Here is a 56,064-nt window from a genome sequence, read left to right as displayed (position 1 = left end):
CCCCGCCACGACGTCGTCGCCGAGTTCGCTTCGCTCGAAGTCACCGTCGGCCAGCCGGATCCACAGGTCCACGCCGACCGCGCGCACCAGCGGCTCGGCGAACGGGTCGTCGATCAGGGCCCTGGGCCCCTTGCTCGCGCTGGCGCGGGAGGCCGCGACCATGGTCGCCGTCGATCCCACACTGGACGCCAGATCCCAGGTGTCGTTGTCGGTGCGTGCCATCGGAGGCCCCTGTCGATCGTTACTTAGCCGATATACCTATATCCGTTATACGGTAAGTTCCCCAAGGGGGCCCGTTACAGCGGGCTTTGGATGCGGGGCACGCGGATGCCAACTGTTAGTCTCGTAGACTGTTTGACGCGTGACTTCCCAGGCTGCGCGCCTGACGGTGGTCCACACACGACTTAACCAGACGCTGGTCAAACCAGCCCCATCCGCACGCCGCATTCGACAGGTCGGCTGCGCAGGAGGAAGAGTGCTCTCGGCTTTCATCTCATCGCTGCGGACAGTCGACCTCAGGCGAAAGATCTTGTTCACCCTCGGGATCGTCCTGCTGTACCGGGTGGGTGCCTCGATCCCGTCGCCAGGGGTCAACTTCCCGAACATCCAGCAGTGCATCGCGGAGGTCAGCGGCGGCGAGAGCGGGCAGGTGTACTCGCTGATCAACCTGTTCTCCGGCGGCGCGTTGCTTCAGCTGTCGGTGTTCGCGGTCGGCATCATGCCCTACATCACCGCGAGCATCATCGTGCAGCTGCTCACGGTGGTGATCCCGCGGTTCGAGCAGCTGCGCAAGGAGGGCCAGTCCGGCCAGGCGAAGATGACGCAGTACACGCGTTATCTGACGATCGGTCTGGCGATCCTGCAGTCCACCAGCGTGGTCGCGCTGGCCGCCAACGGCGGGCTGCTGCAGGGCTGCTCTCTGGACATCATCCAGGGCCAGAGCGACGGTCTGAACATCTTCAACCTGGTCGTCATCGTGATCGTGATGACCGCCGGTGCGGCGCTGATCATGTGGATGGGCGAGCTGGTCACCGAGCGCGGTATCGGCAACGGGATGTCGCTGATCATCTTCGCCAGCATCGTCTCGGCGATGCCCGGCGAGGGCAAGATGATCCTGGACAGCCGCGGTGGGCTGGTGTTCACGCTGGTGTGTGCCGGTGCCCTGGCCATCCTCGTCGGCGTGGTGTTCGTCGAGCAGGGCCAGCGGCGAATCCCGGTCCAATACGCCAAGCGCATGGTGGGCCGCCGGATGTACGGCGGAACCTCGACGTATCTACCGCTGAAGGTCAACCAGGCCGGCGTCATCCCGGTGATCTTCGCGTCGTCGCTGATATACATCCCGCAGCTGATCACCCAGTTGATCCAGAGCGGCAGCGCCACCGCGGGCACCGGATGGTGGGCCCGCTTCGTCGCCGAGAACCTGTCCGACCCGTCAGACCCCATCTACATCGGCGTCTACTTCGGCCTGATCGTGTTCTTCACGTACTTCTACGTGTCGATCACGTTCAACCCCGATGAGCGGGCCGACGAGATGAAGAAGTTCGGCGGCTTCATCCCCGGCATCCGGCCCGGTAAGCCGACCGCCGACTATCTGCGCTACGTGCTCAACCGGATCACCTTGCCGGGATCGATCTATCTGGGTGGGATCGCCGTGTTGCCCAACCTGTTCCTGCAGGTCGGTAGCAGCGGTCCGGTCCAGAACCTGCCGTTCGGCGGCGTCGCGGTGCTGATCATGATCGGTGTCGGGTTGGATACCGTCAAACAGATCGAGAGCCAGCTGATGCAGCGCAACTACGAAGGGTTCCTGAAGTGAGAGTCGTACTACTCGGACCGCCCGGGGCGGGCAAAGGCACACAGGCCCTCAAGCTGTCCGAGAAGCTCGGCATCCCGCAGATCTCCACCGGTGACCTCTTCCGCAAGAACATCAGCGAGGGCACGCCCCTGGGGGTGGAGGCCAAGCGCTATCTCGACGCCGGCGACCTGGTGCCCTCCGAACTCACCAACAAGCTGGTGGAGGACCGCATCGAGCAGCCCGACGCCGCAGGCGGGTTCATCCTCGACGGCTACCCGCGCTCGGTCGAGCAGGCCAAGGCGCTCGACGAGATGCTCAAGAACCACAACACCAAGCTCGACGCGGTGCTGGAGTTCTCGGTCTCCGAAGAGGAACTGTTCAAGCGGCTCAAGTCCCGCGGGCGCGCCGATGACACCGAGGACGTCATCCACAACCGGATGCAGGTGTACCGCGACGAGACCGAGCCGCTGCTGGAGTACTACCGCGACAACAACCTGCAGACCGTCGACGCGGTCGGTTCGCTCGACGAGGTGTTCGCCAGGGCGCTGCAGGCACTGGGTCGGTGATCGGGCTGCCCGGCTTGCGCTCGCGACGGGTGGTGGCGCAGCGCACGCCCGGTGAGCTGGACGCGATGGCCGCCGCGGGGGCTTTGGTGGCAGCGGCGCTGAAGGCCGTGCACGAGGCCGCCGTACCCGGGGTGTCCACGCTGGCGTTGGACGAGATCGCCGAATCGGTCATCCGCGACGGCGGCGGGGTTCCGTCGTTCCTCGGCTACCACGGATTTCCGGCCAGCATCTGCTCCTCGGTCAACGACCGCGTCGTGCACGGCATCCCCGCGGTCGACGAGATCCTGGCCGCCGGCGATCTGGTGTCGATCGACTGCGGCGCGATTCTGGACGGTTGGCACGGCGACTCGGCGGTCACCTTCGGTGTCGGCACGCTGATCCCCGTCGACGAAGCGCTGTCGGCCGCGACCCGGGAATCGATGGAGGCCGGCATCGCCGCGATGCTGCCCGGCAACCGGCTCACCGACGTCTCGCACGCCATCGAATCCGCGGCGCGCGCCGCCGAGGCCCGCTACGACCGCAAGTTCGGCATCGTCGCCGGTTACGGCGGTCACGGCATCGGCAGGCAGATGCACATGGACCCGTTCCTGCCCAACGAGGGCGCACCGGGCCGCGGCCCCCACCTCGCGTCGGGGTCGGTGTTGGCGATCGAACCGATGCTCACGCTGGGCACCACCAAAACCGTTGTGCTCGAAGATGAGTGGACCGTCGTCACCGCCGACGGTTCGCGCGCTGCACACTGGGAGCACACCGTCGCCGTCACCGACGACGGACCTCGCATCCTCACCCGCTGAGTTTGCCCGGCGGTCGGGTGCCGCAGGCGGCGGGTGAACTTGACGACCGACAACCTCGTATCAATAGCGGAGGTTGATATTGGACGACCCGGAATCCGCGGTCATGCGGGTGCTCTACGACGAGCACGCCGCGGCGCTCTGGCGCTATGCCGTGCGATTGACCGGCGATACGGCTCGGGCGGAGGATGTCGTGCAAGAGACGCTGTTGCGTGCTTGGCGCCATCCCGAGGTGACCGAGGACAGTGAGAGGTCCGCACGGGCGTGGCTGTTCACCGTCGCGCGTAACCTCGTCATCGACGAGAGGCGCAGCGCGAGATTCCGCAACGAGTCCGGCACCCCGGACATCGAGCAGGCGGCGGATCGTGCCGGACCCGACGAGGTGAACACGGCACTGGACCGAATGTTGCTCGGCGAAGCCATCGCCCGGCTGTCTGAGGACCACCGGGCGGTGATCCAGCGGGCGTACTACCGCGGGTGGACGACGGCGCAGATCGCGACCGATCTGCAGATCGCCGAGGGCACGGTGAAGTCCCGGTTGCACTACGGGATCCGCGCCCTTCGGCTCGAGTTGCAGGAGATGGGGGTGACACGTTGACCCGCCCCGGCCTGCCCGACGGCCCCGAACCCTCGGCCGACGACCGCTACCGCACCTGGGACGCCGCCTACGTGCTGGGCGCCCTGTCCAGCGACGAGCGCCGCGAGTACGAATCGCACCTGACGACGTGCCCGCAATGCCGCGCGGCCGTCGCGGAACTGAGCGGTATGCCGGCCCTGCTGGCCCAGGTCGACCCCGACGAATTCGAAGCCGCGGAAACCGCCGACGACCAACCGCCCCCACAGCTGCTGGCCTCGGTGCTGCGCAAGGCCGCAGCACAACGACGCCGTACCCGCTGGATCAACTCGGCGGCCGTCGCTCTGGCTGCTGCGCTGCTCGCGATCGGTCTGGTCGTCGTGGTCCGGCCGCAGACCTTCGGGCTGCACACCGCCGTGCCGCAGGCCTCGGGTCAGCAACTGGAGATGGCCAAGGTCGCGCAGACACCGATCAACGCCACGATCACGATGTCCGGGTTCGGCTGGGGCACCCGCATCGACATGGCGTGCACCTACGGCGACTGGGGCCGGCGCGACGCCCCGCCGCAGAACCTCGCCATGGTGGTGGTGGGCCGCGACGGCAGCCGCAACCAGATCGCGACGTGGCTGGGGCTGTCCGGCGCCACCGCACTGCCCAGCGCGAACACCCCGATGCAGATGGACGAAATCGCTGCTGTGCAACTGGTTTCGCCCGACTCCGGGCAGGTGCTGTTGGAGCGGACCCTGTGATCCGGTGAACCGGATGGCGCTGCCCGACGTGTCACTGTTATGGCCGGCAGTCACCGGGTGGTGGACTACATCGTCGAGTACCTCGCGACGATCGGGGTACGCCACGTGTTCGGCGTCGACGGCGCCAACATCGAGGACCTCTACGACGCGGCGTTTTTGCGCGAGGACCTCACCGCGGTACTGGCCAAGCACGAGTTCTCCGCGGCGACAATGGCCGACGGATACAGCCGCAGCGGCGCCGGGCTGGGCGTGGTGGTCGCGACGTCGGGTGGCGGCTGCCTGAACACGGTGCCCGGCCTGGCCGAGGCGTTGGCCAGTCGGGTGCCGGTGCTGGCCCTGATCGGCCAGCCTCCCACCGGCCTCGACGGCCGCGGGGCCTTCCAGGACACCAGTGGCCGCAACGGCGCACTCGACGGGCACGCGCTGTTCTCGGCGGTGTCGGTGTACTGCAGGCGAGTGGTGCGTCCCGACGACATCGTCGCGGCGCTGCCGGAAGCCGTCGCCGCCGCGCACACCGGTGGTCCGGCAGTATTGTTGCTACCCAAGGATATTCAGCAGGCCACCGTCGCCGTCGGGGTCAACGGCAGCCGCGGGCCGTCCGGGACGCAGATCGGCGACCCCCATCCGCTCGCGCACGCCCTGCGGCGCGTCTGCGGGCCCGTGACCCTGATCGCCGGCGAGCAGGTCGCGAGGAGCGACGCCCGCGCCGAGCTCGAGCGGTTGCGGGCGCTGTTGCGAGCCCGGGTGGCGTGCGTGCCCGACGCGAAAGACGTCGCGGGCACCCCGGGGATGGGGTCGTCGTCCGCGCTCGGGGTGACCGGGGTGATGGGGCATCCCGGCGTCGCGCCTGCCATCGCCGACAGCGCCGTGTGCCTGCTGGTCGGCACGCGGCTGACCGTCACGGCCCGCGCCGGCCTGGACGCCGCGCTGGCCTCGGTTCGGCTCATGTCGATCGGGTCCGCGCCGCCGTATCTGCCCTGCACACACGTGCACACCGACGATCTGCGCGGCTCCCTGTCGCTGCTGTGCGCGCAGCTGTCCGGCCCGGGTCGCCCGACCGGTGTGCGGGTGCCCGACGGCGTGTCGCACACCGAATTGCGGCCGCCCGCCGACGACGGGCCGGGTGTGCGGTACCGCGACGCGATGACGGTGCTCGACCGCGTGCTGCCCGACGAGATCGACATCGTGGTCGACGCGGGCAACATCGGGGCATCGGCAATTCACCACCTGCCGGTGCGCCGCGGTGGCCGGTTCCTGGTGGCGCTGGGCATGGGCGGGATGGGCTACAGCTTCGGTGCCGCGATCGGCATGGCGTTCGGGCGGGCGCGACGCAGTGTGGTCATCGCCGGGGACGGCTCGTTTCTGATGCACGGCATGGAGATCCACACCGCGCTGCAGTACCGGCTGCCGATCACGTTTTTGCTGTTCGACAACCACGCGCACGCGATGTGCGTGACCCGCGAGCAGTTGTTCTACGGCGGCCGCTACAGCTACAACCGGTTCGGGCCCAGTCGGTTGGGTGCGGGGCTGGCCGCGATGTTCCCCGGCCTGGCCGCCGTCGACGTCGACGATGTCGACGAACTGTCGCGAGCGCTGGCCGCCGCGCTGCACACCGACGGGCCTGCGGTGATCAGCGTCGAATGCTCGGCCGACGAAATCCCCCCGTTCGCAGCGTTTCTCACCCCAGAGAAGATTCCGACGAAGGAGAGCAGAGCCCATGTCGCTGCCCGCACTTGACGACATCACCGCCCACCGTGGCAGCCCCGATCCGATCGACGGGCTCATCCGCGTGGAAACCTCGCCGCGGGAGAAGGCCACCCCGATCGTCATGGAGATGATGCGGTCGGTGTATCCGCACGACGAGGTGTTCGGCACCTACTGCACCGTCAACGACTACATCGACTGCCCACCCGGTGAGCTCTTCGACTATCTGGCCGACACCCGATGCCTCGAGGAGTGGACCTACAGCCTGCGCGGCTTCACCACGACGGAGGAACCGGGGCTGTGGGTGGCCTACGACAAACTCGGCGGCCCGTCGGGCAGCCCGATCTATACCCGCACCGTCGCCAATGCGCAGGCTCGCACGGTCGATTACCACTGTGCGTGGGATCAGGGCGGGCACCTGTGGATGATCTATTTGATGCGCGTCGTCGACGCCCAGGTGGTGTTCGACAAGCCGGGCTCGGTGGTGCTGTGGACCAACTGCCACCACCCGTTCTACGACCGCAACCCCTATCCGGAGACGGCGCCGCCGAGCCGACCGGTGTGGGTCGGAGACTTCTGGGACATGTTCGGCGCGGGTCATCTGCTGGAACTGAAGAACCTCAAGGCGATCGCCGAATACCGCTGTCGCAACGGGCTTCCGGTCAAACCGGACTGGATGAAGTGAGGGTGACATGAGCAAGCAGACACCGGTCAGCCTGATCGACGTGTCGACGTATCTGCCCGGTGAACCGATCGGCGCCGAGTACTACGCGCAGTTCGCCGAGTCCGACGACCTACGCGACAACGTGATGTTCCGGGCGCCGACGTTTCGCCACCACGTCGCCGAGGACGAGACCGCGATCGACATGATCGAGCGGGCCGCGGCGGGGCTGGTCGAACGCCACGGTCACGATGCCATCGCCGACGTCGACGTCCTCATCACCCACACCCAGATGCCCGATATGCCGTTCTACGGCGGGGGCGGGGGCATGGCGCATCGCCTCGGTTTGAAACCGAACTGGGTGCTCGACCTGCACAACGGCGGCTGCGCGGCGTTCGTGCTCGGGATGAAGGTGGCCCGCAGCCTGCTCGCGGCCGGGGAGGGCGAAACGGCGCTGATCGCCGTCGCGCAGAACGCCGCGGGGCAGGTGTTCGACCAGCCGGGGGTGCGCCGCAAGGCCCAGGCCGCGGTGCCAGGAGATGGTGCGGCCGTCGGACTGGTCGCGGTCTCGGACACGTCACCGATCCTCGACATCGAATGCCGCACGTACGGCGAGTTCGCAGGCGACATGACCATCGCCGTCGACCCGCCGCGCAAGTGGTGGCAGCCAGGCCCCGGCGAGGGCTGCATCGGGTTCACCGAGAGCAAGATCACCAAGGTGCTCGCCCGCGGCAACCGTCAGGTCCCCGAAGTGTCGTATGCGGTATGCGACCGAATCAATTTGCGGCCCAGAGATCTTGATGTGTTCGTCACCAATCAGCCGAACCGGGTCTTTTTGCGGAACTGGCGCGAGGCGCTCGAACTTCCCAAAGAGCGCCACGTCGACACGTTCGACGAGTGCGGAAACCTGTTCGCCGCGGGGATACCCGTCAACCTCGACCGGGCCATCGGTCAGGGCACGCTGCAAAAGGGTGATGTGGTGCTGATGGCGGCATTCGCCCACGCCGGGGACTTCGCGGGTGCCGCGGCGGTGCGATGGGGCGGTCGCGACTGATGGCCACGCCGACACACACCGCGCTCGACGACGACACTGCGACCGATTCGATGGATCCACTCGCGCTGTCGCTCAACGAGAACCCGTTTGCGCCGCTGCCCGCGGTCCAGTCCGCATTGACCGCAGCCGTGGCGGCGGCCAACCGCTATCCGCAGTTGCTGCCCGAACGGTTGCGCGCGGTGATCGCCGGGCACCTCGGCGGGCCCGAAGGGCAGGTCGTCGTCGGTGCGGGTGCGACGGGCGTGATCATGCAGGTGCTCAGTGCGACGACGAGCCCGGGCGAGGCGATGGTGACGACGTCGCCGACGTTCGACGGGTATCCGATCTTCGCGCAACTGGCGCGGTTGCGTTCGGTCACCGTCCCACTGGACACCCACGGCCACCACGACCTTCACGCGATGGCCGACGCGGCCGCCCAGGCGCGGGTGGTGGTGTTGTGCCGCCCGCACAACCCGACGGGCACCGTCGAACCGGTCGCCGAGGTCGCGCGGTTTCTGCAGCGGGTACCGGCGGAGACCCTCGTGGTGCTCGACGAGGCGTATGTCGAATTCCTGGCGCCCGAGCAGCGCCTCGATGCCCTACGGCTGATCGCTGACCATCCGAATGTCGTGGTGGTGCGGACCTTCTCGAAGGCCTACGGGCTGGCCGGGCTGCGTATCGGCTACGGACTGTGCGCACCGGATCTGGCCCGCAAGCTGTGGACCATGCAGCTGCCGTTCGGCGCGCCCAGCACCAGCTTGGCGGCGGTGGTGGCCTCCTACGCCGCCGAAGCCGAATTGCGACAACGGATCCGGATGATTTGTACCGAGCGGCGATACCTGCGGATGCGGCTGCGCTCGATGGGGATCTACAGCACCGAGGGCCAGGCGAATTTCGTGTACCTGCCTGCGCAGGGCAAGCCGTGGCGAGAGGTGTTCGACGGCACCGGATTGCAGGTGCGCCACTATGCCGACGGCGGCGTGCGTATCACCGTGGGCAGCCGCCGGTCCACCCGCGTGATACTGGCGGCGTTGGACTGAAATCGGCGGGCCACGCCGCGGTATGCGGTATGAAAGGGCATGCCCGAACAACCGTCGTCGCCGGACAAGCGCGACCCGATCGAGGTGGCGCGCGCGAACTGGGAACGTTCCGGATGGGGCGACGTCGCCGACGGCATGGTCGCGGTGACCTCGGTCATGCGGGCGCACCAGATTCTGCTGGCCCGTGTCGAGAACGCGCTGCGCCCGTACGACCTGAGCTTTTCCCGTTACGAGCTGCTGCGGTTGCTGGCGTTCAGCCGCACCGGGGCGCTGCCGATCACCAAGGCCTCCGACCGGCTGCAGGTGCACGTCACCAGCGTCACCCATGCGATTCGGCGGCTCGAGGCCGACGGTCTGGTCAAGCGGATGCCGCATCCCACCGACGGGCGCACGACGCTGGTGCAGATCACCACGCTCGGCCGCTCGACGGTCGAGGACGCCACCGTCACCCTCAACAACGAGGTGTTCGCCGACATCGGCATGTCGGCGGCGGAGTCCAAGGCGCTGGCCGACTCCATCGAGACGCTGCGACGCAATTCCGGAGACTTCTGAACTGGTGATCCGGCGTCAGGGCGTGACCGCCGACGGCAGCGGGATCGTCGCGGTGACCGCGGTGCCCGCGCCGGGGCGGGAGCGGATGAAAAGCCGGCCCCCGACGATCTCGGCGCGTTCGGCCATCGACAACAGCCCGTAGCCGCCCATCTCGTCGCTGCCGAGCGGATGCTCGAACGTGTCGAAACCCACGCCGTCGTCGACGATTTCGAGGCGGGCGACATCACCGGAGTCCTTGGCGTCGACGGCGAAGACCAGTCGTGCGGAGTTGGCGTCGGCGTGCTTGACGACGTTCTGCAGGCATTCCTGCGCGATGCGGTACAACGCCAGCTCGATGTGGTCGGGCAGGCGCGTCTCCTCCAGGTCGATCTCGATGCCGATCTGTGGAATCGAGCGCGCCAGGCTGGCCAGCCCGCCCGCGAGTCCGAGGTCGTCGAGCACCGGGGGCCGCAGGCCGCTGATCGCCGCGCGCGCCTCCTGCAACGTCAGGTCGACCAGTTCGCGGGCCATGCCGAGTTGTTCGGCGGCCGCGGCGGGATCCGTCGACCGTGTCGCGGCGTCCAGCCGGTAGGACAGCGTGACGAGCCGTTGGGAGATGCCGTCGTGGATGTCGGCCGCCAGGCGGCGGCGTTCGAGTTCCTGGGCCTCGATCACCTGCTCGACGAACACCTCGTGGGCGCGTTCGCGGGCGACCAGTTGGCGGTGCAGCCGGGCCTGGTGCATCGCACCGGCGATCAGCCTGCCGATCACCAGCAGCAACTCCACGTCGCGCTCGGTGAACTCGCGTCGCTCGACGGTGTGCACGTTGAGCACGCCGACCAGCCCGCCCGGGTCGGTCTCCATCGGCACCGACACCATCGAGGTGAAGTCCGAACCGCGCAGCGACTGGAACGGCATGTAGCGCGGGTCGTCCTCCTTGTCCTGGGTGATCACGACGGGTTCGCGGTGGCTGGCCACCCAGCCGGAGACGCCCTGTCCCAACGGAAGTCGGATCTTGCCGACCTCGGCGTCGAAGGGCGGGGTGGCGCCGGCCAGCGTCAGCGACCGGTCGGAGTCGTCGAGCACGTGCACGAAGCACACGTCGCTGGCGGTGGCGGCGGTGATCATCCGCGCGGCGGCGGCGGCCAGCGGTTCGACGCCCGGGCCCTTCGAGGCGGCCTGGATCAGCTCGCGCAGCAGGGCCAACTCGCGGTCGGCGGCCAGCGCGTACTGGCTGAGGTCGTGTACGGCGCTGGGCGGGCGGGGGGCCGTCATTGGTAAATGCCTTCGCGAAGGGCGGTCGCGACGGCGCCGGTGCGGTCGCTGACGCCCAGCTTGCGGTAGATCGAGCTCAGGTGGCTCTTGACGGTCTCCTCACCGATCACCAGCTTGGTGGCGATGGCCCGGTTGGACAGCCCGTTGACGACGAACGACAGGATCTCGCTCTCCCGCTGTGTCAGGCCCTGTCGGGCCCCCGGCCAGAACTCGTCGCGCTGGATTCGGGCCGCGGTGTCGACGGCCCGCGCCGCCATCTCGGGGTCGATGGCCGTCTGCCCCTGGTTGACGAACTCCAACTGACGTACCAACTCGTCGCTGCTGATGCTCTTGAGCAGGTACCCGCACGCGCCGATGCGCAGCGCCTGGAACAGGTACTGCTCGTCGTCGTAGACCGACAGCATCACGACCTTGCGATCGGGGTGGCGCTCGCGAAGCTCACGGCACAGATCCAGCCCGCTGAAGCCCTGCATCCGGACGTCGCAGAGCACGATGTCGGGGTTCAGTTCGTCGACCACGCTGAGCGCGCGCTCAGCACCGACGGCCTGGCCGACCACGGCGACCCGGTCCTCGAACGCGGCCAGCATGGCCTTGAGGCCCTCGATGACCATTTCGTGGTCATCTACCAGCACGATTCGTACGGGCTGGGCGGTTGCCGTCATGCCACCACCTTATTGCCGAGACAGGCGGGGGCCGCGCAACTTGGCCATGGTTATCCCCCCTGCGGGGGAGGCGCGGGGCTGTGACTTGCGACACCCTTGTTCCATGCCTTCAACGCAGGACAAGACGTGGCGCGCCGGACGCTTCTGGTGGGACAACGCGGTACCGGCCGGGGGTGACAGTCCGCTGCGGGCGGTCATCTTCGATCTCGATGCGCTGACCGACATCGAGTGCGACGGCCACCGGGTGGCCTACAACGCCGCCTTCGCCGCCCACGGCCTGGACTTCGAGTGGTCGGTGACGCGCTACCGCCAGCTGCTGGCGCTGACCGATGAGCGGCAGCGGGTCGCGGCCGAACTGCGCAAGCGGTGCGTGGGCACCGAGTCCGACGTGCTGACCGCCCTGCTGGCCGACGATGTCTACAACACCAAGACGATGATGTTCGACGAGCTTGTCCTGGAGCGCGATCTCGCCCCGCGGCCCGGGCTGGTCGACCTGCTCACGGACGCGTATGCCGCGGGCGTGCAGGTCGCGGTGGTGACGAACGGCCGACGCAGTTGGGCCGAGCCCTTGGTGCGCCAGCTGGCCGGCGAGGGAGTTGTCGAGACCGTGGTGACCGCCGAGGACGTCGAGAAGACGATGCCCGACGCCGACGCGCACCGGCACGCCCTGTGGGAGTTGGGCCGCAATGCCGCGGACGCGCTCGCGATCAGCGGTTCGGCGTCGGGGCTGCGCGCGGCGACCACCGCGGGCCTGGCCACCGTCGTCATCACCGGCGAAGGCACTCCCGACATCCCGACGGCGGTGGCGGTGCGGCCGGACTTCGGCGGCGCAGATCCGCTGCGCGTGGCGGAATGTCGACGGCTGCATGCGAACTGGTGGAAGAGCCACAAGCCGACGGCGGCGTAGCCCGGTTCGTGAACCGTACGTTATCGAGGGAAAGTGCGAGTAGCGGGCACGCTAACGTACGTTTCGCGACAACAGGGCCTGCGGATCAGCCGCGCAGTAATTCGATGACCGCGCTGAAGTCCTTGTCGGCGTGGGCTTCGGCGAACTTCGCGTAGATCTCGGCGGCGTGGGTGCCCAGCGGGGCCTGCGAACTCGTCGACGCGACCGCGGCCATCGCCAGACCCAGGTCCTTGTTCATCAGCGCGGTCGCGAAGCCGGGCTTGAAATCGTTGTTGGCCGGAGACGTGGGAACCGGGCCGGGCACCGGGCAATTGGTGTGCACGGCCCAGCAGTTGCCCGTCGCACCGGTGATCACGTCGAACAGCGACTGGGCCGACAGGCCGAGCTTCTCGGCCAGCACGAACGCCTCGCCGACCGCGATCTGCTGCACCGCGAGCACCATGTTGTTGCACAGTTTCGCCGCCTGGCCCGTGCCGGAGGCGCCACAGTGGATGATCTTGCCCGCCAACGGTTCCAGCACCGGACGGGCCCGCTCGACCGCGGCATCCTCGCCGCCGACCATGAACGCCAACGTGCCTGCTGTCGCACCCTTCACCCCGCCCGAAACCGGTGCGTCGAGTTGGGCGAACCCACGATCGCCGGCCTGCTTGTGGACGGTGCGGGCGTCGTCGACGGAGATCGTGGAGGTGTCGATGAACAACGCGCTGTCAGCGGCGGCGGGCAGCACTTCGGCGTAACAGGATTTCACCACGTCGCCGTTGGGAAGTGAGGTGATGACGACTTCGGCTCCGGAGACGGCTTCCGCGCCGCTGCCGAAGACCTGTGCGCCCTTTTCGGCAGCCGCGTCCTTGAGGTCGGCGACGGGATCGAACCCGCGCACGGTGTGTCCCGCGGCGACGAGATTCGCCGCCATCGGCCCGCCCATGTGGCCCAACCCCAGAAACGCGACCGTAGCCATGTGATCTCCCTGCTCTATGCGGACGCGCGGGCCCGGGCCGCTTCGGCCCGACCGATGACCACGCGCATGATTTCGTTGGTTCCCTCGAGGATGCGGTGCACCCGCAGGTCACGGACGATCTTTTCCAACCCGTACTCGCGCAGGTACCCGTAACCGCCATGGAGCTGCAACGCCTGGTCGGCGACCTCGAAGCAACTGTCGGTGACGTAGCGTTTCGCCATCGCGCACAATTCCACCTTTTCGGGGTGGTTGTCGTCCAATGCCGTTGCGGCGCGCCACAACAGGGTGCGGGAGGTCTGCAGCGCGGTGGCCATGTCGGCGAGCGTGAACCGGATGGTGGGCTCGTCGAGTAATGACCCGCCGAAGGCCTCGCGGTCGGCGAGATAGTGCGCCGCCTTGTCATGGGCGGCCTGCGCACCGCCGAGGGAGCACGCGGCGATGTTGATCCGACCGCCGTTGAGCCCGTTCATCGCGATGGCGAAACCTGTGCCCTCACCGTCGGCGCCGCCGAGCATCGCGTCGGCCGGCACCCGAACACCTTCCAGGATCACCTGGGCGGTCGGCTGTGCGTTCCAGCCCATCTTCGCCTCGTCGGCACCGAAACTCAGCCCGGGCATGTCCTTTTCGACCAGGAACGTCGAAATCCCGCGCGGTCCGTCGTCACCGGTGCGGGCCATCACCACATACACATCCGACGACCCGGCCCCGGAGATGAACTGCTTGACGCCGTCGAGCACGTAGTCCTGACCGTCGCGCACCGCCCTGGTGCGCAGCGCCCCGGCGTCGGAGCCGGCGCCGGGTTCGGTCAGGCAGTAACTGGCGATCGCCTCCATCGACGCCAGCCGCGGCACCCAGGACTTGCGTTGCTCACCGGTGCCGAACGTGTCGACCATCCACGCGCACATGTTGTGGATCGACAGGAACGCCGCGACGCTGGGGTCGGCGGTGGCCAGATGTTCGAAGATCCGCACGGCGTCGAGCCGGCGCAACTCGCTACCGCCGACGTCGTCGCGGCAGTAGATCGCCGCCATGCCGAGTTCGGCGGCCTCACGCAACACGTCGGTGGGGAAGTGCTTGGTCTCATCCCACTCCAAAGCGTGTGGCGCGAGCCGCTTCTCGGCGAACGCGGCCGCCGTCTCGGCGATCACGCGCTCGTCGTCGTCGAACCCGAAGTAGTCCATCTACTTCATGGTGGGCAGGACGAACTCCGCGCCGTCCTTGATGCCCGACGGCCACCGCGAGGTGACGGTCTTGGTCTTGGTGTAGAACAGGATCGAGTGCGGCCCGTGCTGGTTGAGGTCGCCGAAGCCGGAGCGCTTCCAACCGCCGAAGGTGTGGTAGGCCACCGGCACCGGGATCGGCACGTTGACGCCGACCATGCCGACCTGCACACGCGACACGAAGTCGCGCGCGGCGTCACCGTCGCGGGTGAAGATCGCCACGCCGTTGCCGTATTCGTGTTCTGTCGGCAGCCGCAGTGCCTCTTCGTAATCGTGGGCGCGCACGATGCACAGCACCGGGCCGAAGATCTCGTCGCGGTAGATCGACATCTCCGGGGTCACGCGGTCGAACAGCGTGGGCCCGATGAAGTAGCCGCTTTCCAGGCTGTCGTCACCGAACTGCAGTTCGTCGCTGGTGCGTTCGCGTCCGTCGACCACGATCTCGGCCCCGGCGTCCACGCCCTGGGCGATGTAGTCGTGGACCCGCTGCAGCGCCGCCTCGGTGACCAACGGCCCGTAGTCGGCCTTCGGGTCCAGGCTGTGGCCGACCCGCAGGTTGTTGACCCGCTCGACGAGCCTGGCGCGCAACCGATCCGCGGTCTCCTCGCCGACCGGCACGGCGACGCTGATCGCCATGCAACGTTCGCCGGCGCTGCCGTAGCCCGCGCCGATCAAGGCGTCGACGGCCTGGTCCAGATCGGCGTCGGGCATCACGATCATGTGGTTCTTCGCACCGCCGAAGCATTGCGAACGCTTCCCGTTGGCGGCCGCGCCCGCGTAGATGTACTGCGCGATGTCGGAGCTGCCGACGAAGCCGACGGCCTCGATGGCGGGGTGCTCGAGGATGGCGTCGACGGCTTCCTTGTCGCCGTGCACCACCTGGAAGACTCCTGGCGGCAGGCCGGCCTCGAGGAACAGCTCGCCGAGCCGCAACGGCACTGACGGGTCACGCTCGGAAGGCTTGAGGATGAACGCGTTTCCGCACGCGAGCGCCGGGCCGGCCTTCCACAGCGGAATCATCGCGGGGAAGTTGAACGGGGTGATCCCGGCGACCACGCCCAGCGGCTGGCGCAGCGAGTACACGTCGATGCCGGGACCCGCGCCCTCGGTGTACTCACCCTTCATCAGATGCGGGATCCCGATGGAGAACTCGATGACCTCGATGCCGCGCTGCACGTCACCGCGGGAGTCGGCCAGCGTCTTGCCGTGTTCCAGTGACAGAAGCTCGGCCAACTCGTCGATGTGCTGGTTCACCAGGTCGATGAACTTCATCATCACCCGCGCGCGTCGTTGCGGGTTCCACGCCGCCCAATCCTTCTGGGCCGCCACGGCCCCGGCGACCGCGGCGTCGACGTCGGCGGCCGACGCCAGTGACACCTTGGCCTGCACTTGGCCGGTGCTCGGGTTCATCACGTCGGCGGTGCGCGTGGAGCCTCCGGTGGTGCGCTGCCCGTTGATGAGGTGGGGAATCTGCGTGGTCATGAGCGTGCCCTTCACTATTAGATACTTGGATATCCTAGTAATGGAGCGAGCGGCTTGGCAAGATCGGGGGCCTCGCCAATTTCAGTACCTGACCGCCGAACGTTGATTACCGCTCGACTTTTCGCGGATTCTTCGCGCGGTAATGAACGTTCGCGACGCCAAGTTCAGCGGGGTGACAATCGCGTCCCGGGGGTGAACCGGATGGGCAGGCTGCGCACGGCGTAGACGTCGCCGGCGTCGGCGAATCGCGCGACTTCACCGCATATCGAGTAGTCCGGCAGCCGGGTGAGAATCTCGGAGATCATCACCTGGAACATCACCCGGGCGAAGTTGGAGCCCAGGCAGCGGTGCGGCCCGACGCCGAAGGCCAGGTGGCGGTTCGGGCTGCGGTCGAAGTCCAACCGGGTCGGATCGTCGAACGCCTCGGGATCGCGGTTGGCGGCGGCCAGCATCAGCATCACCCGGTCGCCGGCACGCAGTTGCTGCCCCCTGAACTCGCAGTCCGTGGTGACCACCCGCGCTTCGCCCTGCACAGGGGTGTCGTGGCGCAAGAACTCCTCGGTGGCTCTCGGCAGAATCTCGGGCTCACGGATCAGTCGCGCACGCAGTTCGGGGTGTCGGTCCAGTTGGACCAGCGCGTTCCCGGTGAGCCCGCTGGTGGTGTCCATCCCGCCGAGCAACATCATGAACGCATAGCCGATGACCTGTTCGTCGCGTAGCGGTTCCCCGTTGACCAGGCCCTGCATGATCACGCTGAGCAGGTCATCGCCGAAGCCGTCGGTGCGACGCCGCTGCACTTCGGCGATGATGCTCGAATAGATGTTGGCGACGCCGGCCGCTGCTTTCTCGGTGTCCGACGAGCGGTCGTGCACCACGGCGTGGATCCAGTCCACCCAGTCGGCCCAGTGGGTGTCGTCGAAGCCGAGCAGGCGCAGGATCCAGATGGCCGGCAGTGGCGTGGTGAACTGACCGACGATGTCGGCCTGCCCGCCTTCGATGAACTCGTCGATCAGTTCGGTGGCCAACCGGCGGATGTCGGCTTCGGCGCGCTTGGCCGCTGTCGGCGAAAACCAGGGCAACGTGATCTTGCGGTATTCCTGCAACAGAGGCGGGTCGGTGTCGATGGGGACGAACGGGTCCGGTGTGCCCGCAGACGGAATCTGTTTCGCCGGTGCGGAACTAAACGTCTCGGTGTCCTGTTCGGCTGCGTAGATGTCGTCGTAGTTCACCAGCAGCCAGAAGCCACCCCATGCGTTGGAGTGGGCAACCGGGCAGCGCTGCCGTAACTGTTCGTAGATCTCGTAGTTGTGTTCGCGGAAGTGGGACGAGTGATGGTCCACGTCGATCGTCAGGTCGTCATGAGGGGCGGTGGTCGACACGTTCGAGGTTCCTCTCCGCGGTGGCAGCTCAGCGCGAATTTACACAAACAGACGCGTTTTGTGGTTGAAACCACAAAAGATCATTATTTGTGGTTGTCGGGCCGAACCTGCCGCTAAAGTGCGGATCATGAGCGTGGACGCGACCGGTCGGCGGGCACCGCCGTGGGGTGCGGACCTGCCCGGCAGCGAACAGCAGGCGCGCGACCGACTGCTCGACGCCGCCGAGGCCTGCTACGCCGACCTTGGGGTGCGGCGCACCCGGATGAGCGACGTCGCCAACCGCGCGGGCGTTCACCGCAGGACCGTGTACTCCTATTTCCCCACCAAGGACGCGGTGCTGGAGGCCTGCTTCATGCGCGCGGAGGCCGAAGCGATCGCGGCGAGTAGCCGCTGCTTCGACACCGACGAGCCCTTCATCGCACAGTTGACCAACGCGATGCTCACCGCGATCGAGTTCTGCCGGGCGTCACCGTCGATGCGGTTGCTCGCCGATGGTGACGATCACCGCGCGCTACGCATCGCAGAGCGGTCGGAGGCCTGGCGGGCACGGATGACCCAGGGGTTGGGTCGACGTCTGGGCGCGGCGGTCGCCGCCGGTGAAGTGCGCGACGACGTCCCCGTCGACACCTTGGCGCACTTGGTCACCAGATTCAGCTTCAGCCTGCTCGCCGAGCCCGGCCGGGAAGAGGACGGCGGCGACGAGGGGCTGCTGCGGGCGTTCCTGCCGCGGTGTCTGGCGCCCACCATCTGACGCCGAACGTGCATTACCGCTCGAAATTTCGCGGATTTTTCGAGCGGTAATGCACGTTCGCGCCCGGGGGGGCGGGGCGCAGCTCGCTGATGAACGCCCGGGTCTGCTCCCACGTCGGCAGCAGACCCGCGGCCTGGACCTCGGCCAGCGACGGGGCCGCGCGGTCGCGGTCGGACAGCACCAGACCCCCGTCGACGGCCGGCCACGAGATCCCCAGCGCGGGATCGAGCGGGTTGATGGCGTGCTCGCGCTCCGGGGCATACGGCGCAGAGCACAGATACATCACCGTCGAATCATCCTGCAGCGCAAGAAAAGCATGACCCAGCCCTTCGCTGAGGTAGACCGAGCGTCGGTCACGGTCGTCGAGGCGCACCGAATCCCACTGTCCGAAAGTCGGTGAGCCGACCCTGATGTCGACGACCACGTCGAGCACCTCACCATGCACGCAGGTCACGTACTTGGCCTGGCTGGGTGGCAGTTGCGCGAAATGCAGGCCGCGAAGCACACCGGCCTTCGAGACCGAGCAGTTGGCCTGGCGCAGGTCGAACCGGTGACCGGCCAGCGCGCTGAACTCGGCGTCGGTGAACCATTCGAAGAAGGCGCCCCGCGCGTCGCAGTGTACCTGCGGGGTGATCTCCCATGCGCCGGGGACGGTCAGTTCGCGAAAGCTCACTGACCGCGCTCCTGGTAGCCGGACTCGACACGCTCTTTCAAAGGGGCCCACCATGATTCATTGGTGCGATACCACTCGATGGTGGCCCGCAGGCCGTCCTCGAAGTCGGTGTGATCGGGGCGCCAGCCCAGCTCGTCATTCAGCGGTGACGGGTCGATGGCGTAGCGCAGATCGTGGCCGGCACGGTCCACCACATGGTCGAAGTCGTCGGGGTCGCGGTCCATCAGTCGCAGGATCGTACGCATCACCGAGAGGTTGTCGCGTTCGCCGTCCGCCCCGATCAGATACGTGCGGCCGATCTGACCGTCGATCAGGATGCGCCAGACCGCGCTGTTGTGGTCGTGGACGTGGATCCAGTCGCGCACGTTGGCACCGCTGCCGTACAGCTTGGGGCGTCGGCCGGTGAGCACATTGGTGATCTGACGCGGGATGAACTTCTCGACGTGTTGATACGGGCCGTAATTATTCGAGCAGTTCGAAATCGTCGCGCGCACACCGTAAGAGCGCACCCACGCGCGCACCATCATGTCGGCGGCGGCCTTTGTCGACGAGTACGGGCTCGACGGGTTGTAGGGGGTCGATTCGGTGAACCGCTGCGCGGTGCCCAGGTCCAGATCGCCGTACACCTCGTCGGTCGAGATGTGGTGCAGGCGCACGTCGTGGGTGCGCACCGCCTCGAGCACCGTGAAGGTGCCGATGACGTTGGAGCGCAGGAACGGTTCGGGTTCGGCCAACGCGTTGTCGACGTGAGTCTCGGCGGCGAAGTGCACGACGGCGTCGGCCTCCGCGACCAGCTTGCCGACGAGTTCGGCGTCGGTGACGTCGCCCTGCACCAGACGAATGTCGTCGGCGACGGGTGCCAGTGACTCCGTGCTGCCCGCGTAGGTCAGCGCGTCGAGAACGGTCACCTGGTGCTCGCGCACGGCAGTGTGCACGAAGTTGGCGCCGATGAACCCGGCGCCGCCGGTGACCAGCAAGCGCATGAGCATCGACCCTAGCGGACGATTTGCTTCAATCGCAGGTCGCGGCCGGTGGCGCTTCACCCGGCCACGACGGTGCGCGCCCGAGGTGCGCGAGCATCCGATCCAGCGCGGTGCCGCCGTCGGCGGGGGACACGGCGGCGGCGAACGGGGAGTTCTCGGCGGCACGGATGTCGCCGTCGGGAACCGCGAGGGCCAGAGGCAGCGCGGCGGACACCACGTCGTCGGGCAACTCGAATGCCGCGCCGAGACTGCGCGCGACGTCCCAGCCGTGCACGACGTAGTCGACGAAGTGAAATCCGATGGCCCATCGAGCCGGGAAAGCTTGCGTCAGGGCCGAATTCAGGCAGGGCGAAGGGGGAGTCGAGTACTCCGTCGCGGTCGAACGCCTCGAGGACGTCGGCGGCGGCAGCGGCATAGCTCCCCGCGGGATCGGCCAGCACCGCGTCCGCGACGGCGGCAACGTCCCATGCGGCGAGATCGGCGCCTTGGCTGCGGGCAGCGGCGGCGAACCCTCGGTGCTGGGCGGTCATGTGCGTGAGCAGGTCGGCCAGCGCCCAACCCGCGCAGGGTGTCGGCCGATCGAGATCGGCAGGTCCGACCGAATTGACCACGTCGACGGAGGCGAGCACTGCGGTGCGGTGAAGCGGGAGGATCGATAAATTAATATGCATCTGCTTATGGTAAGCTGATGCATATTATTAGTCAACGCCTAGTATCGCGTCATGGTGCGACGGTCGAGGCGGCACGATCTGGCGGCGATGATGGCGCCGCTGATGCGCGAATTGATGGCTGCAGAAGCGCCTGTACTCGAGCGACACGGGCTGTCGATGTGGGCGTACAGCGTGCTGGTTGCTCTGGACAGTTCGCCGATCCGCACACAGGCCGCACTCGCGGAGGCGATCGGCGCCGACAAGACCAGGATCATCCCGATCCTCGACGAACTGCAGGCCCGCGGATACATCGAGCGACGACCGGACCCGGAGGACCGCAGGGCACGGCTGCTCGAGATCACCGAACAGGGGCGCGCCATCAAAGAGGCGATACAGGAAGACATCCAGCGCGGCGAAGAGCGCTGGCTGCAGAAGCTTTCGCCTGACGAGCGTCGGGTGTTCCTCAGCGTGCTGCAGCGACTCGCCGGTTACGGCTGACCGATTCAGCCCCTCAGGCCGAGCGGGCCCGCAAGCTCCTCGAGCGTCGGCAGCAGGTTGTCCCACCCGCCGAGCACCTGGATCGTCACGTGGTCGGCGCCCGCGGCGATGTGCTCGTTGAGTTGGTGGGCGATGTCGTCGGGGGTGCCGTGGGCGACCACCGCGTCGATGAACCGGTCGCTGCCCGGCTTGGCGAGGTCCTCGTCGGTGAAACCCAGCCGCTTCCAGTTGTTGAGGTAGTTGGACAGGTTCAGGTAGAAATCGACGGCCTTGCGGCCGACTTCACGTGCGGAGTCGGCGTCCCTGGCCAACACCACCTTGTGTTCGGGAGCCAGAAATACCGTGGGCCCCAGGAGGTTTCGTGCCTCACCGGTGTGCTGGGGGGTGGTCAGGTACGGATGTGCCCCGGCGCTGCGCTGCGCCGACAGCTTGAGCACCTTGGGGCCCAGCGCGGCCAGCACCCGCCTGCTGGTCGGCACCTTCGCCGCGTCGAGCGCGTCGAGGTATTCGACGAGCACGTCGTATGGCTTGCGGTACTCCTCGGTGTGCTCGGGATGACCGATGCCGACGCCGAGCACGAACCGGCCCGGATAGGCGTTCTCGACGCGGTGGTAGGCCTCGGCGACCTGGTCGGCGGGCGCTGTCCACACGTTGACGATCCCGGTGGCGACCTGCAGCGTCTCGGTGGCCTCCAGAATCGGCTCGACGTAGTCGAGGTCTCCGGCCGGCGAACCGCCGATCCATACCGCGCCGTACCCGAGTTTCTCGATCTCGACGGCCTGCTCGGGCTTGACCACCCCGAACGTCCACACGCCGAAGCGGCCGAAGTCGGGCTTGAGCTCAGTCATGGGATCCCCTGTCGACAGGTCAGTGCAGGCCGAGCGGTCCGGCCAGTTCGGTCAGTGCTGATACCAGCTTGTCAGGTGAGGTGAGCACCTGCACAGGCACGTGGTCCGCGCCCGCGTCGAGGTGTTCTGCCAACCGGGCGGCGACGGCATCGGCGGTGCCGTAGGCGACCATCGCATCGACGAGGCGATCGCTGCCGGGCTTCGCGACGTCCTCGTCGGTGAAGCCGAGGCGTTTCCAGTTGCTCACGTAGTTCGTCAGGTTCAGGTAGATGTCGAGCGCCTTACGCCCGACGGTGCGGGCCCTGCCGGCGTCGGTGGTGAGCAAGGCCTTGTGTTCGGGCGCGAGAAACGCCTCGGCGCCGATCAGCTCGCGCGCCCCGGCGGTGTGCTCCGGCGTGGTCAGGTACGGATGTGCACCCGCCGAGCGGTTCGCGGCGAGCTTCAGCACACGCGGGCCCAGCGCGGCGACCACGCGCCGAGACGTCGGCACGCCGTACTCGTCGAGTTTGTCGAGATAGTCGCGCAGCGCGTCGTACGGCTTGGTGTACTGATTGTGCGCCTCGGGGTGGCCGACACCGATCCCGAGCACGAAGCGCCCCGGATAGGCCCGCTCGATGCGGTGGTAGGACTCGCTGACACGGCCGGGGGCCGCCGTCCAGATGTTGACGATGCCGGTGGCCAGCTTCAGATTTGTCGTCGGCTCCAAAAGCGGTTCCACCCAAGACAATTCGGCCGCAGGCGAGCCGCCCGCCCAGATCGCCCCGTAGCCGAGGTCTTCGATCGCCCTGAGTTCTTCGGGAGTCAACCGCTGCCACTGCGAGTGATGTCCGAACACGCCGTAGGAACCGAAGTCGGGTTTTGCCATGGTGATGCCAACCTCCCTGTAGCCGCTATTCCTGCGGGGTCGGGGCGACCACCGGCAGCAGGACGGTGAACCGGGTGTCGCCGGGCTGCGACTGAACCTGGATGTCGCCGTGGTGCTTTTCGACCACCACGCGACGCACCAGGTCCAACCCCAGCCCGGTGCCCTTGTCGATCGGTTTGGTGGTGAAGAACGGGGTGAAGATGCGGTCGATGTTCTCCTCGGAGATGCCCGGTCCGTCGTCGCAGATCTCGATGCGGATCATGTCCTCGTTCTTTCGCGACGTCCGGATCGTCAGCGTGCCCTGGTAGTTCATCGCCTGGATCGCATTGTCGATGATGATGTCCCACACGTCGTTCAAACCCCGCGGGTAGCAGGCGATCGGCGGGAGCGACTTGTCCCATTCCTTCACCAGCTTGACGGGCTTGTCGTTGCCGATCTTGTCGCCGTACAACGTTTTCAGCGTGCTGTACAACAATTCGTGGACGTCGGAGACCTGATACTCGGCGCGATCCATCTGCGAGTACTGCTTGGCGCCGGCGAGCAGACCCGAGATCCGCTTGCTGGCGTCGGCGATCTCGTTCATGCGAAGTTCGGTGTCGATGGCGTACTTCAGCCAGCCGATCGCGCTCTGCAGCGTGGCCGAGCTTTCCACGGCGTCGACCGAGGCTTCCAGTCGCTGCAGCCAGTCGACGTCCAGGCCGGCCTCGACGAACGTCGGCGCGTAATCCCAGGCGCTGGCGATGCCGTGGGCCTCGAGCCAATCGCCGATGTGTTCCTCGCGGTCGGAGGTCTCCAACGCGGTCAGTTCCATCGCCTTGGACTTGGCGACCTGCTCGGCGACCTCGTCCTGCATGCTCACCAGCACCCGCATCGCCTCGGGGGCGAATCGTCCGTCGGCCAGCATCGCCAACTTGTGTCGCATCTTGCCGACGCCCTCGCGCAGGTCGGCCACCGCCCGTGCGGCGGCCGCCGCCGGGTTGTTGAGCTGATGGGTGAGGCCGGCGGTGATGGTGCCGAGCGCCAGCAACTTCTCCCGCTGTCCGAGGATCTCGCGCTGCCGGCGCCCGCCGACCCGGTGACCTTCGAGCAGGTGCACGGCCATCGGGAACTCGGTCTGCATGAACGTGGCGAACGCGTCGGCGTCGAGCACGAAGAACCGCGACGGCCGCGTCACCCGCACCGATGCCTCGTAGACGTGCTCCTCGGCGGGCACGTATGCCGACCACGCGCCGCAGTACACCCCCCGCTGGGAGGTGCGCGACGTCTGGATGTCCACCCCGCCCGAGCGTTTGGACATCACCAGTTCGCCGTCGAGAAGCACGTAGAAACAGGTGGCCGGGTCGCCCTCGGTGCAGATCGGACCGGGTTCGAAGACGGCGACGCGGCCGTTGTCGCACAACACCTGCAACTGACGGTCGTCGAGCGCCTCGAACAGGAACAGTGTCCGCAGTTCGTCGGGAAGGCATCTGGTCTCTGAGTCGCCCATGGTGTCTCCTACCCTTCGGCCAGATACCGGTGCACCAGCATCACGGCCATCGACCCTTCGCCGACGGCGGCCGCCACCCGTTTGGCCGACTCGGAGCGCACGTCTCCTGCAACAAACACGCCGGGCACACTTGTTTCCAGATGGTGCGGCGGACGGTCCAGCGTCCAGCCGGCGACCTTGGTCACGTCGGGACCGGACAGGATGAACCCGTGGTCGTCCTTGGCGACGACGTCCAACCAGTCGGTGCGTGGTTCGGCGCCGATGAAGCAGCACATCCGGTCGCAGTCGACGCGATCGTTCTCGCCGGTCGTGCGGTCGATCAGGATGAGTTGGGACAGGTGGCCGTCCTCGCCGACGGTGTCGTGAACCTCGGTGCAGGTGCGGACGAAGATCTTCGGATTGTTCTCGATCCGTTCGACGAGGTAGTGCGACATCGAGGCCGCCAGCGACGGCCCGCGGACCAGCAGCGTCACCGATTTCGCCGTCTCGGACATGAAAATCGCCGCCTGCCCGGCCGAGTTGGCGCCCCCGACGATGTAGACGTGCTCGTTCTCGCACTCGGCGGCCTCCGACACCGATGCGCCGTAATAGACGCCGCGGCCCACATAGCTGCAGGCGCCGTCGGTGGGGTCGTCCCAGCAACCGGGTACGCCGCGCAACTGGCGATAGTCGACGCCGGTGGCCAGGATGACCGCTTGGGCGGCAATGGATTCCCCGCCGTCGAACTCGATGGTGCGAGCCGATCCGCTGTCGTCGGCATGCAATCGCACCGCCCTGCGCGTAGTGATGACCTCGGCGCCGAAGCGCTCGGCCTGCAGTCGCGCCGACGTGGTGAGTTCGGCACCCGATATTCCGGTCGGGAAGCCGAGGTAATTCTCGATCTTCGAACTGCGGCCCGCCTGGCCGCCGGTGGTGGCCTCTTCGATCAGGACCGTCTTGAGCCCCTCCGACGCGCCGTACACCGCGGCCGCCAGCCCGGCCGGGCCCCCGCCGATCACCGCGAGGTCGTACAGATCCAGCGCCGGGTTGGTCGACAGGCCCAGCATCGCCGCCAGCTCCGCATCGCTGGGCTGGGTGAGCGTCTCGCCCTGTTCGGTGATGACCACCGGCAGGTGGAACTCGTCGATTCCCGCGGCGTCGAGCAGTTGTCTGCCCTTCGGGTCGTCGGTGGTGAACGGGCGGAACGAGTGTTGATTGCGTGCGAGGAACTGCCGCACCTCCCAGGTGCGCTCGTTGTAGCGATGCCCGATGACCTTGGTATGCGGGATGGCCCGGTCGCCCGTCTCGCGCCAGGCCTCGATCAGCGCATCCAGCACGGGGTAGAGCTTCTCTTCGGGCGGGTCCCACGGCTTGAGCAGATAGTGGTCCAGGTCGACGACGTTGATGGCGTCGATGGCCGCGTGGGTGTCGGCGTAGGCGGTCAGCAGTACCCGGCGGGCCATCGGGAAGATGTCCATCGCCTCTTCGAGGAACTCGATGCCGCTCATCTGCGGCATCCGGTAGTCGGCGACGAACACCGCGACGGTTTCGCCGCGCAGCTTGAGCTGGTTCAGCGTCTCCAACGCGTCGGGGCCGCTTTCGGCGCGCACCACGCGGAACCCGTCGCCGTAGTGTCTGCGCAGGTCACGCGCGACGGCGCGGGATACGGCGGGATCGTCATCGACGGTGAGGAGTACGGGCTTGCGGGCGGTGGGGCCGGTCATCGTGAACAAGTATGCGCCCGACGCCGCACGGATACCGCCCAACCGTCAGGCTCCCTCGGCTGAGCAGCGGGTTCGCCGATTTTGGGGAGGGCCGCACAGCGGGTAGTATTGACCAACGGCGCGGCTGGCGCGCCGGCTCTTGCGTGCCCATCCTCGGAATTTCCGACCATCGGCAAACGTTCTGTAGTCGGCAGAAGCTGCGCCGACGGCGCCAACATTAGGAACGACGGAGGATATGGCCAAAAAAGACGGTGCCATCGAGGTCGAGGGTCGCGTGGTCGAACCCCTGCCCAATGCGATGTTCCGCATTGAGCTGGAGAACGGGCACAAGGTTCTCGCCCACATCAGCGGCAAGATGCGGCAGCACTACATCCGCATCCTGCCCGAGGACCGCGTTGTGGTGGAGTTGTCTCCCTACGACCTGACTCGGGGCCGCATCGTTTACCGGTACAAGTAGCCCATCAAGAACTGACAGACAAAGGATCTAATCAGCCGTGAAGGTGAACCCGAGCGTCAAGCCCATTTGCGATAAGTGCAGGGTGATCCGCCGGCATGGGCGGGTCATGGTGATCTGCTCCGATCCGCGTCACAAGCAGAGGCAAGGCTAGACCGCCTCACCCGCGTCACAACTGAATGACGAAATCCCAGTACCACTGAACGGATACGCCGTTCAGCCACGTCCGGCTCGGAGGCCGGACCCCGAAAGGGAACGGACCGGGACCAGACCTCCGCAGAGAAGAAGGAACACCGCCTGATGGCACGTCTCGTGGGCGTGGACCTCCCGCGCGATAAGCGCATGGAGGTCGCGTTGACCTACATCTACGGCATCGGCCGTACCCGCTCCAACGAAATACTGGCCGCGACCGGTATCTCCAAGGACCAGCGCACCAAGGACCTCACCGACGATCAGCTGACCCAGCTGCGCGACTACATCGAGGGCAACCTCAAGGTGGAGGGTGATCTGCGCCGCGAGGTGCAGGCCGACATTCGCCGCAAGATCGAGATCGGCTGCTACCAGGGTCTGCGGCACCGCCGTGGCCTGCCGGTGCGCGGCCAGCGAACCAAGACCAACGCGCGCACCCGTAAGGGTCCGAAGCGCACCATCGCCGGCAAGAAGAAGGCCAGGTAAGCATGCCGCAAGCAAAGAAGTCAGCTTCTTCGACTGCGAAGAAGGGCCAAAAGACCCGTCGCCGGGAAAAGAAGAACGTCCCGCACGGTGCCGCTCACATCAAGAGCACGTTCAACAACACGATCGTGACGATCACCGATCCGCAGGGCAATGTCATCGCCTGGGCGTCGTCGGGCCACGTCGGCTTCAAGGGCTCGCGCAAGTCGACGCCGTTCGCCGCGCAGCTGGCCGCCGAGAACGCCGCGCGCAAGGCGCAGGAGCACGGCGTGCGCAAGGTCGACGTGTTCGTCAAGGGCCCGGGTTCGGGCCGCGAGACCGCTATCCGGTCGCTGCAGGCCGCCGGCCTCGAGGTCGGCGCCATCGCCGACGTCACGCCGCAGCCGCACAACGGCTGCCGTCCGCCCAAGCGGCGCAGGGTCTAGGGCTGGACTAGGGAGGATCTGACTAATGGCTCGTTACACCGGACCGGCTACCCGCAAGTCACGCCGCCTGGGCGTCGACCTCGTCGGCGGGGATCAGTCGTTCGAAAAGCGTCCCTACCCGCCCGGCCAGCACGGTCGCGCGCGGATCAAGGAAAGCGAATACCGCCTGCAGCTGCAGGAGAAGCAGAAGGCCCGCTTCTCCTACGGCGTGATGGAGAAGCAGTTCCGTCGCTACTACGACGAAGCGGTGCGTCAGCCCGGTAAGACCGGTGACAACCTGCTGCGCATCCTGGAAAGCCGGCTCGACAACGTCGTGTACCGCGCAGGCCTGGCCCGGACCCGCCGGATGGCGCGTCAGCTGGTCAGCCACGGCCACTTCCTGGTCAACGGTGTCAAGGTCGACATCCCCAGCTACCGGGTGTCGCAGTACGACATCATCGACGTCAAGGAGAAGTCGCTGAACACGTTGCCGTTCCAGATCGCGCGGGAGAGCGCGGGCGACCGGCCGATCCCGTCGTGGCTGCAGGTCATCGGCGAACGTCAGCGCATTCTGGTGCATCAGTTGCCGGAACGCGCGCAGATCGACGTGCCGCTCGCCGAGCAGCTGATCGTCGAGCTGTACTCGAAGTAAGAGACTTCTGCGGCGCAACCGACCGCAGAAACCCAACCGGCATCAAATAGCGGGTGCCGAGAAGGAGATAGAGAAACACCATGCTGATCTCTCAGCGACCCACACTGGCCGAAGAGGTCATTTCCGAGAACCGGTCACAGTTCGTCATCGAGCCGTTGGAGCCCGGTTTCGGTTACACCCTCGGGAATTCGCTTCGGCGCACCCTGCTGTCGTCGATCCCCGGCGCAGCGGTCACCAGCATCCGCATCGACGGCGTGCTGCACGAGTTCACCACTGTGCCCGGCGTCAAGGAAGACGTCACCGACATCATCTTGAACCTCAAGGGTCTGGTCGTGTCGTCCGAAGAGGACGAGCCGGTCACCATGTATCTACGCAAGCAGGGCCCCGGTGAGGTCACCGCGGGTGACATCGTGCCGCCTGCCGGTGTGACGGTGCACAACCCGGACATGCACATCGCGACCCTGAACGACAAGGGCAAGCTCGAGGTCGAACTCGTCGTCGAGCGTGGCCGCGGCTACGTGCCCGCCGTGCAGAACAAGGCCTCGGGCGCCGAAATCGGTCGTATCCCGGTCGATTCCATCTACAGCCCGGTGCTCAAGGTCACCTACAAGGTGGAGGCGACTCGCGTCGAGCAGCGCACCGACTTCGACAAGTTGATCCTCGACGTGGAGACCAAGAACTCGATCAGCCCGCGCGACGCACTGGCGTCGGCCGGTAAGACGCTGGTCGAACTGTTCGGTCTGGCACGCGAACTCAACGTGGAGGCCGAGGGTATCGAGATCGGACCCTCGCCCGCCGAGGCCGATCACATCGCCAGCTTCGCGCTGCCGATCGACGACCTGGACCTCACCGTGCGGTCGTACAACTGCCTCAAGCGTGAAGGCGTGCACACGGTGGGTGAACTGGTCGCCCGCACCGAGTCCGATCTGCTCGACATCCGCAACTTCGGTCAGAAGTCGATCGACGAGGTGAAGATCAAGCTGCACCAGCTCGGCCTGTCGCTCAAGGACAGCCCGGCCTCGTTCGATCCGTCCGAGGTCGCCGGTTATGACGCGGCCACGGGCACCTGGAACAGCGACGCCGGCTACGAACTGGATGACAACCAGGACTACGCCGAAACCGAACAGCTCTAGTCGTCACGTAGGTAATAGGAGTTCGCAATGCCCAAGCCCACCAAGGGCCCTCGCCTCGGCGGGTCGTCCTCGCACCAGAAGGCGCTTCTGGCCAACCTGGCCACGTCGCTCTTCGAGCACGGCCGCATCAAGACGACCGAGCCCAAGGCGCGGGCGTTGCGGCCCTATGCGGAGAAGCTCATCACCCACGCCAAGAAGGGCACGCTGCACAACCGGCGTGAGGTGCTGAAGAAGATCCGCGACAAGGACGTGGTGCACACGCTGTTCGCCGAGATCGGCCCGTTCTTCGCCGACCGCAACGGCGGTTACACCCGCATCATCAAGGTCGAGCCGCGCAAGGGCGACAACGCCCCGATGGCGGTCATCGAGCTGGTGCGGGAGAAGACGGTGACCTCGGAGGCCAACCGCGCTCGCCGGGCGGCGGCATCGCAGGCAGCGGGCGCCAAGCCGGCCGAACAACCGGTCGCGGCGGCTGCCGTGCCGCAGGCGGCCGTGGAGCCTGAGGCGACGGAGGGCCCGACGGACGAGGCCGTCGAGACCGATCAGGCCGACCAGACCGACGAAGCCGTCGAGACCGACGCGAAGGCTGACGCTGAGGCCGACGACGACAAGTCCTGACGACGTGAACGGACCCGCCATCGATTCCGGTGGCGGGTTCGTTCGTCTTCGGCTCGACATCGCCTACGACGGCACCGACTTCGCGGGCTGGGCCCTACAGGCGGGACAGCGCACCGTGGCCGGTGTGCTCGACGAAGCGCTTTCGACGGTCTTTCGCGTACCGGTCACACTGCGGGCCGCCGGCCGTACCGACACCGGTGTGCACGCCACCGGTCAGGTCGCGCACCTCGATGTCCCGGCCCAGATGCTGTCGAAGGCCTACCCGCGCACCGTGCGTCCCGACGAGCCGGAGTTTCGTCCGCTGGTGCGCCGGCTCGCGCGGCTGTTGCCGACCGACGTGCGAGTGCTCGACATCGTCCGGGCCGCACCGGGTTTCGACGCCCGGTTCTCGGCGTTGCGCCGCCACTACGTCTATCGCCTGTCGACGGCCCCGTACGGGGTCGAACCGCAGGAGGCGCGCTTCGTCACCCCGTGGCCGCGTCCACTGGATGTGGAGGCGATGTCGGCCGCATCGCGGAACCTGCTGGGGCTGCACGACTTCGCGGCGTTCTGCCGCCACCGCGAGGGGGCTACCACGATCCGCGAACTGCAGCGGCTGGACTGGTCCCGCGACGGTCACCGGGTGAGCGCCGCGGTCACCGCCGATGCGTTCTGCTGGTCGATGGTGCGGTCACTGGTCGGGGCGCTGCTGGCCGTCGGGGAACATCGGCGCGAACCCGGCTGGTGCGCCACCCTGTTGGCGGCGACTCGTCGATCGAGCGACTTCGCCGCCGCGCCGGCACAGGGCCTGACCCTTGTCGCCGTGGACTATCCGCCCGACGAGGAACTCGAAGCTCGCACCCGGGTCACCCGCGATCTGCGGAGGTGAGTCAGATGCGGCCCACGATGAAGTCCGCTGCCTGATTGACCATCCCGGCGTTGATATATGCCCGCGCAGCGTGGTCGGGCCAGTTGCCTTCCCACGTTTCGGGGTCGGCCGGGCTGCAGATCGGATCGGCGCCGTGGCACAGCTCGATGGTGCGCTCGCTGTAGAGCGGGTTGAAGTTGGTGATCGGTCCGACCCAGGCGATGCCGTTGCCGAACAGCGCGACGGCCGCGATGTGGTGGTCCATGCCCGGCGGCAGCGGCTTTTTGAAGCCGAGCGCCGCGATGGGTGCGGCCAGCACGACGTCGGTCACCGCGGCGCCCAGCGAGTAGCCCCCCAGAACCAGCCGGGTGTCGGGGCATCGGGCGGCCATGTCCTGGATGCGCGAGCTCATGTCGTTGGCGCCGATGTCGACCTCGTAGTCCGCGGGGTAGTTGACGGCGTAGAGGTTGATGTTCTTGTCGGTCTTGCTGCGCAGCGCGCTGATGAGGGCGTTGCCGATCACGCCGGCGCCGGCGGACTCGGTACGGCCGCGGGCGAAGATGAGCTCGGCCTGCGGGCAGGACTGGGCATGCGCGGACGGAGCCGAAACAGTCGTGGTACTGGGGGCAACCAGCAAGGTACCCGCGACGAGCGCGACGACCACAGCGGCGAAGATATGACGGCGGATCACTGAACCGATGTTAGCGGAACAGATTGACGCCTCCGTAGTTAAGCGGTGAAAGTTGCGTTACCGCCGCGCACGCCGCCCAACCGCTCAGACCAGGCCCGCCACGAAGTTCGCCGCGTGGTTGGCGAGGCCGGTCTGCACGTAGTCGCTGTGCGCGAACGGATTACGGCCGCGTGAGCAGATCGGGTCGCCGTCGCGGCACAGGTCGATCGCGCGGCCGCCGAACATCGGGGCCGAGGTGATGGGATTGCCGAACTTGGCTGCGGGATTTCCGAACACGGCGACGGCCGCGATGTTCGGCGTTACGCCGGCAGGCAGCCTGGGCCCCATCGCGCCGATGCGGTTGCCCAGCGGCGGGATCCCGGCGAGCATGTCGACGACCGCCGCGCCCTGCGAGAACCCGCCGAGCACGATCCTGCTCGACGGACACGACTGCACGAAATTCACCATGTAGGCGGCGGCGTCGGAGGCGCCGTCGGCCGCCAGACCGAAGTCGTAGCTGGCCGGATAGTTCACCCCGTAGGACGCGACGCTGCGCGGGGCGATCTGCGGGCGCAACGCGTCGACGAGCGCCTGACCGACCCGGCCGATACCCGGGGGTTCCCCGGTACCGCGGGCGAACACCACGTTCACATCCGGGCAGTCCTGTGCCGAGGCGATCGCGAGGCTGCCCACGGGCCGCGCCGACATCGCCGGAGCGACGACGCCTGCGAGGGCCGTGAGCGTGACAACTGCGGCGGTGACGAGGCGGCGGCGAAGTCGGTGGGGGCTCACAACTGCACGATGATAGGCCAGTGCCCGCACAACCTGGTCACACCAGTCGCGCGACGAAGTTCGCGGCCTGCTGCACCAGCCCCGCGCTGATGTAGTCGTTGTGCGCAAATGGGTTTCTGCCGCGTGAGCAGATCGGATCGCCGTCCTTGCACAGATCGATGGCCCGGCCGGCGAACACCGAACTGGTGATCGGGTTGCTGAACTTGGCGGCGGGGTTTCCGAACACCGCCACGGCCGCGATATTGGGCAGCAGGCTGGCGGGCAGTGGCGGCGCCGACCCGATGCTGCCGATCTTGTTGCCGAGCGGCGGAACGCCGGCGAGCATGTCCATCACCGCCGCGCCCTGTGAGTACCCGCCGAGCACGAGCCTGGTGCTCGGGCACTGCTCGGCCATCGTCGCTATGCGGTTGGCCGCATCGTTGGCACCGTCGGCCGCGGCCAGGAAGTCGTAGGAGGCGGGGTAGTTCACCGCGTACGAGGTGACACTGCGGCCGCCGACCAGGCCGCGCAGCGCACCGACGAAGGCCTGGCCGTTGGTGCCCAGCCCCGGTGTGTCGTCGGTTCCGCGGGCGAAGATCACCTCGATGTCCGGGCACGACGAGTCCGGGGTGGTCAGTACGGGTGCCGGCGCTCCGGGCATTCCGGGCAGCGGAGTGTTGGCGGACCCTGGTTGCGGACCTGGCGCCGACCCGGCCGAGTGACCCGGTTCGGGTCCGGGGGCGGGGCCCGGGGCGGGTCCGAATTGGGCATCGGCGAGGGGGGCGGGCGCACCGGCGAGCACGGCGACCGTCGAGACGACGGCCGCCGCCAGGGCCCATACACGCGGCAAAGTCACCCGGCCATACTCACATACCGCGCGGTCAAGGGCCTAGCAGTTTGCTCGGGTGGAGGCCTTGCCCTCCACGGGCCCGTCGGGCCACGTGGCCTCCGCGACGGCCTCGGAGCGGTCGCCCGCGCGTGCCAAGGCCAGCCCCAGCAGCACGACGACGCCGCCGACGGCCTGGGGCGCGCTGATGGCCTCACCGACCAGCATCCAGGCGGCCAGCACCGCGAACATCACCTCCGACAGGCCGACCAGCGAGGCGAACCGGGGCCGCAGCCGGACGATGCCCATGATCCCGAGCGTGTAGGCGACGGCGGTGGCGATCACACCGAGCGCGATGACCGGCACCACCCAGGAGGTGCTGTGGCCCGCGACAACGGTGTCGTCGGTGGTGAACGTCATCGGCATCACGCCGCTGGCCCCGAGCAGCGCCACCGCGACCGCGCCGACGATCAGGCCGGCCGCGGCCAGCGTCACCGGGTGCACCTGCTCGCCGTTGCCGGCGTCGTCGACATTTGCCGACATCACGAAGTAGCACGCCGCGCAGACCGCGGCCGCCAATCCCCAGCCGACACCGACCACGTTGATGTGGGCGCCGGAGAACACGTCGAGCACCAACGTCATCCCGGCGATGGCCAGGACGACTCCGGTGAGCGTCAGCCCGCTCGGCCCGCGCCTGGTGCCCGCCCACACCCAGCCCACCACGAGGATCGGCGCGGTGTACTCGAGCAGCAGCGCGACACCGACCGACAGGTGTGCCACGGCGTTGTAGTAACACAGTTGCGCGCCCGCGATCGGGATCACCCCGTAGAGGGCGACGGTCTTCGCATGTCGCAGCGCTTCGCGGTACCAATCGGGTTTGACGACGGTCGCGAAGACCGCCATCACCAGCGCGCCGCCACCCAGCCGGGCCAGCACCGCGGCCGTCGGCGTCCACCCCGCCTCCATCAGTGACTTGGCGAACGGCCCCGAACAGCCGAAGGCGAAGGCCGAGACCAGGGCGAGCAGCAGGCCGGACCGGAACCTCTCGACGGTCGCGGGCTCGTTCCGACGGATCGCGCCCACGGGCCACCCCCCGATTGTGTAATGAGTAAAATCGACTTTGGTAATGACCCTAGCGGCGGAAGGCGTCATGAGTCAAATGCTTTTCAGTCATGACACCGAGCTCACGCTGCGGGCCACGTGCGTGCTGGTCAACAGTGACCGTGAGGGCGGCGATCAGCTGGCCGACCTGCCCGCGCTGGACGGCTATCTGGACGGGTTCGGCTGGACGGGCCGGCGCGACCACGATGGGGCCGAACTGGAGTCGGTGCACCGGCTGCGGAGCCGGCTGCGCAAGATCTTCCACGCCGCCGGTGACGAGGAACGTGCGGTGGGCCAGGTGAACGCCTTGTTGCGCGACACCGAGGCGAGCCCGTGGCTGACCCGGCACCCGGAGATGCCAGAGTGGCATTTGCACCTCGCGTCGGCCGACGACCCGCTGTGGCAGCGGATGGGCGCGGAGATGGCGATGGCGCTGGCCGATCTGATCCGCGCCGGGGAGTTGCGCCGGCTGAAGATCTGCGCCGCGCCGGACTGCGATGCGGTGCTGGTGGATCTGTCGCGCAACAGATCGGGCAAGTTCTGCGACACCGGCAACTGCGGTAACCGTCAGCATGTGGCCGCGTATCGGAAGCGCCGCGTGCGTGAGCAGCGAAAAACGGTGACCTGACGTACCCTGCCCGGCCGTTAGGCTGGCTGCGGGGGAGGGATGGCTCGGCAACCGACGACGCGACTGCAGGTCAGCGGATACCGCTTTCTGCTGCGGCGCATGGAACACGCGCTGGTGCGCGGTGATGCCCGCATGCTCGACGATCCGCTTCGCGCGCAAACGCTTTCACTGATTGCCGGTGGTGTGCTGGCCGCCATCGTCGTCGCGGTCTGCGCGGTGCTCGCGGTGATGCAACCTCGCGCGACGGTCGGCACCGAGCCGATCGTCGTGGTACGCGAAACGGGCGCGTTGTATGTGCGCATCGGCGAAACCGTGCACCCTGTACTCAATCTCGCGTCGGCCCGGTTGATCGCGGGTGTGACGGGCCAACCCAGCCCGGTCAGCGCGTCGGCGCTCGACGGCGTCAGACGCGGTCCGCTGGTCGGCATTCCGGGCGCACCCGATGCTGTCGGCCGAATCCTGACCGCTGAGGAGGCCGCGTGGACGGTCTGCGACGACGCGGCGGGAACCACCACGGTGTCCGCGGGCCCGACGGTGCTTCGGCCGGATCCCGGCCGAAGCGTGTTGGTCACGGTGCGAGGCGAAAGCGCCGCGACGACCTATCTGGTGTTCGACGGCAGGCGGGCCAGGGTGGATCTGCGCAATCACGCCGTCGCGCGGGCACTTCGGCTGGACGGTGTCGCGCCGCGCCCGGTGTCGCGCACCCTGCTCGACGCGATCCCGGAGGCGCGCGAGATCACCGAAGTCTCGGTTCCGCGCGTGGGGGAACCGTCGATGCTGCGTGGCCTCGCCGTCGGCACTGTCGCGAGGGTGATCCGCGCCGAGGCCCCCGAGTACTACGTCGTGCTCGCACACGGTGTGCAGCGGATCGGCGAGGTGGCGGCCGACCTCATCAGGTTCTCCCATCCCGGGGGACGGCGCGAGATCGTCACCGTCACGCCCGGCGTCCTCGGGTCGGCCCCGGACGTGAACGACCTTCCCGTCGCACAGTTTCCCGACCGCGCGCGCCCGACTGAGGCGCCGGTGCTGTGCACACAGTGGACACCGTCGGGGACCGACCCGAAAACCACGGTGTCGACCGGAAAGTCATTGCCATGGGACGGCGAGTCGCTGAGATTGGCGCAGGCCGACGGCCCGGGTCCCCAGGTCGACGACGTCCACCTGCCGCCCGGAAGTAGCGCCTACGTGCGGGCGGCGGGCTTGGCCGGCGAGGGCGCGAGCAGCGCGAGCCGATATCTGGTCACCGACGCCGGAGTGGTGTTCGGGATCCGCGACGAGCAGACCGCCGAGCGACTCGGGCTGACCGAGGCGCCGATCTCCGCGCCGTGGCCGGTGGTGGCGCGGTTGCCTCGAGGCCAGGAGCTCAGCGTCGAGGCCGCCTCAGTCGTGCGCGACAGCGTCGGAGCGCCGTCGTAGCCGGTTCGCCGAGGACGCGGCGGCCACCAGTCCGACCGACAGCGCGACAGACGCCGCGGCCAACCCGATGGACAGTCGACCGGAGTGGCGTTCGGCCTGCGGGGCGGCCGGAGCCGCCGAGACCGGTTGACGGTGCTGTACCGGTGGCCGTGCGGGACCTCCGGTCACCGCCGCGAGTGCATCGACGACTCCGTGGCCGACGACGGGGTCCCAGCCCGCCGCGGGAGCCAGCGCGGTGTCCTCGATGCGCGCCATCACCTGTCGCGCGGTCAACTCGGGTGAGTGGGCGCGCAGCAGCGCCACGACGCCCGAGACGACCGGCGCCGAATAGCTTGTCCCCGAAATCGGCATGGGGCCTGCGGGTGTCGGCAACGAGTCGATGAGTCCTTCGCCGTCGGGATCCAGCGACACGACGTCCTCGCCGGGTGCGGCAACGTCAACCCACGGTCCGGCCAGGCTGAACTGTGACGGCCTGCCGTCGTGGTCGACGGACCCGACGGTCAGCACGTACTCGTCGTACCAGGCCGGGCTGACGACGACGTTGACGTCGGTCCAGTTCGGTACGCCCGGCCGCGCGGGATTCTGGTCGGGACATTGGCCCTGTCCACCGACATTGCCCGCCGCCGTCACCACGACGACGTTCTTGACGTCGACCGCATAGGACAGCGCCGCGCCCAGCGTCCGATCGTTCAGCACGGCGTCGGCGGGCAGGCACGCCACCGACGACACGTTGATCACCGTTGCGCCCAGGTCGGCCGCGGTGCGAACGGCCATCGCAAGCGTCTCGACGTCACCGTACCCGAAACCGGAGACGTCGTCGGCCGCCCTGAACCTGGTGCTCGACTGCCGGATCCCGACAATGGTCGCATCGGGCGCGACACCGCTGAACACACCGGATTCGGGTGCCGCGCCGATGATCCCGGCGACCACGGTGCCGTGACCGTCGCAGTCCTCGGTGCCGTCGCCGGTCGACACGTAGTCGCCGCCGGCCACCAGATGCGGCAGCAGCCGGTGCGGCGCCACCCCGGTGTCGATCACCGCGACGGTCTGGCCCCCGCCCCTGGTGAGCCGCCAGATCTGCGGCAGTCCGGCCACGACGGGGCGAACATCATCGGGGGCGCGGTCGCTGGTGGTGATGCAGTCCTGGTGCTGTTCGGTGCGCGTCGGCGGCGCGGGCGGTGCGGCCCGCGGAGTCAGTGAGTCGTCGACGGGAGGTGGGGATATGGCGGCCGCGACAGCGGGGGTGCCCAGTGCCGAGGCGACGAGGGCCGCGCTCAGGTACCGCGTCACCCGCATGGCCGGCGTGCTCACAGCAGCCTCGAGTCGTGGACCAGTTCGTAGAGTCCGCCCACCCAGCACGCCAGCGGAACGACCGCCGCCAGGGCCACGTACTCCAGGATCTCGACGAGTCGCACTGCGGCGGGACTTCGGGCGCCTAGGTCGAGTCCGCACAGCAGCGCCACGGCGGCTGTGACGGCGGTCAGGGCCAGCCAATGCGCCTGTTCGGGTGCCGCCGCCGCCCACCATGCGAAACCTGCTGTGGCGCTGAGCAAGCCACATCCGTACAGCGCGACGCGACGTGTCGGATCGGAGTGGGTCCTGGCGCGCAGCGACAAGACCGCCGCGACGACCGCCGCGAACAGGACCGCCGCGACACAGAAGATCTGATCCGCGAGGACCGCGCCGCCGGCGCCGACTGCGGCGGTGATCGACGAGGCCGTGACCACTCCGGTCAACGTCGCGTGGGCGTGGTCGATGTGGTCCGCGCTGAGGTCGGCGACCGTATCCGCGGCCTTGCCGAGGCCCGGTGTCGGTGGACCGACGCCGGCGACGGCGATCGACAACCGAGGCGCGGCAGCCAAGACCGCCAGTGACAACGTGGCGAGCATGGCGCCTGCCGCCTGCGTCGGAAGCCCAAAGCCGACCGCCGCGGCCGACACGGTCGCGGTGAGTGCGCTCATGGTGATCAACACCGTCAAACAGGTTGTGCCACCGCTGATCACCCGTTGCAGGACAAGTGCCAACGAGAAGGACGCCGACGACGCGAGCAGAATCCGGGCCCAGGCCGCGTCGGCAGGCACGGCGACGAAACCCGCGAGGGCCGCGTAGGCCACGGCGAGCACGCCGAGGACGACCGGCACGTTCGGATCAGGGTGAACACGACGAAGGGTGAAGGCGCCCGCGGCGGCGGACACGGCCAGCCCGGTGGCGACGACGAGCGGGCCGATCGTGGCGGATCGGGTGGCCGACCAGCCGATGGCGATGGCGCCTGCCACGCCCAGGAGCAGACAACAGGACATCCGGGCCGTCGGCGGAAGCGCAGCGTCCGCGCGGATGTCGGCGGTGCGAGCCAGAGTGTGGGTCGGGTCGAACGGAAACCACTGCGGCGATACCGGCTCGGTGGTGGTGAGCAGCAGCACCGAGCCGTCGTCGACCCCGTTCTCGGCCAGCGTCAGCGACACGTCCAGCGGATCACCGCCCAGTGGTGTCAACCACCAGTGTTGTTCGTGCTCAACATCACCCAGACCGCGGTCGAAGAGGTCGACGATCGACGGGATGAGCTCGGCGACGGTGCTCTCTGCGGGCAGGACGACATCGACCGCGTCTGCTCCGTCCCGACCGAGCCGCTGCACTGTGAGCCGACATAGCGAATCTCGCACCGAATCCCCCCGATTGGTATCCGCGAATCACCGTAACCCCGTGCACAGATCGCCATGCGCGGCAAATTGATCGGCTGTGGATGGAACCCGACTCGCGGTCGGTGCGTCCATCAATTCGATGGAGTTTCTGCGCGAGCCGCGACGAACCGTGCCACCGATGGCGTGCGGCGACGTGGCGGTCGACCCTCCGCCACCGGTGCCGAAGCTGTTGCCCGCCAACCCGCTCAGTCGACTCCTGCCGATCGCCATGCTGGTGGCCTGCGTGGGGATGATGGCGGTGTATTTCACCTCGGGTGCGACGACGATGCGTAATCCGATGTTCATGTTCTTCCCGGTGATGATGCTGACGTCTGTGCTCGGCACGCTGGTCTCCGGGGCGCGCGGTGCCAACCGCACCGCCGAGGTCAATCGGGACCGACAGCGCTACCTGTGCTATCTGGACGGTCTGGACGCGGTCCTGGCCACGGCCACCGACGCGCAGCGGAGCTCGACGCGGTTTCGTCATCCGGAACCGAGTTCGCTGTGGACGCTGGTGGGCGGACCGCGGATGTGGGAGCGCGGGCCCGACGATCCCGACTTCTGCCTGATCCGCATAGGCTGCGGTGACACGGTGCCGTCCACCACCCTGGTGCCACCCGAACTCGGCGCCGACGAGGAGCCGGACCCGGTCACGGTGTCGGCCCTGCACAGGCTGCTCCATGTCCGCTCGTCGGTGCCCGACGTACCGATCACCCTGGCGCTGCGGGAATCTCGGCTGCTGACCGTCGACGGTGATCCGCAGGCAGCTCGGTCGCTGCTTCGCGCGATCGTGTGTCAACTGGCGGTTCTGCACGGACCCGACCACGTCGCGATCGCCGCGGTGGCCGACGCGGATACCCGTGCGGAGTGGGACTGGCTGAAATGGCTGCCTCACCACCAACACCCGCGCAGAGGCGACGGGGCCGGCGCGATGCGGCTGGCCTATCGGAATCTCGGCGACGCCACGGCGGAGGCCGGAGACGACGGCCGCCACCTGCTGATCGTGATGGATGGCGGGACCCCCTTCGGGCCGTTACCCGCCGCGGGCGTCACCGTTCTCGCGGTGGGCATGGATCACGACGCATCCCGGGCCGACGAGCGACGGGTACTGCACGTGTGCGCAGGATGGGTGAGGACCGTCGGCGAGACCGAGCAAGTTGGCGCACAGGCCGATGCGCTGACGCGCACCCAGGCCGAGGTGTGCGCTCGTCGACTGGCGCCTTACCGGATCGCCGCGCCGGCGCCGGGCCGCGGTGCGCGTTCCCCGGCACCCGGGTGGCTTGCCCTGATGGGCATCGACGATCTGGTTGGTCTCGACCCCGACCAGCGATGGGCCTCAAGTGTCGGCGGACACGTCCGGCCAGCGCCCATCGGTGTTTCCGAGAGCGGCGCGTGCGTCGAACTCGACATCAATGAGGCCGCCCGCGGCGGTATGGGCCCACACGGACTGTGCGTAGGCGCGACGGGGTCAGGTAAGTCGGAACTGCTGCGCACGCTGGTGCTGGGCCTGATCACCGCGAACTCACCCGATGCGCTGAACCTGATCCTGGTCGACTTCAAGGGCGGCGCAACGTTTCTGGGCATGGAACGGGCACGGCACACCGCGGCCGTCATCACGAATCTGGCCGATGAGAGCCACCTGGTCAGTCGGATGCACGATGCGCTCACCGGGGAGATGATGCGCCGACAGGAACTGCTCCGGTCGGTGGGCAATTTCGCCAACGTCGGCGAGTACGCGCGGGCGCGTTCGACGGGCGCGCCGCTGCCGCCGCTGCCTGCGCTGTTCATCGTGGTCGACGAGTTCTCCGAACTGTTGAGTCAGCACCCGGAATTCGCCGAACTCTTCGTCACGATCGGCCGCCTCGGACGGTCGCTGGGCATGCATCTGCTGCTGGCCAGTCAGCGACTCGACGAGAGCAGACTGCGCGGACTGGAGACGCACCTGGCCTACCGCATCTGTCTGAAAACCTTCTCGGTCTCCGAATCACGTGCCGTTCTGGGCATGCCCGACGCGAGTCACCTGCCGAGCGCCCCCGGCGCGGCATATCTCAAGACCGCTTCCGGCGACCTCGTCCGCTTTCAGACCGCGTTCGTTTCGGGGCCTTCTCGACGATCCGAACGGCCCGCCGTCGCGCCGACGAGACCGGTGCGGCCGGCGGTGTTCACCGCCGCAACGGTGGGCCAGGTGCGCGACGACGCGGTCGCGGCAGCTACCGCTGCGAACGACGCCGGAGCACCGACGCTGCTGCACACCGTGCTGGACCGGGTTTCGGGCCACGGCACACCAGCACATCGGGTGTGGTTGCCTCCGTTGTCGGACCCGCCCACCCTGGACATGCTGCCGCACGACGGCTGTCCCCGCGGCGCGGCGGCGATCGGACTGGTCGACAATCCGCTCGAACAGCGCCATGACCTCCTGGTCGCCGACCTGTTCGGCGCATCGGGAAGTGTGGCGGTGGTGGGGGCGACACGGTCGGGCAAGTCGACCGCGGTGCGTACGCTCATCTTGGCGCTCGCGCAGCGGCACGACCCGACCGAGGTCGGCTTCTACTGTCTGGACTTCGGGGGTGGCGCGCTGGCGTCACTGAAACAACTCGGCCACGTCGGGGCGGTGGCCGGCCGCGGCGACGTCGACCTGTGCCGGCGCACGGTCGCGGTGGTGGAATCGGTGATTTCGGCGCGGGAGGCGCGGTTTCGCCGTCTGGGAATCGACTCCATGGCCGACTACCGACGGATGCGGGCGGCGGGGGATCCGGCGACGGCCGAGGACCCGTACGGTGACGTGTTCCTCGTCGTCGACGGATGGTCGACGCTGCGACAGGAGTTCGAGAATCTGGAGCCCGCCGTCACCGCCATCGCGGCCCGGGGACTGTCCTTCGGCGTACATGTCGTGGTGACGGCATCGCGGTGGGCCGAACTGCGCCCGGCGCTGAAGGATCAGCTCGCGACGCGCATCGAACTGCGTCTGGGCGACGCGGTCGACTCCGAGATGAACCGGCACCGGGCGCGCCTGCTGTCGGGGCGTCCGGCCGGGCGGGGGATCACCGCAGAGGGCCGTGAAATGGTCGTGGCCTTGCCGCGATGGGACGGCAGGCGCACCGCCGACGGCCTCACGGCGGCGATCGCCGAAACCGTCGCCCGGCTCACCGACCGGTGCGACGGGGCTCGCACGCCGCCGGTCAAACTGCTGCCCAACCGTGTCGAGTACCGCGACGTGATCTCGCGGGCGACCGGTCGCAACCTGCGCAGCCAGCCTCTGATCGGTATCGACGAACGTGAATTAGAACCAGTGACAGTCGATTTCGACGGGCATCCGCACCTGCTGATCCTCGGCGAACCGGGCTGCGGCAAGACCGCCGTGCTGCGCCTGCTGTGCCGCGAACTCACCCGTGTCAAGGGTCCGGACGAGGCCCGACTCGAACTGGTCGACTTCCGTAGAAGCCTGCTCGGTGTGGTCGAGTCCGAACACCTCGGCGGCTATGTCATGTCGCCGGCGGGGCTGGCGTCGCGGCTGCGTGCCGTCGTCGGCGACCTGCAATCCCGGATGCCCGACGAGTGCGTCACACAGCAACAGTTGCGCACACGGTCCTGGTGGTCGGGTCCGGAGGTCTATCTGGTTGTCGACGACTACGATCTGGCGGCCGCCGCCGCGGGCAACCCGCTGGCATCGCTGGCCGACTTGCTGCCCCACGCCTCAGATCTCGGCCTGCATGTCATCGTCGCCCGTCGCTCCGGCGGCGCGGCGCGGGCCATGTTCGACCCGGTGCTGGCCCGCCTTCGCGAGCTCGGTAGCGCGGGGTTGATGATGAGCGCCAGCGCGGATGACGGGGTGCTGCTCGGAACGGTGCGCCCGTCGCCGCTGCCGCCCGGGCGGGCGACACTGGTCAGTCGCGGCCAAGCGGATCAACTCGTCCAGGTGGCGTGGACCGACCCACCGTGACCGAGGTCGTCGTCGAGGTGGGACCCGGCACCGTCAGAGGTCCGAATGAGGCGTGCGCGGAATGGATTACCACCGCGATCGACTGTATCGACGACGAGATCGCGCTGCTCGACGACCGCCCGGTCACAGTCGCCAAGATCTGGGCCGAGTTGATGTCGACCGTCGCGGGCGACGGCGCCGACAAGATCACGCTCGTCTACCCGGCTTGGTGGTCGTCCTCGCGGATCTCCCTCGTGCGGCGCGCAGCAGATACCGCGGCGCCTTCGGTGCAGATGGTGCCGCAGACGACGATTCTGCGCCGTCTCGGCGATACGCGTGCGGCGATCGTCGAGCCGGCTGCGGAATTCGTCATCGTCTTTGGTCCCGGTATGCGCCGGCCCGTGGTCGCGCGGCGGTCAGGTGATGCGACAGCCGACGCGGAGGCGGTCGTCGTCGCTGTCGGTGCGGTCGCCGATGTGGTAGTCGGCGCGTCGGAAGGCATACCGGGAGGTGAGCGCCTCGGTTGGGAGATCACGAAACGTCTGCGCGCGACCGGTGCGCGGGTGACGGTTGTCGATGGGGACGGGCTGCGGTACGCCGCGGTCGGGGTGAGCGAGGCCGTCGAGTCCACCGCTCGGCGGACGCGGGGGCGGTTCGGACGTCGCGGGGCCGCGGTGCTGGCCGGCGTGGTGGCATCGGCCGCGGTGGGTGGCGGCGTCCTGATACGCCCGGCGGATCGGGAGGCGGCGGACATGCCGACGGCGTTGATGACCGAGGGCAGCGTGGCCGTCATGGTGCCTGCAGCCTGGCGGGTGCAACGCGTCACGTCGGGCCCGGGATCGGCTCGGGTGCAGGTGGTTTCGCCGAATGACCCGACGACGGCGCTGCACGTCACGCAATCGAAGGGTCCACCGACGGCCACCCTGGCCGAGGTGGCCGCAGCGCTGCACCGGGCGCTGGTAGACGAACCGGACGGGACCTTCGTGGACTTCAACCCCGCCGACCGGCGGGCCGGAAAAGCGGTGGTGACCTATCGCGAGGCGCGGGCGGACAAGAACGTCGGGTGGACGGTGCTGATCGACGGCCCGGTCCGCATCGCGATCGGCTGTCAGAGCGCACCCGGACGCGAACACCTTGTGCGTGCGGCTTGCGATCACGCCGTCCGTACGGCGCATTACCTCCACTGAAGAACTTCGGTGTCGCGTGGAACCGCAGGGTCGCCGCCCGCGTCGAACTCTGTAGAAGCACAAACACGACAGGAAAGGACGCCCATGACCACACCCGCGGGTGGACCTCTGACCACTGACTTCGGCCTGATGACCGCGGTCGCGAACAAGACCGACGCGCGTAACGAGGAGATCCGCGCGATGCTTCAGTCGTTCATCGGGCGGATGAGCGGCGTGCCGCCGTCGGTATGGGGCGGAGTGGCCGCCTCCCGATTCCGGGAGGTCGTGGAGCGGTGGAATGCCGAATCGGTCAAACTGCACGCCGCGCTGCAACGAATCGCGGAAACCATCCGGCTGAACCAACAGACGCTTCACGAAGCCGCCGAAAGCCACTCGCACCAAATCGGTGCGGTCGCCCACCATCTCTGAGGAGTTGCAGTGTCCGACGTGCTCTCGTACAACTTCGACGAGATCGAGTACACCATCCGTCAGGAGATCCACTCGACCTCCGCCCGACTGAACGCCGCGCTCGATGAACTGCGAGCACAGATCGCTCCTCTGCAGGAAGTGTGGACACGCGAGGCCGCCGCGGCGTACCGCGTCGAGCAGGCCCGGTGGCAACAGGCGGCGGGGGCACTCAACGAAATCCTGTTCAGCCTGGGAAATGCGGTGCGCGACGGCGCCGACGAGGTCGCCGCGACGGACCGCAGGGCGGCCACCGCCTGGGGTGCCTGACCAAAAGACTCTGTGTGGATCCGATTGGAGGGGAGACAACGGGTCGCCAGAAACAGTCTGTGTCACCGTGGCCGCGGACCGTCGGCCACGGTGACACGGACGCCGTCACTCGCAGGCGATGCCGTCGCCGTCGCGATCCAGATGCTCGCCGTAACCGTCCTGACCTTGCATGATCGGTGTGACGCCCGCTTCACGCGCTGCGGTGCAGTTCTTGTAATAGACATCGGCGCCGGCGGTTGCCGCGCCGACGCCCGCTGCCGCGCATACGAACGCCGAGACGATGAACAGTCGAAACATGTTGACTCCGTGATGATCTTGAATGGGCGACGGCAAGATGTCCGTCGTTTGGCACGGTAGGGACATTCGACGCCGAACGAATCCGGGGTTTCCCTACATTTGGCGAGATTTCCGGCCGGCGCGTTTCCGATGATTTCCTTGGCTAAGTAACGAAAAGCGTTGAGCGGCAGGACCGGCGATACGGGATGTCGTGATGTGCCGAGTGCGCGGCACTTACTTGAAAACGCAGACGTCCGGCCGAATTTGTCATAACTTTACTTACGCACGCTGACTGCGGCCGTCGAAAGGGTCGTAAGGGGGAATTGCCCGCACAGGAACAGGCGCGCCAGGCGCCGGCCCCTTCGATATCGACATGCCGCGACGGCCCGTCGGAGGCTGCGTGTGAGTCGTCGAGCGCTGGGGCAAACGGGCCCCAAGCTTGCTCTACAACAAATATTGACAAGAACGTCAATATATTCCAGCGTTCGCAAGCACCTGCTCAGATCAGGTGCACTGCATGCTCTTAGAGCAATGAGGGGGTTAGAACGTGGGGCGTGCCGCGGGGTGCCGTAGCGAACCTGCAAACCGAGATGTGGGTATTCGTTCCCGCCGATTTCTGCGCGCGGGTCACGGCGGCAATGTCATCACCGACTCTTCGGACGGAGTTGGTACGCGGCATTGACATGTCAGGGGGTGCGCGAATGTGCACTACGGAACTAGCGGAAAGTCGCAGCGATCATGAGTGATCAAGACACAACGAAAGCGCAGCATCGGGTACCGCAGGATAGGCATAAGGTCAGGAAGCGAGTGACCAGCGCGGCATTTGCGACGGGTCTCGCTCATTCGACCGGCCTCGGTTGGGTGATGACCCCAGAAGGTTCGATCGTCGCATTAGCTGCGCCGGCGACCGTATCCGGCCACGGCCTGCCGCAGCAGACAGGCGTCGGGGCCGAGGATCCGGAAGGGGCCGCGGATTATTTCGTCGCCGCCATCAAGGCCTGTGAGCTTGAGGAGGCGGGCAGTTGCTCGCCGGAGCGGGCCCACTCATTCCTTCGCGAAGCGATCACGCTGTTCAACCTCGCCACTGAAACGGCCTATCAACTGTTCCGGGGTACGGCCGTCAGCGTCGCCGGCCTGGTCGGCCTCGGCGAACTGGTAGATGCGGTGCTGCCCAAGAACTTCCCGGATATTCCGGGCGGTTTGGAGCCGCAACCGCAACCTGAACCCGAGCCTGAACCCGAACCCGAGCCCGAGCCTGAACCCGAGCCTGAGCCTGAGCCGGAGCCGGAGCCGGAGCCCGAGCCGGAGCCGGAGCCCGAACCTGAACCCGAGCCGGAGCCGGAGCCGGAGCCCGAACCCGAGCCGGAGCCCGAACCGGAGCCCGAGCCGGAGCCCGAACCCGAGCCCGAGTCTGAGCCGGAGCCCGAGCCGGAGCCCGAGCCCGAGCCCGAGCCGGAGCCGGAGCCTGAGCCGGAGCCCGAGCCCGAGCCGGAGCCCGAGCCCGAGCCGGAGCCCGAGCCTGAGCCGGAGCCCGAGCCCGAGCCGGAGCCCGAGCCTGAGCCGGAACCGGAACCGGAACCAGCACCGGAGCCCGAACCGGCATCGGAGCCCTAAGGGGAGCCACGGGCTGAGCCCGTCGGTCACACTCCGGTCGGTGGCCATTCGTCATCGGCCGGGGTGTGACCACCCACCACGCATCACCGCGATGGGGTCGAATCGTCAAGCAGGAAGCGGACAAAGCGATGTTGGATAGCATGGAGCGGACGTTGGAAGAAGCCGTCCTAGCGACCGAGGCCGGACGCCCAGCACCCGGGGAGGGGCCGGTGTCGGACATGCCCGCCGCCAAAGTCAAGCGCGCGTATCCGGGAAGCCTTGTGCTGTCGGAGGATCCGATGGTGGCCGTCATCGAAGATGTGCTCAGCCCCGACGAGATCGCTCACATCATCGACAGTGCCTCCGGCCGCATCCGCCAAGCCAAAGTCTCCTTTGACGACAAGTACGGGGTCGTGCCCGGCCGGTCGGGTGGCAACTGCTGGCTGCGCTACGACTCCGATCCGGTCGTTCGTCGCATCGGTGAACGCATCGCGGCCATCGTCGGTATCCCGTTGAGTCACGCCGAAGCCTTACAGGTGATTCACTACGGGCCCGAACAGGAGTACCGGCCCCACTTCGACGCCTACGACCTTTCGACACCCAAGGGCCGACGCTGCTGCCGTCAAGGCGGGCAGCGGTTGGTGACCGGGCTCGTCTACCTGAACGAAGTGGATGACGGTGGCGCGACGACGTTTCCGAAACTCAACCTCACCGTGGCTGCGCGGCCCGGCCGATTGCTGATCTTTCATGACGTCGGTGAGGACATCAATGTGCCGCACCCCGACAGTCTGCATGCCGGAAGCCCCGTGAGGCGGGGCGAGAAGTGGGCGTTCAACATCTGGTTCCACGCACGCCCGATGACCGAGGTGCAGGAGTTCAACTCCTTGCCGAGCGCGAGGCCGGCGCGAACGGTCCCGCCTCGTGATTCGATCGCGCTGGTCGTCAACCGCGCCGAACGCTTGTGGTGGCAGGCGCGCGACAACCTCAAGGACGATGCGGCCGCCGACGGAGTGGATTGCTGCTTCACCTACTGGGACACCTACGCCGGTTCGGAGGCCGACCTGTCCAGCGTGGACATCAACACCCGATTGGTGAAGTTGATCGACCGTCGGGTGAGCAACGCGTTGGCCCAGACGGCGGGCTTGGCCCCGTCGCAGCGGCCCGGCGGCAAGGCCATCGAGTTCAGCGCGCGTGCCTACGCCATGGTGTGGAACGGCGAGCTGCGCCTTTATGAGACCGGCCTCGCGATGACCCGGGGCGCGCAATCCGAGGTGCGGCCGGGATCTCAGGACCGCTCGTTCGTCGAGAACTTTCCGGCGATCCGCGACCTCGTCGCGCAGTTGCGGCCCGTCCTGTCCGAATGCATCGAGGCCTCCGATCGGGACCGTTATCTTCTGCTGGGTATCGACACGTCGCTTGGCGCTGACGGCACCGCCCAGTTGGTCGAGATCAGCACCTTTCCGAACTTCATCCATAGCCCCGAGGTGAACGCCGAGGTCAACGTGCCATTCTTCGAATCGGTACTGCGCACCGTCACCGGTCGCCAGGACCCCCGGTTCGAGCTGCTCTAGCCGTTTTGACCTGCGACGACGCCCGCAGGTAAGCTGCCTCGTTGGCGCGCGGTACGCCAGGGCCTCGGGTCAATGTCGGTCGCCGAGGACAGCCCCGCCGTCACGCCTGACCGGCACCCGGGTCACCGGGATCCAACCCGAGATGAAAGAGGTAGCGCTGTGCCTACGTACGCGCCGAAGGCGGGTGACACCACACGTTCGTGGTATGTCATCGACGCCACCGACGTGGTGCTCGGCCGGCTCGCCGTTGCGGCAGCAAATCTGTTGCGCGGCAAGCACAAGCCGACATTCACGCCCAACGTCGACGGAGGTGACTTCGTCATCATCGTCAACGCCGAGAAGGTCGCCATCAGCGGCGACAAGCTGCAGAACAAGTACGCCTACCGCCACTCGGGTTACCCCGGCGGGCTGCGGAAGCGGACGATCGGCGAATTGATGGAGCGGCATCCCGACCGCGTCGTGGAGAAGGCGATCCTCGGCATGCTGCCGAAGAACAAGCTGGGTCGCCAGATCAAGAAGAAGCTGCGGGTTTACGCGGGCCCGGACCACCCGCACAGTGCCCAGCAGCCGGTTCCGTACGAGATCAAGCAGGTGGCCCAGTGAGTGAAACGACCGAAGACGTGACCGAAGACGTGACCGAGACGGCCGCCGTGGAGACCTCTGAGACCCCCGAGGCCCACGAGACTCCCGAGACTGATGTGACTGAGACCGCCGCGCCGCGGGAACCGGTCATCATCGACCGCCCGGTGCAAACCGTCGGCCGCCGCAAGGAAGCCGTCGTCCGAGTCCGCTTGGTGCCCGGTACGGGCCAGTTCCATCTCGACGGACGCAGCCTGGAGGACTACTTCCCCAACAAGGTGCATCAGCAGCTCATCAAGGCCCCGCTGGTGACCGTCGACCGGCTGGACAGCTTCGACATCTACGCCCATCTCGATGGTGGCGGCCCGTCCGGGCAGGCAGGCGCGCTGCGTCTGGCCATCGCCCGGGCGCTGATCCTCGTGCAGCCCGAGGACCGGCCGGCACTGAAGAAGGCGGGCTTCTTGACCCGCGATCCGCGCGAGATCGAGCGGAAGAAGTACGGCCTCAAGAAGGCGCGCAAGGCGCCTCAGTACAGCAAGCGCTGATCAATCGATCGGAGACCGCCGGGTGCCCTCGTGGTGCCCGGCGGTTTTTCTTTGACGTCCTGACCTGCGGGTACGGCTCAATTGTGAAAATTTGGTTTGAATCTCGCACCGATCGTGAATAAACCGGGGTCGAGGCGTCAGCGCTGCATGCGCGGCAGCCGCTCTGCCACCGGAACGAAGTCAGTCGCTTCGTTGGGGGATCCGGATTGGCGCCTCCCGACTGAAAAGGAGCAACCATGAGAAACATCGCAAAGAACGCTGCCGCGGGTGCGGTACTCGGTGGATCGCTGCTGTTCGCCGCCGGCCTGGGCCTGGCGAACGCTCAGCCGGACACCACCCAGGACGGCCAGGTCAACGTGGTGATCGGAACCGCAGGCGTGCTCGAGGACGTCGACGTGGCCGCCGCGGCTCAGATCGCGGCCGGCGTCTGCGACGTCGAGGTCGACCAGGTGACCAGCGTGGTCGAGTCCGTCGAGGCCAATGGCGGCCAGCAGAACGTCTGCACGAACAACCTCGGCGCGGTTTCCGTGCAGCAGAATGGCCCCGGCCAGTCTGAGAACGCGCCTGGTCAGGCAGGGGAGACCCCCACTGCACCGGCCTCGCCGACGACGTCGGCGGAGCAGACCGAGGAGCCCTCGGCCGACCAGAACTAACCGACAGCGACTCACCGTCCGCGTCCTCCGCCCGGATGCGGGCGGTGAGCCGTCTTCGATTGCGTTTCCGTACCGATTGAGCGGCGGCACGGGTGCCGACGTCGGCGGTTGGCACCTTGGGCCCGGTTTGTGAGAAGTTTGTCGACATGGCACGACTGTTCGGCACCGACGGGGTGCGCGGCGTCGCCAACCAGGATCTGACGGCCGAGTTGGCGCTGGCCGTCGGTGCCGCGGCGGCGCGGCGACTCGGCAGCATCGGCGGCGGGCAGGCCCGCAGGGTCGCCGTGGTGGGTCGTGATCCGCGCGCCAGCGGCGAGATGCTCGAAGCCGCCGTCATCGCCGGCCTGACCAGCGAGGGCGTGGACGCGCTGCGCGTCGGCGTGCTGCCGACGCCCGCGGTGGCCTATCTGACCAGCGCCTACGACGCCGATTTCGGCGTGATGATCAGTGCCTCGCACAACCCGATGCCCGACAACGGCCTCAAGATCTTCGGGCCCGGAGGCCACAAGCTCGACGACGCCACCGAGGACCGCATCGAAGAACTGGTTCACCAGGGGCCCGGCGCCAGGCCGACCGGCCCGCGCATCGGGCGGGTCGTGGACGCCGAAGATGCGTTGGAGCGCTATCTGCGTCACGTCGGCAAGGCCGTCACCACCCGCCTCGACGACCTCACCGTCGTCGTCGACTGTGCGCACGGTGCCGCCTCGGAAGCCGCGCCGCGGGCTTATCGCGCCGCGGGCGCCAACGTCATCGCGATCAACGCCGAACCCGACGGGCTCAACATCAACGAACGCTGCGGTTCCACGCACCTGGACACGCTGCGGTCCGCCGTGGTGTCCTACGGTGCCGATCTCGGTCTGGCGCACGACGGCGACGCCGACCGCTGCCTGGCCGTCGACGCCGACGGGCGCGTCATCGACGGCGACGCCATCATGGTGGTTCTCGCGTTGGCGATGCGGGAGGCCGGCGAGCTCGCATCGAACACCTTGGTGACCACGGTGATGAGCAACCTCGGTCTGCACCTGGCCATGCGGTCGGCGGGCGTGGAGGTGCGCACCACCAGCGTCGGTGACCGGTACGTGCTGGAGGAGCTGCGTGCGGGGAAGTACTCCCTCGGCGGCGAACAATCCGGGCACATCGTGATGCCCGCGTTGGGCACCACCGGCGACGGTGTGGTGACCGGTCTGCGGCTGATGTCGCGGATGGCGCAGACGCGCAAACCCCTTGCCGAACTGGCCGCGCCGATGCAGACGCTGCCACAGGTGCTGATCAACGTCGAGGTGGCCGACAAGGCCACCGTCGCCGATGCCCCGTCGGTGCGTACCGCGGTTGCCCAAGTCGAAGCCGAGCTGGGTGACACCGGTCGAATCCTGTTGCGTCCCTCGGGAACCGAACAGGTGGTACGCGTCATGGTCGAGGCGGCCGACGAGGACACCGCACGCCAACTCGCCGTGCGAGTCGCCGAACAGGTCAGCGCGCAACGCTGACGAGGGAACCGGCGGGCCCTCGTCGTCGTCCAATCCATATATGGGAACAACTGACGTCGCACGCGTCGACGTGGCGGCGGTGCTCGATGTGGCGCGGAACTATCAGCTTGCCGCCGACGTCGTCGACGCCGCGGTTCGCACGCATCTGACGGGGCTGGGGTTCGACGGCGCGACCGCGGGCCGGAGGTATGTGGCGCACGGCGACGCGGTGCGGGCCGAGGTCGATCGCATCGTGGGTCAACTGCGGCAGTGGTCGCGAGCCGCCGCGGAGATCTCCGCCGCGCTGCGCGCATCGGCTCAGCGCTACGCCGACGCCGACGCTCACGCGGCCGTGCGGTTGGGGTAGCGATGACTGAGAACTTCGATGTCGCAGCTCGATTGGCGGCCGGAGGGCCTGGTGTGCGCGACGTCCAGGCCCTGGTGCTGGCCTGCCAGATGCTCGGTTACCAACACCCCGACCTCACCGCGCATCCAGCACAGGTGCCGGACTGGTACACCGCGGAGGACGGACTCGACCTGCAGACCTTGGACGCCGACTGCGCCGCGCTCAGTACCGCGGTGGCCGCCGTAGAGGACGCGCTCACCCGCCAGGATGCGCAACTGAATAGTCTCGCGGGCGCATGGCAGGGTGGCGGCGCGGTGGTGTCGCAGGAGTTCCTGAGCCGCCACGGCGAGGCGTCGGCGCTCGCGGCGGCCGGGGTTCGCGACGCGGCCCGTGTGCTCACCGAACTGCGTGACGGCCTGTGGCAGACCGTCGACGGGAAGGTCGCCGCGGCGCACGGCATCGACGAGCGCATCGAGGGGCAACGTGGGCCCTGGCTGGCGGCGGCGCACACCCTCGCCACCGGAACCGGCGACCGGGCGGTGGCCAGCGAGCTGATCGACCAGGAGGTGAAGCCGTTCGTCGACACGGCGATCGGTGGGGAATGGGTGGAGGCCATGCGCAGCGCGATCGCGGCGATCGAGACCGCATACGACGACGCCGTCGCCGAACTCAGCGGTGCAACCGATGCGACGTTCGACGTGCCCGGCGATCTCGGCCCGAGGTGGATACCGGCCGACTCCGACAGTGTCGCAACCACTCCCAATGCGGCCTCTGGAACACCGGCGTCACCTGGGGTGCCCGGTACGCCGATGACACCGGCCGGCTGGGCACCGCCCCCGCCCGCACCGGTGTCGGCTCCTGCGTCTGCTCCTGCGGCGCCGGTCGAGCCCGCGGCCGCGACGGCTCCGCCGCCGGCGCCGGCGCTCGGAGGGATGCCCGACATCGGAAGCGGACTGTCCGGATTCGCCCAGCAGCTCGATGACATGCTGGGTGGATTGTTCGGTTCGACGGACGACGCGCTGGCAGACCTACCCGAGGTCTCGGAGGTCTCCGCGGTAGACGAACCACTCGACCTCGAGGAAACGCCCGAACCGGATGAGCCCGACAGTGACGACGAAATCGGTGACGAGATCACCGACGAGGAGTCTCCGGACGAGGCCCCCGATGACGAATCCGCGACCGATCAGCCGGACGAGGAAGCGGACGCCAGCTGCGAACCCGCGCCCGAAGAAGCTCCGCCACCGGTGCCCGTCGCGGCTCAGCCACCTGTGGAACCGCCCCCACCGGTATCGTCGCCTGAACCGGCGTCGACCGCAGGAACGCCGTGCGAGATTGCCGCAGAGGAACTTCCGCAGGTAGGTGAGTGACGTCGATCCGTGTCAGGGCACGGCTTCGAGCCGATAACCCATCCCGCGCAGCGTGACGAATCGCTGCGCCCCAAGCTTGCGCCGCAGATAACGCACGTAGACGTCGACGACGTTGGAGCCGGGGTCGTAGTCGTAACCCCACACGTGGCTCAACAACTGTTCGCGCGAGAGCACCTGGCCCGGGTGACGCAGGAACACCTCCGCGAGCGCGAATTCGCGCGCCGACAGGTCCACCGTGCGACCGTCGACGTGCGCACGTCGGGTGCGCAGATCCAGCCGTAACCCGCCGTAGGACAACACCGTCAGCTCGTCGGTGCGCTCGGTGGTCAGCCGTAGCCGAACTCGGGCGAGCAGTTCCTCGAACCGAAAGGGCTTGGGCATGTAGTCGTCCGCGCCGCCTTCCAGGCTGGCAACGGTGTCGTGCACGCTGTCGCGCGCGGTCAGCACGATTACCGGGATGTGGTTGCCGGCGGTGCGCAGCTTGGCGAGCACCTCGAAACCGTCCATCTCCGGAAGCCCGATATCCAACACCATGAGGTCGAAGTCACCGGTCATCGCGTACTGATACGCCGACGACCCGTCAGCCACGACCGTGACGGTGAAGCCGTTGGCGGACAAGCCTTTCTGGACAAACGACGCGATACGCGCCTCGTCCTCTGCGATCAGGATACGGGCCATGGGTCCTCCGTGACGGCGGGGATGACGACCGCGAACGTCGCGCCGCGGCCGGGGACACTGTCAAGTACCACGTCGCCGCCGTGCGCGACCGCGACGGCGCGCACGATCGACAGACCGAGACCCGCGCCGTCCGAGCGTTGGCCGGCGCCGCGCGCGAAGCGCTCGAAGATCCGGACGCGGTCGGCGTCGCTGACTCCTGGACCCGAGTCCGACACCCAGAACCGCAGCCAATCTCCGGACAATTGCGATCCCACTCCGATCCACCCGCCCGGTTCGGTGAAGCGACATGCGTTGTCGGCCAACGCGACGAGCGCCTGGGTGATCCGTTGCGGATCGAGAACGGCAACGATTCGGGCCGAGGTCTCCAGCGTAAAGTCGCGTTCACAGAGTCGCGACAGCTTCTCGAACGCCTCCTGAGTGAGCGCGGAGACCTCGACGGCTTCGGGATGCAGGAACGACGGCTGTTCGGAGTGAGCCAACAGCAAAAGGTCTGACACCATCCGGTTCATCCGCATCAATTCGTCGTCGACAAGCGCCACCGTCGCGCGGACATCATCGGGGTCGTCGGCGTCGACCACCTCCAGATGCCCGCGCACGATCGTGATCGGCGTTCGCAGTTCGTGGCCGGCGTCGTCGATGAACCGACGCTGCGCAGACACGCCGGCCTCGACCCGGTCTAGCATTCCGTTGATCGTGGTGACCACGGCGTCCAGTTCGTCGGGTCGATCGGAGTGCCGAGTCGGGATGCGAAGCGAGAGGTCGGTATCGGTGATGTGGCGTGTCCACGACATCGCGCAACGGTCGCAGGATGCGGCCCGCCAGCACCCAGGCCGCCCCGGCCGCGCCGACCGTCGTAATCGAACCCGCCAGCAGCATCAGGCGTGCGGCGTCGTTGGCGCTTTCGCGCTCCTCGTCGGCGAGGTAGGCGGCGACGATCACGCCGTGAGCGGGATCGTCCCGCAATGTCACGGGTATCGCGAGGTAACGAACCTCGCCGACCTCGGGATGCTCGTAGCGCCCCTCGACCGGTTCCGGTGTCGCCGCGACGCGCTCGGCGAACGCCCTATCGCGCGCGAGAACCTCTGAGGTACCGGGTTCCTGTCTGCTCTGGGTGCGGTATTGCCCATCGACGTAGCCGAGGAACTTCTCGTTGGGACGGGCCAGGTTGTAGGCGATCGCCTCGCGAATCACCTCGTCGACGGACTGGAAAGGTGCGCCGGTGCGCGGATTCACCCCGGGTGAGGTCAATTCGGCGAATTCCCTGACCTCGGTGCGCAGTGCGTCGTCCATCCGAGCGTCGATGGACGACACCAGAAGTCGCCAGGTCACAAACGTCACGACGCCGAGAGAGGTCAGTACCAACAGCAGGACCCAGCCGATGATCCTGGTGCGCGCCGCCGAGGGCAGTACGCGTCGCCACAATCGAACAGGGGCGGGTCGCTCGGTATGAACAGTCATCGGCTTTCCTGGGCCAGGGTTACCCACCATCCTGCCCGGTCACGTTGCCTCAGTCGTCGTCGTCGTCATCGTCGTCGTCGTCGTCCCACTCGACGGCCGGTGGTGGGGGCGGAACGTCGTCGACGACCGGTGGTGGCGGAAGGACCTGCGAAGCCGCATCCGGGACCACCGTCGGGGACCCAGGGGGCACGGTGTCCTCGACGGCAGGAGCCTCGACGGTGATCGGCTGAAGTGGCTCACTGCCGGCGCTCGGCCGGAAGAGCACGGTCGCGATGCCGATGAGGCCGCCGACCAGCAAGACCGTCGTCACGATGATTGCTCGGCGCATACGGTCGATCCTCGACAAACGGCGTTGACCCCAGGTGAGAGCTACATGAGAACGTTCTCATCTGATCGTTGTCGATGGAGTACGGTCCTCCCGTGAAACTGCGGGTGTTGGAAGTCGTTGTTCTGTTCGTCCTGGGCGCGGCGGCGTCGCTGGTCGGTGACCACAGCCACGTCGTTACCGGAACCACCGAGTACTTCACCGACGCAGTGCCGTTCGTGTGGAGCAGCCCGATCTGGTTTCCGCTGTTGGTCGGACTCGCGACCGTGTCCATCGCCGAACTGCGGTTGCATCTGCCCGCGGTGCGGGCATCGGCGACACTGCGGCAATGCGTGGCCGGGGTGGCAGCGGTGCTGGGCATCTACATGTTGACCGCGCTTCTCCACTCGTCGCCGGCGCTGCCCACCACGGTGCTGATCCTGATGCTGGCAATCGTCACCTGGTGCGTGCTCGGCGACGGGCCCGGTGCAATATGTGGGGCGTTGGCGGCGGTCATCGGGCCGCTCGTCGAGGTGCTGATCGCCAATACCGGAGTATTCGCCTATAACGATGACTCCGATCACCTGCTCGGGGTAGGACATTGGCTACCGCCGTTGTACTTCGCGTTCGGCGTGGTGGTCGCGATGCTGGGCGAGTTCGTCGCCAAGGACCGTCGTTCGGCCACAGGCGAGAAACAAAAGTGACCCTATTCAACTATGGGTTGGAGGGGGTGTTGTCGTTTGTTGGTGCCCGTCAG

General features: G+C 67.6%; 60 protein-coding genes and 1 pseudogene (1 of these 61 only partly in view). 37 read left to right on the top strand and 24 right to left on the bottom strand.

Going from position 1 to position 56,064, the window contains the following annotated elements; all coding sequences use genetic code 11:
- Positions 1–222, bottom strand: partial view of a class I SAM-dependent methyltransferase gene (locus ABQE89_RS13605; RefSeq protein WP_448417318.1) — the beginning only. Its footprint begins 693 nt before the window's first position; the window shows 222 of its 915 coding nt (coding positions 1–222); the start codon lies at positions 220–222; its stop codon lies beyond the left edge, outside the window.
- Positions 223–475: 253 nt separating this feature from the next.
- On the opposite strand from ABQE89_RS13605, the gene secY reads away from it, so the two are divergent.
- The 10 genes from secY to ABQE89_RS13555 all read left to right on the top strand — a co-directional run bounded on the left by secY (position 476) and on the right by ABQE89_RS13555 (position 9,462).
- Positions 476–1,813: a preprotein translocase subunit SecY gene (secY, locus tag ABQE89_RS13600; protein ID WP_448417316.1), complete on the top strand. Its 1,338-nt coding sequence runs from the start codon at positions 476–478 to the stop codon at positions 1,811–1,813.
- A complete protein-coding gene (locus tag ABQE89_RS13595) occupies positions 1,810–2,358 on the top strand; it encodes an adenylate kinase (protein ID WP_448417314.1) in 549 nt (182 codons plus the stop codon). The genes secY and ABQE89_RS13595 overlap by 4 nt, the downstream gene beginning before the upstream one ends.
- Positions 2,355–3,152: a type I methionyl aminopeptidase gene (gene map / locus ABQE89_RS13590; protein WP_448417312.1), complete on the top strand. Its 798-nt coding sequence runs from the start codon at positions 2,355–2,357 to the stop codon at positions 3,150–3,152. The genes ABQE89_RS13595 and map overlap by 4 nt, the downstream gene beginning before the upstream one ends.
- A gap of 79 nt (positions 3,153–3,231) precedes the next feature.
- Positions 3,232–3,747, top strand: coding sequence for a sigma-70 family RNA polymerase sigma factor (locus ABQE89_RS13585; RefSeq protein ID WP_448417309.1), 516 nt, complete (start codon positions 3,232–3,234; stop codon positions 3,745–3,747).
- Positions 3,744–4,472 (top strand): anti-sigma factor family protein, encoded by a 729-nt coding sequence (locus tag ABQE89_RS13580; protein WP_448417307.1) that lies wholly within the window; start codon positions 3,744–3,746, stop codon positions 4,470–4,472. Before ABQE89_RS13585 ends, ABQE89_RS13580 begins: the two co-directional genes overlap by 4 nt.
- 39 nt (positions 4,473–4,511) lie before the next feature.
- Entirely contained in the window at positions 4,512–6,209 is a 1,698-nt protein-coding gene (locus ABQE89_RS13575) for a thiamine pyrophosphate-binding protein (protein WP_448417305.1), read from the top strand.
- Positions 6,190–6,861 (top strand): SRPBCC family protein, encoded by a 672-nt coding sequence (locus ABQE89_RS13570; RefSeq protein ID WP_448417303.1) that lies wholly within the window; start codon positions 6,190–6,192, stop codon positions 6,859–6,861. The genes ABQE89_RS13575 and ABQE89_RS13570 overlap by 20 nt, the downstream gene beginning before the upstream one ends.
- Positions 6,862–6,868: 7 nt before the next feature.
- Complete coding sequence (locus ABQE89_RS13565) at positions 6,869–7,891, top strand: 3-oxoacyl-ACP synthase III family protein (RefSeq protein WP_448417301.1); 1,023 nt, start codon at positions 6,869–6,871, stop codon at positions 7,889–7,891.
- A complete protein-coding gene (locus ABQE89_RS13560; protein WP_448417299.1) occupies positions 7,891–8,910 on the top strand; it encodes a pyridoxal phosphate-dependent aminotransferase in 1,020 nt (339 codons plus the stop codon). Before ABQE89_RS13565 ends, ABQE89_RS13560 begins: the two co-directional genes overlap by 1 nt.
- A 39-nt stretch (positions 8,911–8,949) precedes the next feature.
- Positions 8,950–9,462 (top strand): MarR family winged helix-turn-helix transcriptional regulator, encoded by a 513-nt coding sequence (locus ABQE89_RS13555; RefSeq protein ID WP_448417297.1) that lies wholly within the window; start codon positions 8,950–8,952, stop codon positions 9,460–9,462.
- A 15-nt stretch (positions 9,463–9,477) separates the two neighbouring features.
- Here ABQE89_RS13555 and ABQE89_RS13550 read toward each other — a convergent pair whose 3' ends face one another.
- Together ABQE89_RS13550 and ABQE89_RS13545 are read right to left on the bottom strand one after the other, a co-directional pair.
- On the bottom strand, positions 9,478–10,716 hold the full coding sequence (locus tag ABQE89_RS13550; RefSeq protein ID WP_448417295.1) for a GAF domain-containing sensor histidine kinase: 1,239 nt from the start codon (positions 10,714–10,716) through the stop codon (positions 9,478–9,480).
- The gene (locus tag ABQE89_RS13545; protein WP_448417293.1) at positions 10,713–11,378 is read right to left on the bottom strand and encodes a response regulator; all 666 of its coding nucleotides are present in this window, start codon (positions 11,376–11,378) and stop codon (positions 10,713–10,715) included. Before ABQE89_RS13545 ends, ABQE89_RS13550 begins: the two co-directional genes overlap by 4 nt.
- A gap of 103 nt (positions 11,379–11,481) precedes the next feature.
- On the opposite strand from ABQE89_RS13545, the gene ABQE89_RS13540 reads away from it, so the two are divergent.
- Positions 11,482–12,285, top strand: a complete 804-nt coding sequence (locus ABQE89_RS13540; protein ID WP_448417291.1) for an HAD-IA family hydrolase — start codon at positions 11,482–11,484, stop codon at positions 12,283–12,285.
- An 85-nt stretch (positions 12,286–12,370) separates the two neighbouring features.
- Here the strand turns inward: ABQE89_RS13540 and mmsB are convergent, their stop codons facing one another.
- From mmsB to ABQE89_RS13520, 4 genes are all read right to left on the bottom strand, one after another.
- Complete coding sequence (mmsB, locus tag ABQE89_RS13535; protein WP_448417289.1) at positions 12,371–13,243, bottom strand: 3-hydroxyisobutyrate dehydrogenase; 873 nt, start codon at positions 13,241–13,243, stop codon at positions 12,371–12,373.
- Positions 13,244–13,257: 14 nt separating this feature from the next.
- Complete coding sequence (locus tag ABQE89_RS13530; RefSeq protein ID WP_448417287.1) at positions 13,258–14,424, bottom strand: acyl-CoA dehydrogenase family protein; 1,167 nt, start codon at positions 14,422–14,424, stop codon at positions 13,258–13,260.
- A complete protein-coding gene (locus ABQE89_RS13525) occupies positions 14,425–15,945 on the bottom strand; it encodes a CoA-acylating methylmalonate-semialdehyde dehydrogenase (RefSeq protein ID WP_448417285.1) in 1,521 nt (506 codons plus the stop codon). It abuts the gene before it with no gap.
- A gap of 164 nt (positions 15,946–16,109) precedes the next feature.
- Complete coding sequence (locus ABQE89_RS13520) at positions 16,110–17,324, bottom strand: cytochrome P450 (protein WP_448417283.1); 1,215 nt, start codon at positions 17,322–17,324, stop codon at positions 16,110–16,112.
- A 127-nt stretch (positions 17,325–17,451) separates the two neighbouring features.
- Between ABQE89_RS13520 and ABQE89_RS13515 the strand changes: the two genes are divergently transcribed.
- A complete protein-coding gene (locus ABQE89_RS13515; protein ID WP_448417281.1) occupies positions 17,452–18,075 on the top strand; it encodes a TetR/AcrR family transcriptional regulator in 624 nt (207 codons plus the stop codon).
- A gap of 13 nt (positions 18,076–18,088) precedes the next feature.
- On the opposite strand, the gene rfbC is transcribed toward ABQE89_RS13515, so the two are convergent.
- The 3 genes and pseudogenes from rfbC to ABQE89_RS13500 form a co-directional block, all read right to left on the bottom strand.
- A complete protein-coding gene (gene rfbC, locus ABQE89_RS13510) occupies positions 18,089–18,748 on the bottom strand; it encodes a dTDP-4-dehydrorhamnose 3,5-epimerase (protein ID WP_448417279.1) in 660 nt (219 codons plus the stop codon).
- Complete coding sequence (gene rfbB / locus ABQE89_RS13505; RefSeq protein ID WP_448417277.1) at positions 18,745–19,731, bottom strand: dTDP-glucose 4,6-dehydratase; 987 nt, start codon at positions 19,729–19,731, stop codon at positions 18,745–18,747. Before rfbB ends, rfbC begins: the two co-directional genes overlap by 4 nt.
- A gap of 28 nt (positions 19,732–19,759) precedes the next feature.
- Positions 19,760–20,402, bottom strand: a pseudogene (locus ABQE89_RS13500) (TIGR03086 family metal-binding protein).
- Positions 20,403–20,453: 51 nt separating this feature from the next.
- On the opposite strand from ABQE89_RS13500, the gene ABQE89_RS13495 reads away from it, so the two are divergent.
- A complete protein-coding gene (locus ABQE89_RS13495; RefSeq protein ID WP_448417275.1) occupies positions 20,454–20,879 on the top strand; it encodes a MarR family winged helix-turn-helix transcriptional regulator in 426 nt (141 codons plus the stop codon).
- Between the two features lie 5 nt (positions 20,880–20,884).
- Here ABQE89_RS13495 and ABQE89_RS13490 read toward each other — a convergent pair whose 3' ends face one another.
- The 4 genes from ABQE89_RS13490 to ABQE89_RS13475 are packed head-to-tail and all read right to left on the bottom strand — an operon-like array spanning position 20,885 to position 25,781.
- A complete protein-coding gene (locus ABQE89_RS13490) occupies positions 20,885–21,727 on the bottom strand; it encodes an LLM class F420-dependent oxidoreductase (protein WP_448417273.1) in 843 nt (280 codons plus the stop codon).
- A 19-nt stretch (positions 21,728–21,746) separates the two neighbouring features.
- Positions 21,747–22,592, bottom strand: a complete 846-nt coding sequence (locus ABQE89_RS13485; protein WP_448417271.1) for an LLM class F420-dependent oxidoreductase — start codon at positions 22,590–22,592, stop codon at positions 21,747–21,749.
- Positions 22,593–22,617: 25 nt separating this feature from the next.
- Positions 22,618–24,078 (bottom strand): sensor histidine kinase, encoded by a 1,461-nt coding sequence (locus ABQE89_RS13480; protein ID WP_448417269.1) that lies wholly within the window; start codon positions 24,076–24,078, stop codon positions 22,618–22,620.
- A gap of 8 nt (positions 24,079–24,086) precedes the next feature.
- Entirely contained in the window at positions 24,087–25,781 is a 1,695-nt protein-coding gene (locus ABQE89_RS13475; protein WP_448417267.1) for an NAD(P)/FAD-dependent oxidoreductase, read from the bottom strand.
- 235 nt (positions 25,782–26,016) lie between these two features.
- Between ABQE89_RS13475 and infA the strand changes: the two genes are divergently transcribed.
- From infA to truA, 8 genes are all read left to right on the top strand, one after another.
- Positions 26,017–26,238, top strand: a complete 222-nt coding sequence (gene infA / locus ABQE89_RS13470; RefSeq protein WP_005140011.1) for a translation initiation factor IF-1 — start codon at positions 26,017–26,019, stop codon at positions 26,236–26,238.
- A gap of 37 nt (positions 26,239–26,275) precedes the next feature.
- Entirely contained in the window at positions 26,276–26,389 is a 114-nt protein-coding gene (gene rpmJ / locus ABQE89_RS13465) for a 50S ribosomal protein L36 (protein ID WP_003879483.1), read from the top strand.
- A gap of 146 nt (positions 26,390–26,535) precedes the next feature.
- The gene (gene rpsM / locus ABQE89_RS13460) at positions 26,536–26,910 is read left to right on the top strand and encodes a 30S ribosomal protein S13 (RefSeq protein WP_448392849.1); all 375 of its coding nucleotides are present in this window, start codon (positions 26,536–26,538) and stop codon (positions 26,908–26,910) included.
- Between the two features lie 2 nt (positions 26,911–26,912).
- Positions 26,913–27,332 carry a 30S ribosomal protein S11 gene (gene rpsK / locus ABQE89_RS13455; protein ID WP_448417263.1) on the top strand — a complete coding sequence of 140 codons (420 nt, stop codon included), beginning with the start codon at positions 26,913–26,915 and terminating at the stop codon, positions 27,330–27,332.
- 25 nt (positions 27,333–27,357) lie between these two features.
- Positions 27,358–27,963, top strand: coding sequence for a 30S ribosomal protein S4 (gene rpsD, locus ABQE89_RS13450; protein ID WP_448417261.1), 606 nt, complete (start codon positions 27,358–27,360; stop codon positions 27,961–27,963).
- Positions 27,964–28,043: 80 nt separating this feature from the next.
- The gene (locus tag ABQE89_RS13445; protein ID WP_448417259.1) at positions 28,044–29,096 is read left to right on the top strand and encodes a DNA-directed RNA polymerase subunit alpha; all 1,053 of its coding nucleotides are present in this window, start codon (positions 28,044–28,046) and stop codon (positions 29,094–29,096) included.
- A gap of 27 nt (positions 29,097–29,123) precedes the next feature.
- Complete coding sequence (rplQ, locus tag ABQE89_RS13440; RefSeq protein ID WP_448417257.1) at positions 29,124–29,714, top strand: 50S ribosomal protein L17; 591 nt, start codon at positions 29,124–29,126, stop codon at positions 29,712–29,714.
- A 4-nt stretch (positions 29,715–29,718) separates the two neighbouring features.
- Positions 29,719–30,582, top strand: coding sequence for a tRNA pseudouridine(38-40) synthase TruA (gene truA, locus ABQE89_RS13435; RefSeq protein ID WP_448417255.1), 864 nt, complete (start codon positions 29,719–29,721; stop codon positions 30,580–30,582).
- A gap of 1 nt (position 30,583) precedes the next feature.
- Here truA and ABQE89_RS13430 read toward each other — a convergent pair whose 3' ends face one another.
- From ABQE89_RS13430 to ABQE89_RS13415, 4 genes are all read right to left on the bottom strand, one after another.
- Positions 30,584–31,252 carry a cutinase family protein gene (locus tag ABQE89_RS13430; protein WP_448417253.1) on the bottom strand — a complete coding sequence of 223 codons (669 nt, stop codon included), beginning with the start codon at positions 31,250–31,252 and terminating at the stop codon, positions 30,584–30,586.
- Positions 31,253–31,336: 84 nt separating this feature from the next.
- Entirely contained in the window at positions 31,337–32,023 is a 687-nt protein-coding gene (locus tag ABQE89_RS13425; RefSeq protein ID WP_448417251.1) for a cutinase family protein, read from the bottom strand.
- Between the two features lie 37 nt (positions 32,024–32,060).
- Positions 32,061–32,852 (bottom strand): cutinase family protein, encoded by a 792-nt coding sequence (locus ABQE89_RS13420; protein WP_448417603.1) that lies wholly within the window; start codon positions 32,850–32,852, stop codon positions 32,061–32,063.
- A gap of 39 nt (positions 32,853–32,891) precedes the next feature.
- Positions 32,892–33,911, bottom strand: a complete 1,020-nt coding sequence (locus ABQE89_RS13415; protein WP_448417249.1) for an EamA family transporter — start codon at positions 33,909–33,911, stop codon at positions 32,892–32,894.
- A 76-nt stretch (positions 33,912–33,987) separates the two neighbouring features.
- On the opposite strand from ABQE89_RS13415, the gene ABQE89_RS13410 reads away from it, so the two are divergent.
- Positions 33,988–34,557 (top strand): CGNR zinc finger domain-containing protein, encoded by a 570-nt coding sequence (locus ABQE89_RS13410; protein WP_448417601.1) that lies wholly within the window; start codon positions 33,988–33,990, stop codon positions 34,555–34,557.
- A gap of 39 nt (positions 34,558–34,596) precedes the next feature.
- Complete coding sequence (eccB, locus tag ABQE89_RS13405; protein WP_448417247.1) at positions 34,597–35,973, top strand: type VII secretion protein EccB; 1,377 nt, start codon at positions 34,597–34,599, stop codon at positions 35,971–35,973.
- Here eccB and mycP read toward each other — a convergent pair.
- Both mycP and eccD read right to left on the bottom strand, forming a co-directional pair.
- A complete protein-coding gene (gene mycP / locus ABQE89_RS13400) occupies positions 35,938–37,269 on the bottom strand; it encodes a type VII secretion-associated serine protease mycosin (RefSeq protein ID WP_448417599.1) in 1,332 nt (443 codons plus the stop codon). The two genes, eccB and mycP, sit on opposite strands and share 36 nt — an antisense overlap.
- Positions 37,270–37,280: 11 nt before the next feature.
- Positions 37,281–38,633 (bottom strand): type VII secretion integral membrane protein EccD, encoded by a 1,353-nt coding sequence (eccD, locus tag ABQE89_RS13395; protein ID WP_448417245.1) that lies wholly within the window; start codon positions 38,631–38,633, stop codon positions 37,281–37,283.
- A gap of 118 nt (positions 38,634–38,751) precedes the next feature.
- Here eccD and eccCa point away from each other — a divergent pair, with 118 nt between their 5' ends.
- The 4 genes from eccCa to ABQE89_RS13375 all read left to right on the top strand — a co-directional run bounded on the left by eccCa (position 38,752) and on the right by ABQE89_RS13375 (position 44,471).
- Positions 38,752–42,591, top strand: a complete 3,840-nt coding sequence (eccCa, locus tag ABQE89_RS13390) for a type VII secretion protein EccCa (protein ID WP_448417597.1) — start codon at positions 38,752–38,754, stop codon at positions 42,589–42,591.
- Positions 42,573–43,757 carry a type VII secretion-associated protein gene (locus ABQE89_RS13385; RefSeq protein ID WP_448417243.1) on the top strand — a complete coding sequence of 395 codons (1,185 nt, stop codon included), beginning with the start codon at positions 42,573–42,575 and terminating at the stop codon, positions 43,755–43,757. Before eccCa ends, ABQE89_RS13385 begins: the two co-directional genes overlap by 19 nt.
- Positions 43,758–43,841: 84 nt before the next feature.
- Positions 43,842–44,165, top strand: a complete 324-nt coding sequence (locus ABQE89_RS13380; RefSeq protein WP_448417241.1) for a WXG100 family type VII secretion target — start codon at positions 43,842–43,844, stop codon at positions 44,163–44,165.
- 9 nt (positions 44,166–44,174) lie between these two features.
- Positions 44,175–44,471: a WXG100 family type VII secretion target gene (locus ABQE89_RS13375; protein ID WP_448417239.1), complete on the top strand. Its 297-nt coding sequence runs from the start codon at positions 44,175–44,177 to the stop codon at positions 44,469–44,471.
- 105 nt (positions 44,472–44,576) lie between these two features.
- Here the strand turns inward: ABQE89_RS13375 and ABQE89_RS13370 are convergent, their stop codons facing one another.
- The gene (locus ABQE89_RS13370) at positions 44,577–44,768 is read right to left on the bottom strand and encodes an excalibur calcium-binding domain-containing protein (protein WP_448417237.1); all 192 of its coding nucleotides are present in this window, start codon (positions 44,766–44,768) and stop codon (positions 44,577–44,579) included.
- A gap of 786 nt (positions 44,769–45,554) precedes the next feature.
- Here ABQE89_RS13370 and ABQE89_RS13365 point away from each other — a divergent pair.
- From ABQE89_RS13365 to ABQE89_RS13330, 8 genes are all read left to right on the top strand, one after another.
- Positions 45,555–46,361 carry a hypothetical protein gene (locus ABQE89_RS13365; protein WP_448417235.1) on the top strand — a complete coding sequence of 269 codons (807 nt, stop codon included), beginning with the start codon at positions 45,555–45,557 and terminating at the stop codon, positions 46,359–46,361.
- A gap of 140 nt (positions 46,362–46,501) precedes the next feature.
- Entirely contained in the window at positions 46,502–47,911 is a 1,410-nt protein-coding gene (locus ABQE89_RS13360) for a prolyl hydroxylase family protein (protein WP_448417233.1), read from the top strand.
- A 159-nt stretch (positions 47,912–48,070) separates the two neighbouring features.
- Entirely contained in the window at positions 48,071–48,514 is a 444-nt protein-coding gene (gene rplM, locus ABQE89_RS13355) for a 50S ribosomal protein L13 (RefSeq protein ID WP_448417231.1), read from the top strand.
- 47 nt (positions 48,515–48,561) lie between these two features.
- Positions 48,562–49,035, top strand: a complete 474-nt coding sequence (gene rpsI / locus ABQE89_RS13350) for a 30S ribosomal protein S9 (RefSeq protein WP_448417595.1) — start codon at positions 48,562–48,564, stop codon at positions 49,033–49,035.
- Between the two features lie 236 nt (positions 49,036–49,271).
- Complete coding sequence (locus tag ABQE89_RS13345) at positions 49,272–49,688, top strand: hypothetical protein (protein ID WP_448417229.1); 417 nt, start codon at positions 49,272–49,274, stop codon at positions 49,686–49,688.
- Between the two features lie 146 nt (positions 49,689–49,834).
- Positions 49,835–51,175, top strand: a complete 1,341-nt coding sequence (gene glmM / locus ABQE89_RS13340; protein ID WP_448417227.1) for a phosphoglucosamine mutase — start codon at positions 49,835–49,837, stop codon at positions 51,173–51,175.
- Between the two features lie 40 nt (positions 51,176–51,215).
- Positions 51,216–51,521: a type VII secretion target gene (locus ABQE89_RS13335; RefSeq protein ID WP_448417225.1), complete on the top strand. Its 306-nt coding sequence runs from the start codon at positions 51,216–51,218 to the stop codon at positions 51,519–51,521.
- Positions 51,522–51,523: 2 nt separating this feature from the next.
- A complete protein-coding gene (locus ABQE89_RS13330) occupies positions 51,524–52,867 on the top strand; it encodes a hypothetical protein (protein ID WP_448417223.1) in 1,344 nt (447 codons plus the stop codon).
- Between the two features lie 12 nt (positions 52,868–52,879).
- On the opposite strand, the gene ABQE89_RS13325 is transcribed toward ABQE89_RS13330, so the two are convergent.
- Both ABQE89_RS13325 and ABQE89_RS13320 read right to left on the bottom strand, forming a co-directional pair.
- On the bottom strand, positions 52,880–53,545 hold the full coding sequence (locus ABQE89_RS13325) for a response regulator transcription factor (RefSeq protein ID WP_448417221.1): 666 nt from the start codon (positions 53,543–53,545) through the stop codon (positions 52,880–52,882).
- Entirely contained in the window at positions 53,530–54,336 is an 807-nt protein-coding gene (locus tag ABQE89_RS13320; protein ID WP_448417219.1) for a sensor histidine kinase, read from the bottom strand. Before ABQE89_RS13320 ends, ABQE89_RS13325 begins: the two co-directional genes overlap by 16 nt.
- Here ABQE89_RS13320 and ABQE89_RS13315 point away from each other — a divergent pair.
- Positions 54,314–54,631: a hypothetical protein gene (locus tag ABQE89_RS13315; RefSeq protein WP_448417217.1), complete on the top strand. Its 318-nt coding sequence runs from the start codon at positions 54,314–54,316 to the stop codon at positions 54,629–54,631. The genes ABQE89_RS13320 and ABQE89_RS13315 overlap by 23 nt on opposite strands.
- 421 nt (positions 54,632–55,052) lie before the next feature.
- Here the strand turns inward: ABQE89_RS13315 and ABQE89_RS13310 are convergent, their stop codons facing one another.
- Positions 55,053–55,331 (bottom strand): hypothetical protein, encoded by a 279-nt coding sequence (locus tag ABQE89_RS13310; protein WP_448417215.1) that lies wholly within the window; start codon positions 55,329–55,331, stop codon positions 55,053–55,055.
- Positions 55,332–55,423: 92 nt separating this feature from the next.
- Here ABQE89_RS13310 and ABQE89_RS13305 point away from each other — a divergent pair, with 92 nt between their 5' ends.
- Entirely contained in the window at positions 55,424–56,011 is a 588-nt protein-coding gene (locus ABQE89_RS13305) for a diacylglycerol-binding protein (RefSeq protein WP_448417213.1), read from the top strand.
- Positions 56,012–56,064 lie beyond the last annotated feature (53 nt).

The sequence above is a fragment of the Mycolicibacterium sp. XJ1819 genome (assembly GCF_053483675.1).
This window is presented reverse-complemented; position numbering and strand designations above follow the sequence as displayed.

Coding starts and splice junctions, on each gene's coding strand:
- ABQE89_RS13575 (WP_448417305.1), top strand. CDS start 4,512: ATGGCCGGCAGTCACCGGGTGGTGGACTACATCGTCGAGTACCTCGCG.
- ABQE89_RS13570 (WP_448417303.1), top strand. CDS start 6,190: ATGTCGCTGCCCGCACTTGACGACATCACCGCCCACCGTGGCAGCCCC.
- ABQE89_RS13565 (WP_448417301.1), top strand. CDS start 6,869: ATGAGCAAGCAGACACCGGTCAGCCTGATCGACGTGTCGACGTATCTG.
- ABQE89_RS13560 (WP_448417299.1), top strand. CDS start 7,891: ATGGCCACGCCGACACACACCGCGCTCGACGACGACACTGCGACCGAT.
- ABQE89_RS13555 (WP_448417297.1), top strand. CDS start 8,950: ATGCCCGAACAACCGTCGTCGCCGGACAAGCGCGACCCGATCGAGGTG.
- ABQE89_RS13550 (WP_448417295.1), bottom strand. CDS start 10,716: ATGACGGCCCCCCGCCCGCCCAGCGCCGTACACGACCTCAGCCAGTAC.
- ABQE89_RS13545 (WP_448417293.1), bottom strand. CDS start 11,378: ATGACGGCAACCGCCCAGCCCGTACGAATCGTGCTGGTAGATGACCAC.
- ABQE89_RS13540 (WP_448417291.1), top strand. CDS start 11,482: ATGCCTTCAACGCAGGACAAGACGTGGCGCGCCGGACGCTTCTGGTGG.
- mmsB (WP_448417289.1), bottom strand. CDS start 13,243: ATGGCTACGGTCGCGTTTCTGGGGTTGGGCCACATGGGCGGGCCGATG.
- ABQE89_RS13530 (WP_448417287.1), bottom strand. CDS start 14,424: ATGGACTACTTCGGGTTCGACGACGACGAGCGCGTGATCGCCGAGACG.
- ABQE89_RS13525 (WP_448417285.1), bottom strand. CDS start 15,945: ATGACCACGCAGATTCCCCACCTCATCAACGGGCAGCGCACCACCGGA.
- ABQE89_RS13515 (WP_448417281.1), top strand. CDS start 17,452: ATGAGCGTGGACGCGACCGGTCGGCGGGCACCGCCGTGGGGTGCGGAC.
- rfbB (WP_448417277.1), bottom strand. CDS start 19,731: ATGCGCTTGCTGGTCACCGGCGGCGCCGGGTTCATCGGCGCCAACTTC.
- ABQE89_RS13495 (WP_448417275.1), top strand. CDS start 20,454: ATGGTGCGACGGTCGAGGCGGCACGATCTGGCGGCGATGATGGCGCCG.
- ABQE89_RS13490 (WP_448417273.1), bottom strand. CDS start 21,727: ATGACTGAGCTCAAGCCCGACTTCGGCCGCTTCGGCGTGTGGACGTTC.
- ABQE89_RS13485 (WP_448417271.1), bottom strand. CDS start 22,592: ATGGCAAAACCCGACTTCGGTTCCTACGGCGTGTTCGGACATCACTCG.
- ABQE89_RS13480 (WP_448417269.1), bottom strand. CDS start 24,078: ATGGGCGACTCAGAGACCAGATGCCTTCCCGACGAACTGCGGACACTG.
- ABQE89_RS13475 (WP_448417267.1), bottom strand. CDS start 25,781: ATGACCGGCCCCACCGCCCGCAAGCCCGTACTCCTCACCGTCGATGAC.
- infA (WP_005140011.1), top strand. CDS start 26,017: ATGGCCAAAAAAGACGGTGCCATCGAGGTCGAGGGTCGCGTGGTCGAA.
- rpsM (WP_448392849.1), top strand. CDS start 26,536: ATGGCACGTCTCGTGGGCGTGGACCTCCCGCGCGATAAGCGCATGGAG.
- rpsK (WP_448417263.1), top strand. CDS start 26,913: ATGCCGCAAGCAAAGAAGTCAGCTTCTTCGACTGCGAAGAAGGGCCAA.
- rpsD (WP_448417261.1), top strand. CDS start 27,358: ATGGCTCGTTACACCGGACCGGCTACCCGCAAGTCACGCCGCCTGGGC.
- ABQE89_RS13445 (WP_448417259.1), top strand. CDS start 28,044: ATGCTGATCTCTCAGCGACCCACACTGGCCGAAGAGGTCATTTCCGAG.
- rplQ (WP_448417257.1), top strand. CDS start 29,124: ATGCCCAAGCCCACCAAGGGCCCTCGCCTCGGCGGGTCGTCCTCGCAC.
- ABQE89_RS13410 (WP_448417601.1), top strand. CDS start 33,988: ATGCTTTTCAGTCATGACACCGAGCTCACGCTGCGGGCCACGTGCGTG.
- eccB (WP_448417247.1), top strand. CDS start 34,597: ATGGCTCGGCAACCGACGACGCGACTGCAGGTCAGCGGATACCGCTTT.
- mycP (WP_448417599.1), bottom strand. CDS start 37,269: ATGCGGGTGACGCGGTACCTGAGCGCGGCCCTCGTCGCCTCGGCACTG.
- eccCa (WP_448417597.1), top strand. CDS start 38,752: ATGGAGTTTCTGCGCGAGCCGCGACGAACCGTGCCACCGATGGCGTGC.
- ABQE89_RS13380 (WP_448417241.1), top strand. CDS start 43,842: ATGACCACACCCGCGGGTGGACCTCTGACCACTGACTTCGGCCTGATG.
- ABQE89_RS13370 (WP_448417237.1), bottom strand. CDS start 44,768: ATGTTTCGACTGTTCATCGTCTCGGCGTTCGTATGCGCGGCAGCGGGC.
- ABQE89_RS13360 (WP_448417233.1), top strand. CDS start 46,502: ATGGAGCGGACGTTGGAAGAAGCCGTCCTAGCGACCGAGGCCGGACGC.
- ABQE89_RS13345 (WP_448417229.1), top strand. CDS start 49,272: ATGAGAAACATCGCAAAGAACGCTGCCGCGGGTGCGGTACTCGGTGGA.
- glmM (WP_448417227.1), top strand. CDS start 49,835: ATGGCACGACTGTTCGGCACCGACGGGGTGCGCGGCGTCGCCAACCAG.
- ABQE89_RS13335 (WP_448417225.1), top strand. CDS start 51,216: ATGGGAACAACTGACGTCGCACGCGTCGACGTGGCGGCGGTGCTCGAT.
- ABQE89_RS13330 (WP_448417223.1), top strand. CDS start 51,524: ATGACTGAGAACTTCGATGTCGCAGCTCGATTGGCGGCCGGAGGGCCT.
- ABQE89_RS13325 (WP_448417221.1), bottom strand. CDS start 53,545: ATGGCCCGTATCCTGATCGCAGAGGACGAGGCGCGTATCGCGTCGTTT.
- ABQE89_RS13320 (WP_448417219.1), bottom strand. CDS start 54,336: ATGTCGTGGACACGCCACATCACCGATACCGACCTCTCGCTTCGCATC.
- ABQE89_RS13310 (WP_448417215.1), bottom strand. CDS start 55,331: ATGCGCCGAGCAATCATCGTGACGACGGTCTTGCTGGTCGGCGGCCTC.